The 53732-nt window shown below is 62.9% G+C and carries 65 protein-coding genes and 2 tRNA genes (2 of these 67 only partly in view); 32 read left to right on the top strand and 35 right to left on the bottom strand.

The genetic code is table 11. From position 1 onward, the window contains the following. Together SLT36_RS21195 and SLT36_RS21190 are read right to left on the bottom strand one after the other, a co-directional pair. Positions 1-672, bottom strand: the 5' portion of a protein-coding gene (locus tag SLT36_RS21195) for a LysE family translocator (RefSeq protein WP_432284288.1). Its footprint begins 36 nt before the window's first position; 672 of the gene's 708 nt are visible here — the first part of the coding sequence; its start codon is at positions 670-672; the stop codon falls past the left edge of the window. Positions 673-841: 169 nt separating this feature from the next. Beyond that, positions 842-1501 carry a response regulator gene (locus tag SLT36_RS21190; protein WP_432284287.1) on the bottom strand — a complete coding sequence of 220 codons (660 nt, stop codon included), beginning with the start codon at positions 1499-1501 and terminating at the stop codon, positions 842-844. A gap of 132 nt (positions 1502-1633) precedes the next feature. Between SLT36_RS21190 and SLT36_RS21185 the strand changes: the two genes are divergently transcribed. Further along, positions 1634-3400 carry an ATP-binding protein gene (locus tag SLT36_RS21185; RefSeq protein WP_432284286.1) on the top strand — a complete coding sequence of 589 codons (1767 nt, stop codon included), beginning with the start codon at positions 1634-1636 and terminating at the stop codon, positions 3398-3400. Between the two features lie 116 nt (positions 3401-3516). Here the strand turns inward: SLT36_RS21185 and SLT36_RS21180 are convergent, their stop codons facing one another. From SLT36_RS21180 to SLT36_RS21165, 4 genes are all read right to left on the bottom strand, one after another. Then, positions 3517-4443 carry an IS110 family transposase gene (locus tag SLT36_RS21180; protein ID WP_432284230.1) on the bottom strand — a complete coding sequence of 309 codons (927 nt, stop codon included), beginning with the start codon at positions 4441-4443 and terminating at the stop codon, positions 3517-3519. Between the two features lie 443 nt (positions 4444-4886). Next, on the bottom strand, positions 4887-6224 hold the full coding sequence (locus SLT36_RS21175; RefSeq protein WP_432284285.1) for a purine-cytosine permease family protein: 1338 nt from the start codon (positions 6222-6224) through the stop codon (positions 4887-4889). A 108-nt stretch (positions 6225-6332) separates the two neighbouring features. Next, complete coding sequence (locus SLT36_RS21170; RefSeq protein ID WP_432284284.1) at positions 6333-8342, bottom strand: hydantoinase B/oxoprolinase family protein; 2010 nt, start codon at positions 8340-8342, stop codon at positions 6333-6335. A gap of 47 nt (positions 8343-8389) precedes the next feature. Next, the gene (locus SLT36_RS21165; RefSeq protein ID WP_432284283.1) at positions 8390-10450 is read right to left on the bottom strand and encodes a hydantoinase/oxoprolinase family protein; all 2061 of its coding nucleotides are present in this window, start codon (positions 10448-10450) and stop codon (positions 8390-8392) included. A 594-nt stretch (positions 10451-11044) separates the two neighbouring features. Here SLT36_RS21165 and SLT36_RS21160 point away from each other — a divergent pair. The 3 genes from SLT36_RS21160 to SLT36_RS21150 all read left to right on the top strand — a co-directional run bounded on the left by SLT36_RS21160 (position 11045) and on the right by SLT36_RS21150 (position 14191). Next, positions 11045-12202, top strand: a complete 1158-nt coding sequence (locus tag SLT36_RS21160) for a transporter substrate-binding domain-containing protein (RefSeq protein WP_432284282.1) — start codon at positions 11045-11047, stop codon at positions 12200-12202. 166 nt (positions 12203-12368) lie between these two features. Continuing rightward, entirely contained in the window at positions 12369-13025 is a 657-nt protein-coding gene (locus SLT36_RS21155; protein ID WP_432284281.1) for an ANTAR domain-containing response regulator, read from the top strand. A 479-nt stretch (positions 13026-13504) separates the two neighbouring features. Next, complete coding sequence (locus SLT36_RS21150; protein WP_432284280.1) at positions 13505-14191, top strand: helix-turn-helix domain-containing protein; 687 nt, start codon at positions 13505-13507, stop codon at positions 14189-14191. 1093 nt (positions 14192-15284) lie between these two features. Here SLT36_RS21150 and SLT36_RS21145 read toward each other — a convergent pair. Next, a tRNA-Pro gene (locus tag SLT36_RS21145) sits at positions 15285-15361 on the bottom strand. Between the two features lie 159 nt (positions 15362-15520). On the opposite strand from SLT36_RS21145, the gene SLT36_RS21140 reads away from it, so the two are divergent. After that, positions 15521-15826, top strand: coding sequence for an ETC complex I subunit (locus SLT36_RS21140; RefSeq protein ID WP_109574555.1), 306 nt, complete (start codon positions 15521-15523; stop codon positions 15824-15826). Between the two features lie 32 nt (positions 15827-15858). Then, positions 15859-15935: transfer RNA gene (locus tag SLT36_RS21135), tRNA-Arg, on the top strand. Between the two features lie 278 nt (positions 15936-16213). On the opposite strand, the gene SLT36_RS21130 is transcribed toward SLT36_RS21135, so the two are convergent. Then, positions 16214-16357, bottom strand: coding sequence for a hypothetical protein (locus tag SLT36_RS21130; protein WP_432284279.1), 144 nt, complete (start codon positions 16355-16357; stop codon positions 16214-16216). 688 nt (positions 16358-17045) lie between these two features. On the opposite strand from SLT36_RS21130, the gene SLT36_RS21125 reads away from it, so the two are divergent. The 4 genes from SLT36_RS21125 to SLT36_RS21110 all read left to right on the top strand — a co-directional run bounded on the left by SLT36_RS21125 (position 17046) and on the right by SLT36_RS21110 (position 18684). Further along, a complete protein-coding gene (locus tag SLT36_RS21125) occupies positions 17046-17255 on the top strand; it encodes a cold-shock protein (protein ID WP_067966826.1) in 210 nt (69 codons plus the stop codon). A gap of 134 nt (positions 17256-17389) precedes the next feature. Then, positions 17390-17641, top strand: coding sequence for a hypothetical protein (locus SLT36_RS21120; protein ID WP_432284278.1), 252 nt, complete (start codon positions 17390-17392; stop codon positions 17639-17641). Between the two features lie 140 nt (positions 17642-17781). After that, complete coding sequence (locus tag SLT36_RS21115; protein ID WP_432284277.1) at positions 17782-18057, top strand: hypothetical protein; 276 nt, start codon at positions 17782-17784, stop codon at positions 18055-18057. Between the two features lie 294 nt (positions 18058-18351). Then, complete coding sequence (locus SLT36_RS21110) at positions 18352-18684, top strand: hypothetical protein (protein WP_432284276.1); 333 nt, start codon at positions 18352-18354, stop codon at positions 18682-18684. Between the two features lie 383 nt (positions 18685-19067). Here the strand turns inward: SLT36_RS21110 and SLT36_RS21105 are convergent, their stop codons facing one another. Both SLT36_RS21105 and SLT36_RS21100 read right to left on the bottom strand, forming a co-directional pair. Then, positions 19068-19685: a general stress protein gene (locus SLT36_RS21105; protein ID WP_432284275.1), complete on the bottom strand. Its 618-nt coding sequence runs from the start codon at positions 19683-19685 to the stop codon at positions 19068-19070. Positions 19686-19798: 113 nt separating this feature from the next. Next, on the bottom strand, positions 19799-20110 hold the full coding sequence (locus SLT36_RS21100; RefSeq protein ID WP_432284274.1) for a PepSY domain-containing protein: 312 nt from the start codon (positions 20108-20110) through the stop codon (positions 19799-19801). A 193-nt stretch (positions 20111-20303) separates the two neighbouring features. Here SLT36_RS21100 and SLT36_RS21095 point away from each other — a divergent pair, with 193 nt between their 5' ends. Then, positions 20304-22412 (top strand): catalase, encoded by a 2109-nt coding sequence (locus SLT36_RS21095; RefSeq protein ID WP_432284273.1) that lies wholly within the window; start codon positions 20304-20306, stop codon positions 22410-22412. 232 nt (positions 22413-22644) lie between these two features. Here the strand turns inward: SLT36_RS21095 and SLT36_RS21090 are convergent, their stop codons facing one another. The 17 genes from SLT36_RS21090 to SLT36_RS21010 form a co-directional block, all read right to left on the bottom strand. After that, entirely contained in the window at positions 22645-23544 is a 900-nt protein-coding gene (locus tag SLT36_RS21090) for a hypothetical protein (RefSeq protein WP_432284272.1), read from the bottom strand. 572 nt (positions 23545-24116) lie between these two features. Next, complete coding sequence (locus tag SLT36_RS21085; protein ID WP_432284271.1) at positions 24117-24413, bottom strand: PRC-barrel domain-containing protein; 297 nt, start codon at positions 24411-24413, stop codon at positions 24117-24119. A gap of 278 nt (positions 24414-24691) precedes the next feature. Further along, on the bottom strand, positions 24692-24907 hold the full coding sequence (locus tag SLT36_RS21080) for a hypothetical protein (RefSeq protein WP_432284270.1): 216 nt from the start codon (positions 24905-24907) through the stop codon (positions 24692-24694). A 71-nt stretch (positions 24908-24978) separates the two neighbouring features. Then, complete coding sequence (locus SLT36_RS21075) at positions 24979-25479, bottom strand: hypothetical protein (protein ID WP_432284269.1); 501 nt, start codon at positions 25477-25479, stop codon at positions 24979-24981. A gap of 100 nt (positions 25480-25579) precedes the next feature. Further along, positions 25580-25873 carry a hypothetical protein gene (locus tag SLT36_RS21070; RefSeq protein ID WP_432284268.1) on the bottom strand — a complete coding sequence of 98 codons (294 nt, stop codon included), beginning with the start codon at positions 25871-25873 and terminating at the stop codon, positions 25580-25582. A gap of 83 nt (positions 25874-25956) precedes the next feature. After that, positions 25957-26949, bottom strand: coding sequence for an SDR family oxidoreductase (locus SLT36_RS21065; protein WP_432284267.1), 993 nt, complete (start codon positions 26947-26949; stop codon positions 25957-25959). A 3-nt stretch (positions 26950-26952) separates the two neighbouring features. Beyond that, positions 26953-27126, bottom strand: coding sequence for a hypothetical protein (locus tag SLT36_RS21060; protein ID WP_192317537.1), 174 nt, complete (start codon positions 27124-27126; stop codon positions 26953-26955). Between the two features lie 80 nt (positions 27127-27206). Next, positions 27207-27707 carry a ferritin-like domain-containing protein gene (locus SLT36_RS21055; RefSeq protein ID WP_432284266.1) on the bottom strand — a complete coding sequence of 167 codons (501 nt, stop codon included), beginning with the start codon at positions 27705-27707 and terminating at the stop codon, positions 27207-27209. A 576-nt stretch (positions 27708-28283) separates the two neighbouring features. Further along, positions 28284-28505, bottom strand: coding sequence for a hypothetical protein (locus SLT36_RS21050; protein ID WP_432284265.1), 222 nt, complete (start codon positions 28503-28505; stop codon positions 28284-28286). Positions 28506-28729: 224 nt separating this feature from the next. Then, the gene (gene arsK, locus SLT36_RS21045) at positions 28730-29956 is read right to left on the bottom strand and encodes an arsenite efflux MFS transporter ArsK (protein WP_432284264.1); all 1227 of its coding nucleotides are present in this window, start codon (positions 29954-29956) and stop codon (positions 28730-28732) included. A 41-nt stretch (positions 29957-29997) separates the two neighbouring features. Then, positions 29998-30315, bottom strand: coding sequence for an ArsR/SmtB family transcription factor (locus tag SLT36_RS21040; protein ID WP_067963858.1), 318 nt, complete (start codon positions 30313-30315; stop codon positions 29998-30000). A gap of 112 nt (positions 30316-30427) precedes the next feature. Further along, on the bottom strand, positions 30428-31153 hold the full coding sequence (gene arsH, locus SLT36_RS21035) for an arsenical resistance protein ArsH (protein ID WP_432284263.1): 726 nt from the start codon (positions 31151-31153) through the stop codon (positions 30428-30430). Then, entirely contained in the window at positions 31128-31550 is a 423-nt protein-coding gene (gene arsC / locus SLT36_RS21030) for an arsenate reductase (glutaredoxin) (RefSeq protein ID WP_432284262.1), read from the bottom strand. The genes arsH and arsC overlap by 26 nt, the downstream gene beginning before the upstream one ends. Continuing rightward, complete coding sequence (arsB, locus tag SLT36_RS21025) at positions 31550-32611, bottom strand: ACR3 family arsenite efflux transporter (protein WP_432284261.1); 1062 nt, start codon at positions 32609-32611, stop codon at positions 31550-31552. The genes arsC and arsB overlap by 1 nt, the downstream gene beginning before the upstream one ends. 3 nt (positions 32612-32614) lie before the next feature. Next, complete coding sequence (locus tag SLT36_RS21020) at positions 32615-33145, bottom strand: arsenate reductase ArsC (protein WP_432288425.1); 531 nt, start codon at positions 33143-33145, stop codon at positions 32615-32617. After that, positions 33135-33608, bottom strand: a complete 474-nt coding sequence (arsN2, locus tag SLT36_RS21015; protein ID WP_432284260.1) for an arsenic resistance N-acetyltransferase ArsN2 — start codon at positions 33606-33608, stop codon at positions 33135-33137. The genes SLT36_RS21020 and arsN2 overlap by 11 nt, the downstream gene beginning before the upstream one ends. Before the next feature lie 17 nt (positions 33609-33625). Beyond that, complete coding sequence (locus tag SLT36_RS21010; protein WP_115732728.1) at positions 33626-33952, bottom strand: ArsR/SmtB family transcription factor; 327 nt, start codon at positions 33950-33952, stop codon at positions 33626-33628. A gap of 42 nt (positions 33953-33994) precedes the next feature. On the opposite strand from SLT36_RS21010, the gene SLT36_RS21005 reads away from it, so the two are divergent. Together SLT36_RS21005 and SLT36_RS21000 are read left to right on the top strand one after the other, a co-directional pair. Then, positions 33995-34534 carry a DUF6428 family protein gene (locus SLT36_RS21005; protein ID WP_432284259.1) on the top strand — a complete coding sequence of 180 codons (540 nt, stop codon included), beginning with the start codon at positions 33995-33997 and terminating at the stop codon, positions 34532-34534. Between the two features lie 199 nt (positions 34535-34733). Continuing rightward, complete coding sequence (locus SLT36_RS21000) at positions 34734-35651, top strand: DMT family transporter (protein WP_432284258.1); 918 nt, start codon at positions 34734-34736, stop codon at positions 35649-35651. A 160-nt stretch (positions 35652-35811) separates the two neighbouring features. On the opposite strand, the gene SLT36_RS20995 is transcribed toward SLT36_RS21000, so the two are convergent. Next, positions 35812-35976 carry a hypothetical protein gene (locus tag SLT36_RS20995; protein WP_165915778.1) on the bottom strand — a complete coding sequence of 55 codons (165 nt, stop codon included), beginning with the start codon at positions 35974-35976 and terminating at the stop codon, positions 35812-35814. A 40-nt stretch (positions 35977-36016) separates the two neighbouring features. After that, positions 36017-36277, bottom strand: coding sequence for a hypothetical protein (locus tag SLT36_RS20990; protein ID WP_432284257.1), 261 nt, complete (start codon positions 36275-36277; stop codon positions 36017-36019). A 233-nt stretch (positions 36278-36510) separates the two neighbouring features. On the opposite strand from SLT36_RS20990, the gene SLT36_RS20985 reads away from it, so the two are divergent. After that, positions 36511-36801, top strand: a complete 291-nt coding sequence (locus SLT36_RS20985; protein WP_432284256.1) for a hypothetical protein — start codon at positions 36511-36513, stop codon at positions 36799-36801. Between the two features lie 90 nt (positions 36802-36891). Then, the gene (locus SLT36_RS20980) at positions 36892-37398 is read left to right on the top strand and encodes an AAA family ATPase (protein ID WP_432284255.1); all 507 of its coding nucleotides are present in this window, start codon (positions 36892-36894) and stop codon (positions 37396-37398) included. Positions 37399-37557: 159 nt separating this feature from the next. Here the strand turns inward: SLT36_RS20980 and SLT36_RS20975 are convergent, their stop codons facing one another. Next, positions 37558-39636 (bottom strand): ATP-dependent helicase, encoded by a 2079-nt coding sequence (locus tag SLT36_RS20975; protein WP_432284254.1) that lies wholly within the window; start codon positions 39634-39636, stop codon positions 37558-37560. A 191-nt stretch (positions 39637-39827) separates the two neighbouring features. Here SLT36_RS20975 and SLT36_RS20970 point away from each other — a divergent pair, with 191 nt between their 5' ends. The 6 genes from SLT36_RS20970 to SLT36_RS20945 all read left to right on the top strand — a co-directional run bounded on the left by SLT36_RS20970 (position 39828) and on the right by SLT36_RS20945 (position 42109). Continuing rightward, complete coding sequence (locus SLT36_RS20970) at positions 39828-40028, top strand: hypothetical protein (RefSeq protein ID WP_432284253.1); 201 nt, start codon at positions 39828-39830, stop codon at positions 40026-40028. Positions 40029-40140: 112 nt separating this feature from the next. Beyond that, the gene (locus SLT36_RS20965; RefSeq protein WP_432284252.1) at positions 40141-40386 is read left to right on the top strand and encodes a hypothetical protein; all 246 of its coding nucleotides are present in this window, start codon (positions 40141-40143) and stop codon (positions 40384-40386) included. Positions 40387-40566: 180 nt separating this feature from the next. Next, positions 40567-40923 (top strand): hypothetical protein, encoded by a 357-nt coding sequence (locus SLT36_RS20960; RefSeq protein ID WP_432284251.1) that lies wholly within the window; start codon positions 40567-40569, stop codon positions 40921-40923. Between the two features lie 314 nt (positions 40924-41237). Continuing rightward, on the top strand, positions 41238-41540 hold the full coding sequence (locus tag SLT36_RS20955) for a DUF982 domain-containing protein (RefSeq protein ID WP_192568996.1): 303 nt from the start codon (positions 41238-41240) through the stop codon (positions 41538-41540). A 15-nt stretch (positions 41541-41555) separates the two neighbouring features. Continuing rightward, on the top strand, positions 41556-41840 hold the full coding sequence (locus SLT36_RS20950) for a DUF982 domain-containing protein (protein WP_432284250.1): 285 nt from the start codon (positions 41556-41558) through the stop codon (positions 41838-41840). 65 nt (positions 41841-41905) lie between these two features. After that, on the top strand, positions 41906-42109 hold the full coding sequence (locus SLT36_RS20945; RefSeq protein WP_115732712.1) for a hypothetical protein: 204 nt from the start codon (positions 41906-41908) through the stop codon (positions 42107-42109). A gap of 479 nt (positions 42110-42588) precedes the next feature. Here the strand turns inward: SLT36_RS20945 and SLT36_RS20940 are convergent, their stop codons facing one another. Next, a complete protein-coding gene (locus SLT36_RS20940) occupies positions 42589-43032 on the bottom strand; it encodes a hypothetical protein (RefSeq protein ID WP_432284249.1) in 444 nt (147 codons plus the stop codon). A gap of 410 nt (positions 43033-43442) precedes the next feature. Between SLT36_RS20940 and SLT36_RS20935 the strand changes: the two genes are divergently transcribed. Together SLT36_RS20935 and SLT36_RS20930 are read left to right on the top strand one after the other, a co-directional pair. After that, entirely contained in the window at positions 43443-43772 is a 330-nt protein-coding gene (locus SLT36_RS20935) for a hypothetical protein (RefSeq protein ID WP_432284248.1), read from the top strand. A gap of 1260 nt (positions 43773-45032) precedes the next feature. Next, complete coding sequence (locus SLT36_RS20930) at positions 45033-45305, top strand: hypothetical protein (RefSeq protein WP_432284247.1); 273 nt, start codon at positions 45033-45035, stop codon at positions 45303-45305. 85 nt (positions 45306-45390) lie between these two features. Here SLT36_RS20930 and SLT36_RS20925 read toward each other — a convergent pair whose 3' ends face one another. The 3 genes from SLT36_RS20925 to SLT36_RS20915 form a co-directional block, all read right to left on the bottom strand. Next, the gene (locus SLT36_RS20925) at positions 45391-45756 is read right to left on the bottom strand and encodes a hypothetical protein (RefSeq protein ID WP_432284246.1); all 366 of its coding nucleotides are present in this window, start codon (positions 45754-45756) and stop codon (positions 45391-45393) included. A gap of 151 nt (positions 45757-45907) precedes the next feature. Next, entirely contained in the window at positions 45908-46675 is a 768-nt protein-coding gene (locus SLT36_RS20920; protein WP_432284245.1) for a hypothetical protein, read from the bottom strand. Between the two features lie 282 nt (positions 46676-46957). Continuing rightward, on the bottom strand, positions 46958-47371 hold the full coding sequence (locus SLT36_RS20915; protein WP_432284244.1) for a hypothetical protein: 414 nt from the start codon (positions 47369-47371) through the stop codon (positions 46958-46960). A gap of 256 nt (positions 47372-47627) precedes the next feature. On the opposite strand from SLT36_RS20915, the gene SLT36_RS20910 reads away from it, so the two are divergent. Genes SLT36_RS20910 through SLT36_RS20870 form a run of 9 tightly spaced genes read left to right on the top strand, consistent with a single transcriptional unit; the run spans position 47628 to position 53567 of the window. Next, complete coding sequence (locus tag SLT36_RS20910) at positions 47628-47966, top strand: hypothetical protein (RefSeq protein WP_432284243.1); 339 nt, start codon at positions 47628-47630, stop codon at positions 47964-47966. Continuing rightward, on the top strand, positions 47963-48766 hold the full coding sequence (locus tag SLT36_RS20905; RefSeq protein WP_432284242.1) for a YdaU family protein: 804 nt from the start codon (positions 47963-47965) through the stop codon (positions 48764-48766). Before SLT36_RS20910 ends, SLT36_RS20905 begins: the two co-directional genes overlap by 4 nt. After that, positions 48708-49154 (top strand): hypothetical protein, encoded by a 447-nt coding sequence (locus SLT36_RS20900; RefSeq protein WP_432284241.1) that lies wholly within the window; start codon positions 48708-48710, stop codon positions 49152-49154. The genes SLT36_RS20905 and SLT36_RS20900 overlap by 59 nt, the downstream gene beginning before the upstream one ends. After that, on the top strand, positions 49151-49657 hold the full coding sequence (locus SLT36_RS20895; protein ID WP_432284240.1) for a hypothetical protein: 507 nt from the start codon (positions 49151-49153) through the stop codon (positions 49655-49657). Before SLT36_RS20900 ends, SLT36_RS20895 begins: the two co-directional genes overlap by 4 nt. Further along, positions 49654-49944 carry a hypothetical protein gene (locus tag SLT36_RS20890; protein WP_432284239.1) on the top strand — a complete coding sequence of 97 codons (291 nt, stop codon included), beginning with the start codon at positions 49654-49656 and terminating at the stop codon, positions 49942-49944. Before SLT36_RS20895 ends, SLT36_RS20890 begins: the two co-directional genes overlap by 4 nt. A gap of 20 nt (positions 49945-49964) precedes the next feature. Beyond that, positions 49965-50666 carry a hypothetical protein gene (locus SLT36_RS20885; RefSeq protein ID WP_432284238.1) on the top strand — a complete coding sequence of 234 codons (702 nt, stop codon included), beginning with the start codon at positions 49965-49967 and terminating at the stop codon, positions 50664-50666. A 51-nt stretch (positions 50667-50717) separates the two neighbouring features. Beyond that, positions 50718-51512 (top strand): helix-turn-helix domain-containing protein, encoded by a 795-nt coding sequence (locus SLT36_RS20880; RefSeq protein WP_432288424.1) that lies wholly within the window; start codon positions 50718-50720, stop codon positions 51510-51512. Beyond that, positions 51487-53025 carry a GNAT family N-acetyltransferase gene (locus SLT36_RS20875; protein WP_432284237.1) on the top strand — a complete coding sequence of 513 codons (1539 nt, stop codon included), beginning with the start codon at positions 51487-51489 and terminating at the stop codon, positions 53023-53025. Before SLT36_RS20880 ends, SLT36_RS20875 begins: the two co-directional genes overlap by 26 nt. Continuing rightward, positions 53022-53567 carry an ATP-binding protein gene (locus SLT36_RS20870; RefSeq protein ID WP_432284236.1) on the top strand — a complete coding sequence of 182 codons (546 nt, stop codon included), beginning with the start codon at positions 53022-53024 and terminating at the stop codon, positions 53565-53567. Before SLT36_RS20875 ends, SLT36_RS20870 begins: the two co-directional genes overlap by 4 nt. A 27-nt stretch (positions 53568-53594) precedes the next feature. Here SLT36_RS20870 and SLT36_RS20865 read toward each other — a convergent pair whose 3' ends face one another. Beyond that, positions 53595-53732, bottom strand: partial view of an HNH endonuclease gene (locus SLT36_RS20865; protein WP_432284235.1) — the 3' end only. It continues 663 nt past the right edge of the window; the window shows 138 of its 801 coding nt (coding positions 664-801); its start codon lies beyond the right edge, outside the window — the gene reads right to left on this strand; the stop codon is at positions 53595-53597.

Raw genomic sequence — 53732 nt, 5'->3', positions numbered from 1 at the left:
GACAAGGATCGAGCCGCAGGCCTTGGGCACGATCCAGCCGGTATTGCCCGATGCGACGCGGGCAAGGGTGACCGAGGCGATGCCGACGGCGGCGACGTCGGCGACTGAGAACACCAGGTTGACGAACATGCCGAGCAGCAGGAACTGCAGCCAGACAGGCAAGGCGGCTGCCGGATCGACGAATTGCGGCAGGAAGGTCAGGAAGAACAAGGCGGTCTTCGGGTTGAGGATCTCGACGATGATGCTGTCGCGCAGGCTTTGTGACGCGAGACTTTGTGACGCGAGGCTGGGCGAGGCCAGGCTTTGTGACGGGAGGCCGGGCGAGGCGAGGCCGGGCGACGCGAGGTTGGGCGAGGCGAGACTGGCAACGTCGCCATGCGATTTGCCCCAGCCCATGAACATCGACAGGCCGAGCCAGACGAGATAGGCGGCACCGGCAAGCTTGATCGCCTCGAAAAGCATCGGCGCCTGTTCGATCAGCGAGGCCAGGCCGATGGCCGCGGCAAGGATGTGGACGTAGCAGCCGATATGGACGCCGAACGCCGCCATCAGCCCGGCCCGGCGGCCGAGCGCCACCGTCTGCGCCGTCATGTAGAGGATTGCCGGCCCCGGCATGCAGGCGAAGGCCAGCGTTGCCAGGGCAAACGGCAACAACTGCTGCAGCGACGACATGTCGGCTCCTCCCAAATGATGCGATCGCTGGGAGGAATAGGCTGGGCCATCAGGCGAAAACATACGGCATGTGGCGTATATCGACCGCCCGTCGCCTCAGCTAAATAGTTGATGGTTAAAGAGATATTGACGTGATGTCGGGCGCCGTCAGGGCGCTGCGCGGCAGCCTTCAGGCTGTCGGCAAACCCAGGCGAACCGCATAGGCGGTCAGTTCGGCGGCGCTGTGGAGATTGAGCTTGCCCATCAGGTTTTCGCGGTGCTTGCGCGCCGTCGCCGGGCTGATGCCCAGCCGCTCGGCGATTTCGCGCGCCGTCAGCCCTTGCGCCACCAGAGCGAGGATTTCGCGCTCGCGCCGGGTCAGCGGCACCGGCGACAGGATGTCGGGCACCGCGTGCTGCCTGCCGCTGCCGGACGCCTCGCCGACGGCGAAACGCACGCTGCGGGCAAGGTAGGTGCCGCCTTTCCTGACCACCTCGATCGCCTCGCCGAGTTCCTCGGGGTCGCCGTCCTTGGTCAGATAGCCGCTGGCGCCGGCCTCGACTGCGGCGCGCACCGTCCGCGGCTCGATATTGGCGGTCAGCACGATGATCTTCAGCCTGGGCACGAGCTCCCTGATGTCGGAGATGAACTGGATGCCGGCAACGCCGGGCATGCCGAGGTCGAGCAGCAACAGGTCGGCGCGGGTCTTGGTGACCTGATCCAGCAAGGCCTCGCCATCCGCTGCTTCCGCCACCACCGACATGTTGTCCATCGTCGAGATCAGCATCTTCAGCCCTTCGCGCACCAGCGCGTGGTCGTCGGCGAGGATGAAGGTGAGAGGGCGGTTCATGTGGTCACCATTGATGATGAAGCGATACGAATCGGCAGAACGCCAACTTATGGGAAATAAATTGTCGGTAGATCAACAGTCCCCGATGAGGAAAGCTTATGCGATCTTCATCCGGTACTTCAGGGGAATCGGATGCAGGAAGACAAGATACGCCAGGCTCTGGTCGAGCTTCTCTATCGCAATTCATATGGCGTGGTCATTTCCAACATCGTCATTTCGCTCGCCGCCGTCTATGTCCTGTCCGGCGGTATCTCGACGCCGTGGCTGGCCGGATGGCTCGGCACGCTCTATGCGCTGACGGCGTTGCGCGTCCTTGCCTCGCGCCGCTTCTTCAGCCGGCCGCGCGATGCCGCAACCATCATGCGCTGGGCCTGGCTGGCGGCCGGCTTTTCCTGGGTCTCGGGCCTGTTGTGGGGCATGTTCGGCTGGGTCGGCTTCATGCCCGAAGCGCCGCTTCTTCTGTCCTTCACCGTGGTGGTGCTCACCGGCCTGGTCTGCGGCACGGTGCCGTCGCTTTCGGCCTTTCCGCCGGCGCTGATCGGCTCGATCCTGGCCACCGTGCTGCCGGTCGCCGCCCGCGTCATCACCAGCAGCAGCGCGATTTCGGCGGGCTTTCTGTTCCTGCTCGTCTCGCTGGTGGTGATCAATTTCTACTACTGCCGCATCACCTACCGCATGTTGCGGGAGACGATCAGCCTGCGCCTGGAAAATGAACGGCTCGTCGAGCATCTGCAGGAGGAGCGCGACCGGGCGCAGACCGCCGACCGCGCCAAGACCCGCTTCCTGGCCGCGGCGAGCCACGATCTGCGCCAGCCGATCCATGCGCTCAGCCTTTTGGTGTCGACGATTGCCGTGCTGGCCAAACGCGGCAACGTGCCGGCCGAGCAGGCGCGCGGCCTCGCCGGCCGGGCCAAATCGATCATCGGCAATCTCAGCGGCCTGCTGAATGCGCTTCTCGACATCTCCAAGCTTGATGCCGGCATCGTCACGGTTGCCCGCGAAACCGTGTGCCTGCGCGAACTGTTCCGCGATTTCCGCGAGGAGTTCGCCACCGAGGCCAAGGAGCGTGGCCTGAAATGGCGGGTGGTCGACAGCCATCTGCTGGTCGAAAGCGACCCGATGATGCTGAAGCGCGTGCTGACCAACCTGGTCACCAACGCCTTCCGCTACACCAGGCAGGGCGGCGTCGTGCTCGGCTGCCGCAAGCGCGGCGGTTGCGTCGAGATCCAGGTCTGGGACAGCGGCCCCGGCATTCCAGACGACCAGCAGGCAGCGATCTTCGAGGAATTCGTGCAATTGCAGAACCCGGCGCGCGATCGCACGCAAGGGCTCGGCCTCGGCCTCGCCATCGTCCGCCGCACCGCCGGCTTGCTGAAGCACCCGCTGAAGCTGGTATCCAGACCGGGGCGCGGTTCGATGTTTTCGATCACCGTGCCGGAAGTCCGCGCCGCGAAGGCGCCGGTCCCGCAGCGCGAGACGCGGACTGAAGCCCTGACCGGCGGCATCATCGTCGTCGAGGACGAGAACGACATCCTCGAGGCGATGGAGCAATTGCTGACCATCGAGGGCCACCGCGTCTATGCCGGGCGCTCGGCGGCCGAGGCCCAGGCGGTGCATGCCGCCGCCGCCCTGCGCGGCGCGGCATCGGTCGACCTGATCATCTCGGATTATCGGCTGGCCCATGGCGCCACCGGGCTCGAGGCCATCCGCATGCTGAGCGCCTATCTCGGCCGCGCCGTGCCGTCGATCATCATCACCGGCGACACCTCGCCGTCGCGGCTGAAGGAGGTCAGCGCCGGCGGCAGCCGCATCCTGCACAAGCCGATCTCGGAAACCGAGCTCCGCCAGGCGATCGAGGCGGCATGGGCTGGGGCGGGGCGGCAGACGGCGGGGGAATGAGCCGGGCTGGCGGCGAACCTATGCCGTGACCTTGCGGCCGGGCACAAGCGGTCGAGAACGCGTGCTCGTTCTGCACCCGTCCCACATTCCTGGCCCTCACGGCATGGCAACTGTGTTCAAGCGAAGTGTTTTTGATCGCGGATCATGGCGTTGAGGATTGTGATGAGCTTTCGCGCGACGGCGATGATTGCGCATTTCTTTGATCCGGAGCGTTGGGCGATAGCCTGGTAGAAGGCCTTGAAGCGCTGGTTTGCGCGGATGGCGCCGAGGGCTGCCATATAGAGCGCCCGGCGTAACCTTGGCCGGCCGCCCCGGATGCTGCGCCGGCCGGTCCTTGTGCCGCTGTCGTTGTTGCAAGGCGCAAGGCCGGCGAGGCTGGCGATGGCCTTGGGCGAGATGGTTCCAAGTTCAGGCATGTGGGCCAAGAGGGTGATGGCGGTCACCTTGCCGATGCCTGGAGCGGAGGTCAGGCGCTCGGCCTGTTCGGCAAGCTCGTCCAGGGTTTCGATATGGCTGGCGATCTCGACCTCGAGGGCCGAGATGCGCTGGGACAGGCCAACGATTGCAGCTTCGATGTCGGCAAGCACGGTGATGTCGGTGGTTTCGTCGTGATGGCGCAGCTCGATCGCGCGCGCTGCGACCAGTTGGTCGCGGCGGCGGGCAAGGGCAACAAGCCGCTCACGCCCGGGGCATGGCGGCGTGTCGGCATCGGGGCAGAACATCGCCCCCATCTCGCTCAGGATGCGGGCATCGATGCGGTCGGTCTTGGCCAGGTGGCCGCGCGCCTGGGCGAAACGGCGCACCGTCATCGGATTGATGCGGACGCAAGCGATGCCGGCCTTGGCGAGCGCCTGGCGTAAAGCCCGGTCATGGTGCCCCGTCGCCTCGAGGACGACAAAGCTGTTTGGTGCCAGGCCGGCAGCGAAGCGGGCCAGAGCCGCAGCCTCGTTGGCCACCCGGCTGAAACGGCGGCTGAGCGGATCGAAGACATCAATCATCGCCTTGGCGATGTCGCAACCGATGTAACTGTGATGTATCGTCATGGAACCTCTTCCTGTGGTGCGAGGTCCGCGCCAACGGCCTCGTGCAACTGTGCAGGTTGACGGCAGGTGGTGCGGGAAGGGAGCCGAGCCAAGCCGCGGTCTGTCGTGTTCAGCACGACGACCAGGATCCTGACGGCCTCCTTCCCGCATTCATTCTACACCAAGCGCAACACACAGGATCCTAGGGTCAAGCCCTAGGATGACGAATTGGGAGGGCTGTGCTCGGCTACCCATCATCTCTCAAGCCTGCGGTGGCTCACAGCACCATCGTCATCCCAGGGTCAAGCCCTAGGATGACGAATTGGAGAGGCCGCTCGGCAGTCGGCTCTCCAACCAAGCCAACGGCGACAACGCCGTCCTGCGGCGGGACAATGCACGGTAAAAAACAATCCGGGCGCCGTCGCGGTCTCGATGGTCGAGACCGCGACGGCGCCCGGTTGGCCTCAGGAGGCGATGGCGACCGTTCGGATGCGCGACGACAGCGCCCAGAACAGCAGGAAGCTGCTGGTGACCGTCGCCGGTGCCGACAGCAGTTCGAGGTTGGGGATGGCGAGCAGGATGATGCCGATGGCAACAGCACCAAACCAGGCGACCATGCCGGGCGCGTAATAGGCCGGGAAGTCGTCGTCGGAACGGGCGCTTTCCTCGCCGGTGCCGTCATGTTGTCCGCACAAGATGTAGGCCAGCGCGACGCCGACCCAGGCGACGACGAAGATGCCCTGATAGGCGAGGGCGACGAGCAGATACTGGAAGATGTTGGCCAGCATGACGAAATAGACGATGACGCCGACAATGATCGCCCAGACATATTTCGGCATCTCCAGCTTGAACACCAGCCGGAAGAACGCCTGCATGTTGACCGTCGACAGGTAGAAATTGGTGGTGTTGATGCGCGTCTGGCTGATCCAGACGAACAGCAGGCCGAGCGCGCCCATCATCACGATCAGCGCCTTGACGACCGACACTTCCGAGGTCGCGCCTTCGAGCGGGATCGTCTGCACCAGGAAGATGCCGACCAGGCCGTTGACGAAATAGGTCAGCGTGTAGAAGGGCAGGCCGAAATTGAACACGGCGTGGTAGGTCTCGTCCTCCTTCTTGCCGAAGCGGGCGAAGTCGAAGGTGCACATCATCATCCACCAGACGCCCATGAAGGCGATGAAGACGTTGATCCAGCCATAGGGCGGGGCGCCGCCATCCGGCGTCATGGTCAGCCAGGCGTTGGAATAGCCGTAATGCGAGATGGCGTAGATCACCGTGCCCATCAGGCCGACAAGATAGAGCGGCAAAAGATAGCCGTTGAACTTGTCGAGCCAGTGCTGGACGCTGCCGAGGATCAGCGGCACGCTGTAGATGCAGACGATCAGGGCTGCGACTGCGAAGGTCAGGCCTTCGAAATAGTAGGTCGCAGCGGTGGCGATAACAGAGCCTTCGAACACCGCGTAATAGATGCTCGAGACCGCATAGATGAAGGTGGCGATCGCCGATCCGTAGCGGCCGAACAGCAACCGCGAAAACAGCGACACCGACAGGCCGGTCCTGATCGCGTAGCGGGTGATGACGGCATTGATCGCCGAGTACGAAATAACCGTCAGTATCAGGCCGATGATCGTATTGGCGGTGCCATAGATTTCGGCGAGCGTCGCCGAGATGATGAGAAAGAACATGGCGCTGCAGATCGCCCAGAAGGCCATCGTCAGATTGAGCTTGGGCATGCGGCCACTGGGTGGGACCGGCCGTTGCGAATAGTCGAGTTCCCCTGCGACATCGAGACTTCCAGACATGGTGCATCTCCGAATTTTTGTTTTTTGGCAGATTCTTGATTGTTGATTATGCAAACCCCGTTGGCGAAGAAGGCAGCAAGCCCACTGGAGCTTGCTGCCTTCCCTTGATCAGGCGACCTTCAGGGTCGCGTTGGCGGCCTGGCCCGATGCCGTCCAGTAGGGAACCGTCCGCCGCTTCAGCATCTCGCGGAACTCGGCGGTGGTCTTGGCAAGAAGCTCGCCCGAGCCCCAGTCGACGATGACGCCGTATTGCCGGATCAGGTCGAGCATGTTGAGCTTCTTGTCGCGGTAAAGCGCGGCGATCTTTTCGGCGTCCTCGTTGAGCCAGTCCTTGCGGTGGCTGGCGATGCGCGCCCGTTCGGCCAGCGTGGCGTTCTCGTCGATCTTGTATTCGTCGAGATCGAGATCGACGACATGGACGACGACGCCATAGTCCTTCTTCGCCCGCTCAACCGAGACATAACCTTCGACCACGTCGCTGAGCACGCTCTGGATATCGCGCTTGAGCGGATCGCCAAGGCCGCCGCCGCCGGCCGAGGGCCGCTGCACGGTGTCGCCCTGCTGCAGCGGCACGCCTGAGAACAGCGAACCGAGATAACGCTCCTTGTCCTGGCCGGGATTGACCCAGACGCCGTGCGGGATCGACGGCAAGCCGCCCCACAGGCCCCAGGTGATCGAGCGCTCGCGGTCGCAGCAATAAGACACCACCGTGCGTTCGCAGGCGTAGAGCGTGCCGCCCTTCTGGACGCCGAGGCCGCCGCGGAATTCGCCCGGGCCGCCGGAGTCGACCATCAGCTCGTGGCAGGTGGTGAGAACAGGCGACAGCCGCTCCTGGCCTTCGAAAGGCTGGGTGCCGAGCTGGACGCCGAACACCGGGCCGGTCGCCGCCCAGCCGTCACGGCCGTTGCGCGCGCCCCAGCCGCCGACCATCCAGTCGTACCACATGAAATAGGGCTTGCCTTCGTGACGCGTGTCGCGGCCGCCGATCAGGAGGTAGTCGAGGTTGAAGGTGCAGGCCATGGCGCGTTCCGGCAGCACTTCCGCCCAGAGCTCGAACACCGCGTTCATGATCTTTTCGAACGGACCGGAGGCAAAGCCCGCCACCGGGGTCGGCCATTCGGCATTGACCACCGAGCCGAGCGGGCCGGCATCGACTGTCACCACCCGGTAGAAGCCGGAGTTCATCGGAATGTCGGGCGACTGCATCTTGGTGCCGGCAACGACCGCGGCGAAGGCGCCGCCATAACAGCAGTTGAGGAACGAGCCGACCGTCTTGGGGTGGGAGCCGGTCAGGTCGTAATGGACCCGGTCGCCGTCGATTGTCATCTTGACCTTGATCGGCACCAGCCCTTCGCCCTCGTCGGGATCGACGTCGATGTAGTCGATGGTCTCCCAGGTGCCGTCGGGCAGCTCGGAGATGCGCTGGCGCGTCATGTCCTCGACATAGTCCTGGACCTCGTTGAACGACTTCTTGATCGTGTCGACGCCATATTTGTCGCACAGGCGCTGGATTTCGCGCTCGGCCAGGCGGCAGGCTTCGGCCTGGGCCTGGAGATCGCCGATGATGTCGCTGGGCGCACGCGTGTTGTGGGCGATCAGCTCGGCGACGTCGGAGAGATAGACGCCCTTGCTGTAGACCCGGACCGGTGTGATGCGCAGGCCCTCGGCCATGTGGTCGAGCGCGTTGACGTTGAACGAGCCGGGCACCGCGCCGCCGACATCGGCCCAGTGGCCGTTGGCCTGGGCGAAGCCGAGCAGCTCGCCCTTGTAGAACATCGGCGCAAACAGGCGGGTGTCGTTGAAGTGGGTGCCGCCCTGGTAGACGTCGTTGATGACGAAGACGTCGCCCGGATGCACGTCATGGCCGAACTTCTTGATCACCGCCTTGGCGGTCAGGTGCAGCGTGCCGACGTGAGCGGCGATGTCGCCGCTGCCTTGCATGATGGTGTCGCCGGTCGGGTCGCACAGCGCCGAGGAGAAGTCGCGGGAGTAGATGACGAAGGAGTAGCAGGTGCGCAGGATCTGCTCCGCCATCTGGTCGACGATGTTGACATAGGCGTTCTTCAGGACCTCGAAGGTAACCGGATCGAGCGTACGGCGATCTTTTCTAGGTGCCATTTCCAATCTCCAATTCAGAATTTGCGTGAGGGCTAAAGCTCGGTCGTTCAGGACTGCTGCGGGACGTGCATCCTGATGATCAGGTACTCGTCGACCTCGGCCTTGATCCCGGGCGGCACGACGATGGTCGAGTCGAGCTGGTCGATGATGGCGGGGCCGGCGACGACGGCGCCCGCATGCAGGGTCGAGCGGTCATAGACCGGGGTCTTGATGCGCTCCGGCGCTTCGTCGAAGCGGACAAGGCGTTCACCGACCGGGGCCGGCAAAGGTGCTGTGCGCAGTTCGTGTTTCGCCAGCTCCGCCTTGCGGTTGAGGCCGGTGGCCTTGACCTGGATGCGGCACACTTCGACAGGGGCGTCGGGCCTCGAATAATTGTGCTCGCGGCCATGCTCCTCATGGAACTGGCGGACGGCCTCGTCGAGATTTTCGATGTCGGCGCTGACCGGGATCGACATCGAGCGCCACTGGCCGAGATAGCGCATGTCGATGTAGCGCTGGAACAGCATCTGCTCGGGCGAGATGTCTTCGCTCAGCAGGCGGTCGTGGCCGTCTTCTTCGAGCAGGCGGAAGGCGCTGTTGAGCTCGGCCATGTCGATGTCGCTGACCGTGTCGGTGTACATCTGGGTGATGTCGTGGGTGATGTCGACGAGCAGGCAGCCCATGGCCGAGGTGACGCCGGGATTTGGCGGGATCAAGACGACGGGGATGTAGAGGTCGCGGGCGAGTGCCACGCCATGCAGGGCACCGGCGCCGCCGAAGGCCACCAGCGCGAAGTCGCGTGGATCGTAGCCCTTGCGCAGCGACACCAGCCGCACCGCATCCGCCATGTTGGCGTTGGCGACCTTGAGGATCGACAGTGCCGCCTGTTCCGCATCCATGCCGAACGGTTCGGCGATGACGCGGTTGATGGCGCTTTCCGCCAGCTTGACGTCGAGTTCGACCCTGCCGCCGGCGAGCTTGGTGCCGAGGCGGCCGAGATAGACATTGGCGTCGCAGTTGGTCGGCTCGGTGCCGCCCTGGTTGTAGCACACCGGTCCCGGCGTCGAGCCGGCCGATTGCGGTCCGTTGCGCAGCGCACCCGCCGCATCGCGCCAGGCCAGCGAGCCGCCGCCGGCGCCGATGGTCAATACCTCGATGCTGGGGAAGCGGATCGGATAGCCATATTCGACATGCCAGTCATTGGTGACGTGGAGGTGGCCGTCGGAGCACAGGCTGATGTCGGTGCTGGTGCCGCCCATGTCGAGGCTGATCGAGTTCTTGTAGCCGGCAAGCTCGGAGATGAAGCGGCTGGCAATGGCGCCGGCAGCGATGCCCGATGCCGCCAGGCGCGCGGCAAACTTGGTGGCGCCCTTGGCTGTCATGACGCCGCCGCCGGAATGCAGCAAAAGCACGTCGCCGGCGTAACCGCCGTCCTGCATGCGGCTTTCGAGCTCGGCGCCATACTGGCCGGCGACCGGTCCGAGCACGGTGTTGGCGACCGTGGTGTTGAAGCGCTCATGCTCGAAGATCTCGGGCATGATGTCGCTCGACAGCGAGATCGACACGCCGGGCAGCTCCTCGAGCAGGATGTCGCGCATGCGCTGCTCGTTTGCGGGATTGACGAAGGAATTGACGAAGCAGATGGCGACGTTGTTGACGTTGCGCTTTTTGATGACGCGGGCAAGCTCGCGCGCCTCGGCTTCGTTGACGCCTTCGATGACCTTGCCCGAATAGTCGATGCGCTCCGACACCACCAGGCGGTCGCGGCGCGGCAGATAGGGCGGGGCCATTTCCTTGTAGGTGTCCCAGAGATCGTCACGCGTGCCGCGGCGGATTTCGATGACGTCGCGAAAACCCTTGGTCGTGACCATGATCGCCGGCGGGAAGCGGCGGGTGATCAGCGCATTGGTGGCAAGCGTCGTGCCATGCGAGAACAGGATGATGTCGCGCAGCGCGACGCCGCCCGCCTCGATGCCCTTGAGCACGCCGTCGATCGGGTCCGGCGTCGTCGGCGTCTTGGCGACATGGATCTTGCCGGAAGCCTCGTTCAGGATGCACACATCGGTGAATGTGCCGCCCACATCGCAGGCCACACGCACCGCAGTGCCAAATGTCTCTACCTTGTTCACGTCCAGTTCCTCCTCAGGCTGATTGGTGTTGTCGTGCTTCCGCCGGGCGGAGCCGTTTTGGCAAAGCTCCGCACGTCTGGAATCCTTGCGGAATCCCAGGGAATTCGGGGGGCGAGCGACCAATGTCGCTCGAGACGGCAATGGGTATTGTCAGCGTCGTTGCTGTCTGCGCAGCCGAAGAGATAAGGCGCGCAGCGCACTGGTGGTAAAACGCAAAAAGGCTCCGGCGGAGATAACCCGCGGGAGCCTTTTTGCTCTGGTCTCAGCCCGCAGCGTTGCAGGCCTGATGGGAATGATCATCCGCAACTTCAGAATTTCTGTCAACTGGCTTTTCGCGAGATCGGCGCAAGATCGGGCAAAGCCGGCTATTCAGCGCTTTGCCGGCGCCGACGTTATTGCTGGCTCCGGGCCATGACGCGGGATGACGCCGGGCAGGGCGGCAAGCGAGTTGACGGGACAGGTGGCTTCAGGCACAGTTTACGCAAGGACAGCGATGTCCCTCGGTCGAGCAAAGGCGCTTGCTGCGGTTTCCCGCGCTGGGCGCTTTTTTTGTGTCGAGTTCGCGGATGGACAATCTGACGGAGTTGGCAATTGATGGCGACAAGAACCGAGGAGCCGATGAAGGTCGGCGTGTTGTTCTCCCAGACCGGCGTCACTTCGGTGATGGAACGCTCGATGCTGAATGCGACGCTGTTTGCCATCGACGAGGTCAATGAAGCAGGCGGCATCAACGGCCGTGAGCTCGTTGCCGTCCATTACGATCCGGCCTGCGATGCGGTCGCCTATAACAGGCTCGCCAACAAACTGCTCGTCGAGGACGGCGTCCGGATCATCTTCGGCTGCTACATGTCGAGCACGCGCAAGGCGGTGCTGAAGGCGGTCGAGCACCGCAACGGGCTGCTCTGCTATCCCGCGCAATATGAGGGCTTCGAATATTCGCGCAACGCCATCTATTGCGGTGCTGCCCCCAACCAGAACAGCGTGCAGCTTGGCGAGCATCTGCTCAACCATGTAGGCACCCGCTTCTACATGGTCGGCTCCGACTACATCTGGCCGCGCGAGTCCGACCGCATCATGAACGAGATGCTTTTGAAGCATGGCGGCGAGGTGGCTGGCCGCGGCTATCTCAAGCTCGATGCCAGGCGCTCGGCCTACAAGCCGCTGGTGGCCGATATCAAGCGCAGGCAGCCTGATGTGATCTTCTGCAATTTCGTCGGCGAAAGCATCGTCCATTTCTACCAGGCCTTCGCCGAAGCCGGCCTCGACGCCGGGGCGATGCCGATCGCCAGCCTGACCACCAGCGAAACCGACATCCAGGCGATGGGCATCGACGTCGGCGCCGGCCACATCACCTCGGCCAGCTATTTCCAGTCGGTCGGCGGGCTGACGAACGAACGCTGCGTCGAGCGCTACAGGAAGAGGTTCGGCAGCGATGCGGTGACCAACATGTGCTGGGAGGCGGCCTATTTCCAGGTCCATGTCGTGGCCAATGCGCTGCGCAAGACAGGCACCGACGATGTCGAGACGCTCAGGCCGGCCATTCTCGGCTCGGAATTCGACGCCCCGCAAGGGCGCATCCGCATCGACCCCGACAATGCCCATACCCATGTCTGGCCGCGGGTGGCGCGGGCGCGCGAGGACGGCCAGTTCGAGATCCTGTCGAAATCGGCAACGGCCATCCGCCCCGATCCCTATCTCGCCAGCTACAATCCCGAGGAATGGGGGGAGCGCCTGGCCATGCATTCCTTATGACCCGTGCTGGGAGGCACGGGACAACATGACACTGTGCTGGGAGGCACGGGACTGCAGCGACATGACCCTGTGCCGAGGGGCATGGGAACAAGAAACCGCCCGACATCCGGGCAAACGACACCCTGGGCAAGCGTTGTTAGCGACGACATTGCCGTAATGAGGACCAATGGTATCACGTAGCCCCAACGTGGCGCCGCATGACGGATCAGCGCCGATCCAGATCAAGGACATACGCTCGCTGCGTGTGCTTTTGCTGCAGCCCAAGAGCAGCGAGGGCGAGGAGCTTTGGCAGCACCTCAACCGCATCGGCTGCCAGGTCCAGACCAACTGGCCGCCGCCGGCCGAGATTCCCGCCAATATCGACGTGGTGTTCGCCTTCATCCGCCCGCTCGTCGAAGGCGGCATCAGCTGGAACTGGAACGCCGACGATCCGCCGGCGGTGCTGATCGCCATCGTCGACTATGAGAACCCGATCATCGTCGAGAAGGTACTGCGGCTCAGGGCGCAGGCGGTGATCGGCCTGCCGCTCCGGACCTTCGGCATCCTTGCCAACATCCTTCTGAGCGTCAACAACCACAGGCGCGAGGCGCGGCTGCGCATCCGTGTCGATCGGCTCTCCGCCAAGCTCAAGGCGCATCGTGACATCGACAAGGCCAAGGAGATCCTGATGGCCGCCAACAAGGTGTCGGAACAGGTCGCCTATGAGACCTTGCGCGAGCAGGCGATGAACAAGCGCACCACCATCGAGGCGATCGCGCTTGCCATCATCAACGCCAGCGACGCGCTCAGGCTGCCGATGAAGGAGCCGGTCGACGCCGCCTGAGCCTGCGATGGACCGATGCGCGCCGTCGGTCCTTTTCGCGCAGCAGGGCAGGACGACCCCGTTGCCGCATCGATGCCGCTGCGCCGGCCCCGGCAATGCATGGTAGCAAGCCGTCGCGGCAACCTGTTGCCGGCCGCGTGGCCGCCAACTTCTCCCGCCGAAATGACATTGACATGACCGCGTAAATCCCTGACGCTTCCTGCCATCGCGCCCGCACCGATGCGGGCCGATGGCAGAGCAAAAAAGCTCCCGCGGGTCACCCCGCCGGGAGCTTTTTGCGTTTCGGCGGCCAGCGCCGGTCGCCTGGCCTTGTCGCCGCGCGCGGCGCAGGCGCGATAGCTGCCGCAATGCCTGAATTTTTGGGGATGGCGGCCGGCCGTGACGACGACCGCGGCCAGCAAGATCGGCAAGCGACGTCGGCGAAGGACAGCGGCCAGCGACAGTGACCGACGACGGCAACATGACGGGAGGTGGCGAGAATGACGACGACCGGCCTCGAGTTAGGCGGACGAGACTCCGAAACCGGCGCGCGCGACATGCCGGACGCGGCACCTGCCTTGAACCAGGACCCGCACGCTGTGCGCGGCGCGACCGGCAACCGGCTCGAAATGGCGATCGGCCGCGAGGTCCGGGCCTGCAGGCGCAAGCATGGCATGACCATCATCGAGCTGGCGCGGGCCGCCGGCCTGTCGCTCGGCATGATGTCGAAGATCGAAAACGGCATCATCTCGGCGTCGCTGACCACGCTGCATCAGCTGTCGCGCGCCCTGGCCGTGCCGCTGAGCGCACTGCTGAAGCCGTCCGAGGAGGTGCGCGACGCCAGGTTCGTCAAGGCCGGTGTGCCAACCGAGCGCTGCGGCACACGCGCCGGTCATCGCCCGCTCGGCCATGTCGTCCCTGATGCCGCAGGTGTGTCGGTCGAACCCTGTCTCGTTTTCCTGACCGATGACGCCGACCGCCCCGCCTTGCGCCAGCATGCCGGCACGACATTCATCTATCTGCTGGAAGGCGAGATGGTCTGGCGCCACGGCATGGAACTTTACCGCATGGCCCCTGATGACAGCCTGTTCTTCGACGCAGCCGCCCCGCACGGCCCCGATCAGCTGCTGACGCTGCCGGTGCGCTACCTCTCGGTTGCGTCATGGCGGCCGTCCAGAAAGGGCTGAGCGAGGCCGGGCCGCATTCCATCGCCCACGATTCGCCTGGGCATGGCTGTGGCGCGAGGATGAGGGACCTGTGGCGGGTGGAAGGTGCAGGCGTTCTGAACCGTCTGTGCGCTGCCGCCAGGTCACGGCATGGCAACTGTGTTCAAGCGGGCAAACAAGCGGCAACACTCCCACCACCCCTTCGTCATCCTAGGGCGAAGTAGGAGCGCAGCTCCGTCGCGTAGACCCTACGATCCATTCCGTGACGTTGTCGCTGGGCTCAAGCGGTCAAGAACGCCTGCTCTTTCCTGCACCCGTATCAGTCTCCTCACCACTTTGCTCCTGCTTCGCCCTAGGATGACGAAGGGGTGGGTGGTCGCGGTGGTCTTGGCTTGCCGGACAGTCCCCTCCATTTCGTCATCCATGCCGTGAGGGCGGGAATGTGGGACGGGTGGAGAAAGGGCAGCCTGAACCGTGTGTACGCTGCCGCGAGGTCACGGCATGGATCCCAGGGTCTCCGCGTCGCTGCGCTCCTGCTCCGCCCTAGGATGACGAAGGGGGCGTGAGGCCAATTGTCAGTGGGGCGATTGGCGGAGATCTCCTGGCGAGGCTCTGCGGTTGCCACGAGCTCCTGCCAAAAGCCAGCCCTGAAGCCTGCCTTCGCGCCAACCGTGGTGATTTGCCGAAACCAATGTGCCTTCGTCATCCTAGGGCGGAGCAGGAGCGTAGCTCCGTCGCGAAGACCCTGGGATCCATGCCGTGACATTGCCGCTGGGCTCAAGCGGTCATGAACGCGTCCGCACCCTGCGTAACCGTCGTCACCCCACGGCATGGCTTCCCGGGTCAAGCCCCCGGGATGACGAATTGCCTGTTCTTCGACGCCGCAGCACCGCACGGCCCCGACCAGTTGCTGACGCTGCCGGTGCGGTTCCTCGCCGTCGCGTCCTGCCGGAAAGCAGGGAAGGACTGAGTGCTGGCCGATGTCGCCGTTTCATCGCGCGCGATTCGCCTACGCATGATCGTGGCATGATGCCCAAGGGCCGTTGCCATCGCAGCCAGATGCCATGGGCAAACAGATCGATGTCTTGGGAAAAATGCTGTCGCGGGAGAAAAATGGTCGGAGTGGAGAGATTCGAACTCCCGACCCTCTGGTCCCAAACCAGATGCGCTACCAGACTGCGCTACACTCCGAAATCACATTTCGACGCCGTGCCTAGTGGCTTCCGCTCGACATGGCAAGGGCAAAAAAGCGGAAACCGGCTTTCGCCTTGCAGCAACGGCGATTGCGAAGTAAATGACGGGCGCATCTGGATGTCCGCGCTCGCTGCGGACTCACGAATGAGGGAATTAATGTCCGCGCGAATTTTCAGCCCTGCCAAGACCGCCATGCAGTCGGGCAAAGCCAAGACCGGGCACTGGGTGCTCGAATTCGACGCCGAGAAGCCGAAGAAGATCGACCCGCTGATGGGCTACACCAGCTCCGGCGACATGAAGAGCCAGATCAGGCTGACCTTCGAAACCCGCGAAGAAGCTGTCGCCTACGCCGAAAAGGAAGGCATCGCCTTCCGCGTGCAGGAGCCGAAGGAAGCCAAGCGCCGGCAGATTTCCTACTCCGACAATTTCCGTTATGACCGCAGGACGCCCTGGACGCACTGACGTCCACGATCACGCCGGCCCTGCCGGCCAGCGGTCCCGTAGCTCAGCTGGATAGAGCACCGGCCTTCTAAGCCGATGGTCACAGGTTCGAATCCTGTCGGGATCGCCATAAAATCAAGCACTTATGCCACGTCCGCGCGTTGAGTTCCAACTCTGTCGGATGGGCAGTTCCAACCTCACATCACTTTTTGTTCCCGTCTCGGAAGCGTTGCCGGCCGATTCGAGGGGCCGCATCTGCCTGCCGGACGGTATTCGGGTCGACCGGCTGGTAGGCTTGTGGATCGCGTCGGAATCAGACGTACGTCCAAGAACTGCGCTGGCAGGGCACGACGCAGCGATCCGCTTGCCCTCAAAGCCGATACAGTGCGATCGCAAGGTTCCGCCATACTATTTTGATGGCTTCGCTCGCTTTCCGTCATCGCCCTTTTTGCCCCCAGTTTCCTTTTTCGGTGTCGCTGTCTGAAGATGCTTGGACGCTTCGGTTCCTTTTTTCGAGAGCGAGTCCTTGCCGCCTGCCTTGGTCGTGGCCATTGCCGTGCTCCGGTTTAGCGAGAGGTTGCGGCTTTGCAACGTTGACGCCCACGGCAAGTTCCAACGGACGGGTTTTTGTCGTGGAGCATCGGCGATTTTTCGCTATCGCAGGATTTGATTGGTGGCGCGGCGCAATTGTCGACGGCGTGTTTCGTTGGAACCGATACGTTGTCCATGGGTTTGGTGACGGAGCGAAGACCCCGAACCCTTCGCTTCCCGAACCCTTCGCTTCCCGAACCCTTCGCTTCATCGCTTGGGACCTGCCGAGTACCCTCGCGGCAGGTCCTTCTCTCAATCTCAGGCAAGCCGATCGCCGCGCTCCACGCAGCGGGCATGTCGTTTCCAGGCGCCAGCAGGTCTCGTCCGTCACGATGTGGATATGCTGGTTCTCTTCACCCAAGGGTTTGGTGGTCGCGGTGGGCTTGGCGATGTCATGACATCTGCGTGGCCGACCCGCCTGTGGCCTGCGCGCGCTACAACCTTATGTCGAATCCGCCGCATGCCAAAAGCTAGAGTTGACAATGCGACAGCGCTGCCCTACATCTGCATCATCGATATTTGCTTGCTGAGCTTTGGTTACCGCGCGTCTGGCACCGCGCCCTGAACGAACCTTTTCTTTCAAAAATCGCTATCACCATCCGCAGCGCTTCGGCGTTGTGGTCCCGCTTTTGCTATGAAAGGGTTCATCATGACCACTGGCACCGTTAAATGGTTTAACTCCACCAAAGGCTTCGGCTTCATCCAGCCTGACAATGGCGGCGCGGATGCGTTCGTTCACATCTCTGCTGTCGAGCGCGCCGGAATGCGCGAACTCGTCGAGGGCCAGAAGATCGGCTTCGAGATGGAGCGCGACAACAAGTCCGGCAAGATGTCTGCCTGCAATCTGCAGGCCGCCTGAGCCATCCAGTATCTGTCTCTCCGTTGACCACGGATGTACTGGCACTGTGAGAGCATGATACCGATCAAGGTCAGGCAGCCCGCCTGACCTTTTTTATTGCCGCGCCCTATGCGGCCTCCCAATCGGAAAAACCATTGTTTCAGACACACAGCAAATCCCGCCAACAGGCGGAGATTGCCTTCAGCCGTGCGCAATCGCAATTTTTCGCGCGCAACAACTCCGTCGATGCGGTGGACGTCCTCGTTCGCTCGCGCGAGGAAAAGACGCTCCGGCTTCGCCAGGCGCGCCTTGCAAAGGAACTGCACGATCGTGCAGGGGCGACCGCGATCGCTCCTGGCCAGGCAAGCCGAGACCAACGGACGGCAGCTGTCGCGAGACAGGTCTGACGCGGCGCCCTGTCATCCGCGCCCTGTCATCCGCGCCCTGTCATCCGCGCCTTGTCATCCGCGCATTGTCAGGCGGCTGCTCAAGCCCCGCGTGACCCCCGTGTGAACACTGTCCAGGGCCAAGCCCCAAAGGAACCTCCATGGCAGACGATACGAATGAAATTCACGCGATCAACACCGCCTGGCAGATAGCGATCCAGGAGGTCCTGCGCATGGTCATCCGCGACATGTATCGCTCGGACGGGGAGGTCGCCTTCATGGCGCATATCAAGCGCATCGAAGAGGCGGCGGTCGACAGCATCTACACCGACCTGAGGCTGCGCGGCACGGACGACTGGACGACTACGCTGGTCAAGGAAAAGGCGAGCAATTTCGTGACCACCTTGCTCACTTCGTTCACATTCGACCGGGCTTGATCTGGCTGCGACGGCCCGGACCGTCGGGCGTTCGATCGATGGGGTTTGTCGCAAGGCGGAACGACATCGGCGGCTGAGCGTTCTTTCCCGCCGTGCCAGGCAAGCCTCAGCCAGGTAAGCCTCAGCCAGGCAAGCCTCTGGCGGGCCTTCGCCCAGGGAACTTTTCAAGACGACAGGGAACTTTTCGAGGCGACGAGAGTTGTTGGGGCGAGCATGGCCTCCCCCCTCCGGTCATGCTCACACCAGGCCTGCCGGATGTGCCCCATCCGGCAGGCCTTTTCCATGGGACTTGTCATGATCTCGGCGATTGAGTTCAGGCGCGGGCGCTTGTCCGTTGTGCAGGTCGCCACTGACGCGGCGCCTGCCTTCTTCGCCAGCCAACTGCGTCGCGCATCGCCTACAGGCAGAACTCCCCGACAGGCAAAACTCCCCGGCAGCCAAGGCTCAATGACAATCCTCCAGCAATCACCTGACGCTGAAGCCATCCGTCACGACCTCAGGCTGCTCAGGAAACGGATCGCCGGCCTCAATGATCGCGCGGGTTTTGGTGACGTCGATGCCCTGTTGTCGGTGGCGGAAGCGCATGTCGACCAGCACCTGGCTGCTCTGCGTCATACCGGCGGATAGGTTGGCCGACAGTTTGAGGTTGGGCAACGGCTTGAACCAACGCCGCGACGAGCGCGTCGGGATACGCCTTTTCGGGACATAATTCGGCGATCAAGCCTCGTGTCGGCCTCCTGTATTCGATGGGTGATGAAACGCGCATGCGGTCTCATCCCTCTGCCGGCAACTATGTGCCGTCATGGCGAAGCGGGCCCGACCGGAAGATCGGGCCGTCAGCATCTCGCCCTCGGCATCTCGCCCTCAGCATCTCCCCCTCGGCATCTCCCCCTGAGCATCTCCCCCGGAGCATCTCAAGGTTTTGCCGCCGCGTCCTGGACAAGACAGCGGCGGCTCACCGGTTCAGACTATTGGGGGCAGACTATGGTGGGGCCCAGACTATGGCGCGATCAGACCACCGGCGGGATGCGCGTGGCGTAGCGCCGGCGTTCTTCTTCGATTTCCCTCGGCGAGTACGGGTCGGCAGTTTCGTCGAAGGCCGTCCAGCCACCCTCGGCATAGGCTGTCCGACGCTGGCGGATATCGACCCGGTTGGCGTTCTGCAGAATGGCCCTTGCGGTGTCTTCCTCGGCGCCTTCGGTGACGCGTGCGGTCACGAGCGTGCCACCCCGTCGGACACCTTCCGCATAGACATGGGCGTCTTCGGCGGGGACGCCGGAATCGGTCAATGCCCCGATGATGCCGCCGGTCGCGCCACCTGCCAGCGCACCGGCCGCCGCACCTGCGGCAGTTGCCGCCAGCCAGCCGGCAGCGACCACCGGGCCGACCCCGGGGATCGCCATGACGCCGAGACCGGTGAGCAGGCCGCCTGTGCCGCCAACCAGGGCGCCGATGCCCGCGCCGGTGCCGGCAGCTTCGGCCGTGTCCGACGACCGGTCGTCATAGGCGCCATCCGCATTGCTGGCGACGACGCTGATGTCGTCATGCGAAATGCCGGCTCGGTGCAGTTCTTCAACCGCTGCCTGTGCGTCGGAATAATTGTCAAAGAGTCCTGTCACACTTACCATTGTGATCTTCCTTCCTGGATTTAGATTGCTGGCCAAGATCTTGAGTGCTGACGAAAATCTTAGGCGCTGGCCAAGATCTGGAGTGCTGGCCACGCTTTCGATCGCTGCCGGCACTACTGGGCGACGACGTTGCCCTGGTAGTCGAGCGACACGGCCAATTCCTTGCCGTCCTTGGTGGCCTTGCCCTGCCAGATTCCGCTCTCGGCCTTGACCAGTGCAGTCACGTTCTGGAAGCCGGCCTCTTCGATCTTGGCCTTGGCCTGTGCTTCGGTGAAGCTGTTTGCGCCTGCCACCGGAGCCGTCGGATTGACGGTATCAGGCGTGGCAATGGCCGGCGTCTGGGGATCGGTTGACGGCTGGGTCTGCGCCTGGGCATGGAAACCCGTTGCGGCCAGAATGGCCGCGCTAAGTATCAGATTTTTCATTATTTTTCTCCGTGAAGTGCCGACAGGAAAACCACCGGGAGAATGAAAGGTTCCAAAAAAATTCCCGATTTCGTCGCTGGCCCGGCGCTGCGGATGCGCGCATGGGCGCCATTCGAACAACAATGGAACCGCTCCGGCGCGGCGGCATTGAAGAGCATGTGCGATGCCGCACCCCCTCTTCAAGGAACCAGCCATGGCCAAGTCAACCAACCGCCCGGGGAACCGCTCGGGCAAGCCCGCCACCATCCATGACCAGAAGCTCCAGCGCGGCGAAGGCGGCGAATTGCACCAGCTGGCCGAAGGCGCAACCCCTGTGCTGACCACGGCTCAAGGTGGACCAGTCGCCGACGACCAGAACTCGCTGAAGATCGGTGCACGCGGGCCGACGGCGCTCGAAGACTTCCACCTGCGCGAGAAGATCTTCCATTTCGACCATGAGCGCATTCCCGAGCGCGTCGTGCATGCCCGCGGTTATGGCGCGCATGGCTATTTCGAGACCTACAAGTCGCTGGCGAAATACACCCGCGCCGACATCTTCCAGCGCGCCGGCGAAAAGACCCCGGCCTTTGTCCGGTTTTCCACCGTTGCCGGCAGCAAGGGCTCGGTCGACCTGGCCCGCGACGTCCGCGGCTTCGCGGTCAAGCTCTATACCCAGGAGGGCAACTGGGACATCGTCGGCAACAACATCCCGGTGTTCTTCATCCAGGACGCGATCAAGTTTCCCGACATCATCCATGCCGTGAAGCCCGAGCCGGACAGCGGCTTCCCGCAGGCGCAATCGGCCCACGACAATTTCTGGGACTTCATTTCGCTGACGCCGGAGAGCATGCACATGATCATGTGGGTGATGTCCGACCGGGCGATCCCGCGCTCGTTCAGGTTCATGGAGGGTTTTGGCGTCCATACCTTCCGCATGCTCAACGCCAGGGATGAATCGACCTTCGTCAAATTTCACTGGAAGCCGAAGCTCGGCCTCCAGTCGGTGGTCTGGAACGAGGCGGTCAAGATCAACGGCGCCGATCCCGATTTCCATCGCCGCGACCTCTGGGACGCGATCAAGGCCGGCAATTTCCCGGAATGGGAGTTGCAGGTCCAGCTGTTCGACCAGGAGTTCGCCGACAGTTTCGACTTCGACGTGCTCGACGCCACCAAGCTCATCCCGGAAGAGCTTTTGCCGCCCATCCCGGTCGGCCGCCTGGTGCTCGATCGCATGCCGGACAATTTTTTTGCCGAGACCGAGCAGGTTGCGTTCATGACGCAGAATGTGCCGCCCGGCATCGACTTCTCCAACGATCCGTTGCTGCAGGGCCGCAACTTTTCCTATCTCGACACCCAGATCAAAAGGCTGGGCAGCACCAACTTCACCCATATTCCGATCAACGCGCCCAAATGCCCGTTCCATCACTTCCAGCAGGACGGCCACATGGCCATGCGCAACCCGGTCGGCCGCGCCAACTACCAGCCGAATTCCTGGGGCGAGGGGCCGCGTGAATCCCCGCAAGGCGGGTTCCGCTCCTTTGCCGACGTCGAGGGCGGCCCCAAGCAGCGGCTGCGCGCCGAAAGCTTTGCCGATCACTACAGCCAGGCACGGCAGTTTTACCTGAGCCAGACGCCGCCGGAGCAGGCCCATATCGCGGCGGCCCTGACCTTCGAGCTCTCCAAGGTCAAGACCCCGGTCATCCGTGGGCGCATGGTGTCGCATCTTGTGAATATCGATAGGGATCTTGCAAACATTGTCGGCGGCGATCTTGGGCTCAAGCCCATGCCGAAGGCTGCTGACGCGGCGGTGGCAACGCGCCAGGATCTCGATCCGGCGGCCTCGCTCAGCATTCTTGCCAAGGGACCAGGGCGCTTCGAAGGACGAAAACTCGGTATTCTTGTCACCGACGGCAGCGATGCGGCACTGCTTTCGGCGCTGAAGGACGCGCTCGCCAAGGCCGGGGCCAGCTTCGAAATCATCGCGCCAAAAGTCGGTGGGGCCAAGCTGAGCGACGGCAGCACTGCCGCAGCGGACCAGATGATCGGCGGGGCTCCATCCGTGCTCTATGACGCAGTGGCGCTTTTGCCGGCCGAGAAGGCAATGGCGGCGATCTCGGCCAATCCGGATGTGCGTGATTTTGTTTCCGACGCCTTCGTGCACTGCAAGTTCATCGGCCATGTCGCGGCCGCCAAGGCGCTGCTCGAGGCGGTCTGCGACGGCGCACCGGACGAAGGCGTCATCCAGTTGTCCACCCCTCGGGATGCGCCAGCCTTCGTCAAGGCACTGGGCAAATTGCGGATGTGGGAGAGAGAAGCGCGTTGAGGCAAGCTATGAACTGACCTGAGGAAAGCGGGCTGCCAGGCCCGCTTTCTCACCCAGGCCCGCTTTCTCACCTAGGCTCGCTTTCTCACCCAGGCCTGCTTTCTCAGATTGTGTCGCCGGTTCTCCTGGCACCGTGCAAAACCCCGCGGCGGCACGACAAAGGCCTGCTGAGGGAACCACCCCCAACAGGCCTTGAAGTCGCTTGGCCGATCAGCCCGACCAGCAGATGTTTCTATCGGCGTGTGAGATAGACGACCTCGTCGTCGTCACGCTGCTTGCCGCCCAATGTTGCCGCAGCACTGGCGATGAACGCGCCGATGGCGAGCGAAAGTGCGGCTACGAGCGCAAATGTCGCGCTGGCCTTGCGCGCGGTATCGGCAGCGTCCTGTGCCTTGACCTTTGCGTCGTTGACGCTCGCAAGCACGGCATCGACCCGCGCCTGTGCGTCAGATTCAGACAGTCCCGTGCGGGCAGCAATCAACTGTGACAGGTAGGTGCGATCGGCCGCGGAGACCTCGCCGGAAGCCGCACTTGCAACCAGGATACGAGATGCCTGCGCGGTCGCCTGTTCCGTATCAGCGGCATCAGCGGTGGCAAGCCGCGCAGGGTCCGACGGACGGAACAGAGTGTCGACGAAATAGGACGTCGCAGTGTCTGTCCCTGAGCCGGCATTTGCAGCCGCGCCCATCGCGGCGCCCGACGCGACGTTCGATGCGGCCTGAACCCCGCCACCAACAGCTGCCGACAGCGCCGAACCGAGCACGCCAGCGACCAGAAGTGTCGCCAGCGCCCAGGCGAGGAAGCCGTGAGCGGTGTCGCGGAAATAGACCTCGTCAGTGTGAATCCCGACCCATTTTGTGCGCAGCCGGCCGGTCAGGTAGCCGCCCAGGCCTGCCGACAGCCACTGAACCACGACCAGCCAGATGGCCGTCGAGACGGCGAAGGTCGTGGCCGAAACGCCCTCGCTGGACCATGGCGAGACCATCGTCAGACCTAGCCCGGAGCCGAGCAACATCAGGATGAGGGTGATTGCCGCAGCAGTGAAGGCGCCCGCAATAACCGGGCCCCAACTGACGGCGGGAACGGAGGATTCGACAGTGGGAACGTCCACCTGAGATATGTTCGTTTGCATGGAGGTCTCCTAGCGGACGAAAAGAAGAATGAGGATGATGATGGGGATCGGTATCCCCAGTAGCCAAAGCAAGATGCCGCGTCCCATGGTCGTCTCCTGTTGGATGCCTGTTGGATGATCTGTTGTGAAAGTGTTGGATGAACTGTTGGGAAAGCGCTGGCAGATCAAAAGGTTCCCAAGCTGTCCAAGGTGGATGGACAGGCCGACCCGGCGTTCGGATCTTGCACGAGCGGCATGCGCCAATTGCGCAAAGGGGCCGCGCAAAGGGGCCGCACAAAGGGGCGCAGGCGATCTGGCTTTGCCCGGCTTTCCGCCAGCAGTTCGTGGAATTCAGCAGTTCGTGGAATTGCGGCAGGTCGGACCCAGTTGTCAGCTGAGGTGGCAGGGAGCCCGCGGACGCGACACGGCCTGGTGCTTCAGGACTTGCCTGGGGATGGCGCCGTTTGCTGCTGAACGCAGGCGGATGTCGGCTTTGCCGATGTCAAAACCGTCTATCGCCCTGCTGCCGGTTGCTGCTCGGGCGCCAACGGCGTGGCGCGGCCCTGGCCGCCGCGCCACTGAAGCGTGCAAATCTAGTCGAGATGCTCCGGCATCTCTTTCAACTGGTCCTTCGTCCACGATGTCACCGCGTGGACCTCGCCATCCTCGTCGCGCATGAAATCGAGCTGGCTGACGGGCACCGCGACCGGTTTTGCGCCGATGCCGAGGAAGCCGCCGACATCGATGATCACCTGGGCCGTGCTGCCCGATCCGTGGACATGCGACACCGATCCGATGTCCTCGTCGTCGGGGCCATAGATGGTGGCGTCGGCAAGCAGATCGGGCGTGAGTTCGGCCTCGGTGAGGCGGACGTGATTGCTGTGGTCCATGACTGATCTCCTTCAGGGGGTGGAAGGGCGAAACCATCCAGTCGGCGATCCGTTCCGACAAACCCGCCGCCAGGCTGCAATTGTGATCGTGCTGCGTCAGCCGGCAGGTCGATCCGGGCATGGCCCGGCAGGGCGCCTTACGGGCGCCTTGCTCAGCGATGGAACTTTGGCGCTGTTGTCGGGTTTAGACATGCACATGTAGCCGTTTTCGTCCCTTTCCCGGCTACGTATTCCAGAACCTGATGGCCTGCCGGTTGGCAGGCCTTTCTTTTTTGTCGTCAGCGCTTGAGATTGCGCCGAAGCTTTTCCACGTCCTGGCGCGTCGCCGTGTCGGGCTGGTTTCCGCCGGCGTCGGGGTTGGGAGCCGGGTCGTCCCTGGTGTCTCGTGCCGGCCTGTCCTTGGGCGCCGGTTTTTCCCTGGGCGTCGGTTTGTCCCGTTCCGGCTTGTCCCCGGCCGGCTTTGCTCCGGCTTGCCGCGTCGCTGTCCTGGCCATTGTGGGTCTCCGTTTTTCAATCAACCCTTCGCGCGCATCGATGGTTCCCGATGGCGCGCTGCCGGCAAAGGTCAGTTGCGGCTGAAGGCGATATCGGCGGTGACGATGCTGCTGCCGGTCTGCGGATGCCGTTCGACCGTGACGATGCGCATCTTGCCCGCAGTCCTGCTCGCCACCTGCATTGTGGCGACCCGCGCGCCGCTGCCCCGGTCGGGCCAGTTGATGCGGAGATTGAGCGTGTCGCCGCTGCGGCTGCCGGCGAGGCTGGCAGTACCGCGACGCGACCCGACATAGGTGCCGGAATAGTGCTTGCCGTCGGCGCGCAGATCGACGCCGATGCGTCTGGAGAAGACGATCTTTGCCCGGCACGTGCCATCCAGATTGAGCGACGTGCCCTTGCTCAGTGATTGCAGCGTGCAGACGACCGGGACCGGCGCCGTATCAGGCCTCAGCCGGACCTGGCCGGAGCCCCGCCAGCTGCCGGAAAGCGATTGAAGAAAGTCCGTTTCCGCAACAACGGCCGCCGAAAGCGACATCAGCGCCAGTGGTATTGCCAACAATGCCTTGGTCATCTCTGCCTCCCTCTGGAGGTTGCCGGGCCGGCCCTTTTGCGCGCGGCGGGCCGGCGGTGGTGCATGGAACATGCCGCGCGCCGGACGATCGGCCATGCTGTCAGCCGGTGCCGTCAGGCCCTTGCAGTGGCCCTGGAGCCCCTTGGTCGGTATCCTGTCTATCGTCCCCCCTGTCACGGTTACGATCAAGTGTGGTTCCCGGTGGCGATGGCAGCTTCTGTTCGAGGCTGCGAATTTCGGTTTCGATCTCGACAAGCTCGTCCAGCCACGGCGTTTCACCGGGTCCGTAGAGCGCGCGGCGCAGGCTGCGCAGGCTGGCATCGAGGTTGCGCAGACGGCCGATCTTGTCGTCGATGGACAGGTCGGGGTTCGCGACGATTTCGGGCGGCAACATGGCGCTCCCCTTTGCAGAGGCTCGTTTGCAGATACTGGCCGTGCCGGCCTCGGCCGGCCGGCATTTTCCCGGCAAGCCTTTTCTCAGTAGCCGCCGATGATCGGCAGGATCTCGCCGGTGATGTAGCTTGAGCAGTGCGACGAGGCGAGGAACACATAGGCGGGGGCGATTTCCTCGGGCTGGGCCGGGCGCTTCATCGCGGTCTTTGCGCCGAACTGCGCGACGTCCTCAGCCTGCTTGTCCGACGGGTTCAACGGCGTCCACACCGGCCCGGGTGCGATGGCGTTGACGCGGATGCCGCGATCGACAAGGTTGGCCGCAAGCGCCCTGGTGAAGGCATGGATGCCGCCCTTGGTCATCGAATAGTCGACCAGCTCCTTGCTGCCGCGGATGCCGGTCACCGACCCGGTGTTCAGGATGACGGCGCCTGGCCCCATATGCTCGAGCGCTGCCTTCGACATGTGGAAATAGCCGTAGAGGTTGACCTTGAGGGTGGTGTCGAAATGCGCCTCGGTGAGGTCGGCGACATCGGCCGAATGCACCTGGAAGGCGGCATTGTTGACGAGGATGTCGAGCTTGCCGAATTGCTTGACTGTGCTTGCCACCGCCTTGCGGCATGCGGCAGCCGAACTGACGTCGCCGCGAAGCAGGATGCAGCTGCGGCCTTCCGCTTCGACGGCGAGCTTTGTCTGCCTGGCATCGACGTCTTCGCTGAGATAGCCGATGGCGATGTCGGCGCCCTCCCGGGCAAACAGCACCGCGACCGCCCGACCTATGCCTGAATCGCCGCCGGTAATCAGCGCGACCTTGCCGGCGAGCTTTTGCGAGCCGAGATAATAGGGCGCGTCATACAGCGGCGCCGGCTCGACCGAGGTTTCGTGGCCAGGCTTCGGCAGATGCTGCTTCGGGAATGGCGGGGTCGGATAGCGTCTGGCACCGGCCTGCATCGCCTTGGGCCGCACCTTGCGCTTCGTCTCGTCCTTGCGCCTGTCGTCGCCGTCGTTCCTGTCGTCCTTGTCGACTTTCGCCTGGATCGCGCGTTGCCCGGCTGCGGCGCGTGGCTGAGCGGCAGCCATGGCTCAACTCTCCGCCTTGAATGTCCTGGCCAGCTCATCGAGCTTACGCCGGTCGCGGCCATGGCGCCTGACAAGTTCCGCTGCCTGGAGCGGCGACAGGTCGCTGGTTTCCACCAGGTGCATGACGAGCTCGTCATCTGTCGGCAGGCTGGGCTGGGGTGGGGTGGTCGGTTTCATGGGCGCCTCCGGATGGCTGTTGCGGGCGCGCGCGCCGCAACGTTGCCGGTGCTCGGCAAGGCTGCGGCGCGCGCTGTCGGTCAGGCGGCCAGGGCCTCGCGGTTGGCCTTGCTGTCCGCCAGCATGGTCAGGCCCTTGTCGGTGCTCTCTTCTTCGGCAAGGGTTGCCGCAAACAGCTTGGCGGCGTCGGGCATCTTCATGATTTCGGCCCAGCGGCGCAGCGTGCCGTAGCGGGTGATCTCATAATGCTCCACGGCCTGGGCAGCCGAGATCAGGCCGGCGTCGCCGGCCGCCGTGCCCTTGAACTCCTCGAGGATTTCCTCGCCTTCCTCGATGATGCCGTCGATCGCCGGGCAGGTCTTGCCCTGGGCGCGCTTGCCGATCAGCTCGAACACCTGCTGAAGCCGCTCGACATGTCCTTCGGTCTGGTCGCGATGCTTTTCGAAAGCCGACCTGAGTTCTGCCGAACTGGCGCCGCGGGCCATTTTGGGCAGGGCCTTCAGAATCTTGCGCTCGGCGTAATAGATGTCGCGAAGCGTGTCGTAGAACAGGTCGTCGAGACCTTTTTCCTTGCTGGGCATGTCGGACTCCCGTCGTTTGCCGTGGGTTGAATGTCCCCGGGGCAGAACGGCTGTTGCGTGGCGAGGTTCCGGCGCGGCTGCCGATTTGTCCCGCTTTTCGTTCCAGGTTTCGTTCCGGGCGCGCGCCGGCCAAAGGAACGGAACCGGGGCCGGGGCGTTGACGTCACGGAGCGATCCTGCCCCCTCTATCGCTCCGTGACGTCAAGGCCTGCCGTGGTCGCCCTGCGGCACGTCCTGGCTTTGTGAGGCAGCGGCAACCAGCGCATCGAGCATTGCCTCCGGGCACGCCGTGTCGGGACACGGCGCCTTGCCGGCGCAACGCCTGATCGTCGATCTAAGGCGTTGGCCTCGGCCTATGGCCACCCGGTGGCCAATACTTGCGCCTGGCTGTGGCAGGCGGACGATCGGCTCGGCGAAGGAGAGGGGATGCAACGGGGGCAGGGCGGATTGCCGGGAACCCGGCGCGCGGTCGGAGATTATGTTGGCGGAGTGCGTGCTCCCTCCGCAGCGCTCCACGCAGCGGGCCTGCCGTTTCCAGCCGGTAGCGGCAGGCCTCTCGCGACGGGGTCGTTGCAGTCACACGTCCAGGCGCTTGATGCGGCCTTTGTCGATCCGGAATATTCCGTTCGCGCCGCCCTGGCGTTCGAAGTCGGTTTGCAGGTCATCCCAAGTGCCAAGAAACTGGCCGCAATCTGCACAGGTGATGGCGGAGTTGGGGGCGGCATGGGTTGGTATTCTCAGCCTGATGGTCCCACAGAAGGGGCATTCCAGCTTATGATTGAGATAGTCGTCTGACACGCCAAACTCTCCCCGTGATGGTTGCGACGAGGCGTCGAAGTGGTGTTGCTCCAGGGAAAGCGCCGCCCACCCCGACAGCGACCGAATTATAGACCGATGCGTGTGTCATTGCCACATCGGCATGGGCGGACGTCGGGCACTTCGCCGGCTCGACAGGGGGCTTCTCCACCCCGGCCCACGGCGCCTCTCCAACCCCAGGCCCCTGGCGTTCGCCGCCATGCGGATCACGTCTCCGGCACCATTTCCGTTTCGCGGCGGCGCCAGCCGATACTTGCAAAGGCGATGGCAGCGGCGATGCCCAGCACGATGGCGACGGCGAGCGCGGGCCAGGTTCCAAAACGCGCCATCAGCACTGAAAACAGAAACGGAGCCAGTGCCGATACGATCAACCGGATCGACGATATCTTGCCCAGCAACGCGCCATACCCAGCGGAGCCGAACAGGGCCAGGGGCAGGGACCCCTGGACGATGCTCGTCAGCCCCGAACCGAGGCCGAAGAGGATGGCGAAAGCCGCCGCACCCCAGATCCAGGGAGCCGACACCAGCAAGGTCGACAATCCTGCGACCAGGAACGTGGCGGAGATCACCGCCAGCACCAGCTGGGACAGGCCCCGGCCGGCCAGCATGTTGATGAAGCGGCTGAACACCTGGGAGGGGCCGAACAGGGTGCCCACCAGCACGGCACTGGCTCCAAGCCCGACGGCGCTGAGCAGTGGAACCATGTGGACGAGCAGCGCCGACAGGACGAAGCCTTCGAGCGCGAATCCCAGGCCCATCAGGGTGAACGCCCGGCGCCGATCCCAGGAGGCGACGCTTCCTGCGATCGCTGCCACGGCTCTGGCCCTGTCCTTGCCGCCGCGGCGATCGGCGTTCATCGCGCGTGCCAGCCAGCAGTGAAACGGCAGGCACGCCACCAGATGCAGGACGGCGAAGGCGAGATAGACCTGCCGCCAGGTCAGATGCGCGTGCAGTTCGGTGGTGATCGGCCAGAACAGGGTCGAGGCAAAACCGGCAATCAACGTCAGATGGGTGATGCTCTTCTGGCCGGTTTGCGGCGTGATCTGCACCAGGGCCGCAAAGGCCGCATTGTAGAGGACGAAGGCCGAGGCGATCTCCATGGCGATCATGCCGGCGACGAAGGTCAGGCGATCGGGCGCGAGCGCGCACAGGACCAGCGACAAGGCCGCGACCAGCGACCCCAGGGCCATCATCGCACCCGCACCATGACGATCGATGCGGCGGCCGATGGACGGCGCAGCGAATCCGCCGATCAGCAAGGCGGCGGAAAAGACTGCGAATACCCATTCCTGGGTCCAGCCGAAATCCTTGGCCATCCCGGGCGCGAGGATGCTGAAGCTGTAATAGAGCGTGCCGTAGCCGATGATCTGGGTCAGGCCCAGGCCCCAGATGACAGTCCTGCTGCGCTGTTCAGTCGAAACGGGCGGTGCCATTTTCCATCTTTCCGGGATTATCGAAATAGCTGTCAAAAAAACTATGCTGCGTTGTCTTTCGTCTGGGGGGAGCGAACGTCGGCGCAGCATTCGTCGGAGAGGAAACCGAGAAGGCCATTCATCGCGGCGTAATTGGCACGGCAGATCAGTGTCGTTGCCTGGCGCTCCTGCCCAACGAGACCAGTGGCGATCAGTCGATGCAGATGATGGGAGAGGGTCGATGCGGCGATGCCGATCCTCTCCTGCAGATGGCCGACGGCGAGCCCCTGCTCGCCGGCGCGAACGAGGGCTCGGTAAATCCGTAGTCGCGTCGGGTTGCCGAGCGCTTCGAGCTGGGTTGCTGCTGTTTCGAGCTTCATGGAAATAGCTAGCGCCCATGGAGTGGCAACGGCAACGGGTATTTCGAGAATGATAGAAATATGCCGTTTGGACGACGACCTGCCGACGACCCCCACGGCGGGACCAGATGCTCTAGATCGCCTTGAGCTTGACGCGCGCCTCGAGCTTTTCGGCGTCTTCCTTGCGCTCGCTGTAGCGGTCGGTCAAATAGCCCGAGACATCGCGGGTGAGCAGCGTGAACTTGACCAGCTCTTCCATCACGTCGACGACGCGGTCGTAGTAGGATGACGGCTTCATGCGGCCAGCCTCATCGAACTCCTGGTAGGCTTTCGCCACGGAAGACTGGTTCGGGATGGTGATCATCCGCATCCAGCGGCCGAGGATGCGCATCTGGCTGACCGCGTTGAACGACTGCGAGCCGCCCGAGACCTGCATCACCGCCAATGTGCGCCCTTGCGTCGGCCGGATCGAACCTGTGGCGAGCGGGATCCAGTCGATCTGCGATTTCATCACCCCGCTCATCGCCCCGTGTCGTTCCGGGCTGGTCCAGACCTGGCCTTCCGACCAGAGCGACAGCTCGCGCAGTTCCTTGACCTTCGGGTGATCGGTTGGCGCGCCGTCCGGCAGGGGAAGGCCGGAGGGATCGAAGATGCGGGTCTCGGCTCCGAAGTGCTCCAGCAGGCGCGCAGCTTCCTGGGTCAGGAAGCGACTGTATGAGCGTCCACGAAGCGATCCGTATAGAAGCAGGATCCGCGGCTTGTGGGTCGACAATTCGACGGACAGCTTGGTGCGGTCAGGCAGTTCCAGCGCGTTGCTGGCGATGTTGGGCAGGTCAGGCAACGCGGTTTCCCCCGGCATCGATCAGCACTTCGCCGTCCTCCTTGAGAAACGGCCCTTTTTGCGGAAGCGGCAGGATGTCGAGCACGATCTCGGAAGGTCGGCTGAGCCGCACGCCCCAGGGCGTGACGACGAACGGCCGGTTGATGAGGATCGGATGCGCCAGCATGGCGTCCAGCAACTGGTCGTCGGTCAGCTTCGGATCGTTCAGGCCCAGTTCGCCATAAGGCGTGCCCTTCTGCCTGATGGCCTCGCGCACGGTGAGGCCGGCCTTGGAGATCATGTCCTGCAGCACGGCAAGCGCGGGCGGCGTTTTCAGATAGTCGATCACAGTGGGCTCGACCCCGGCGTTGCGAATGAGCGCAAGCGTGTTGCGCGACGTGCCGCAGGCGGGGTTGTGGTAGATGGTGACGTCCATCAGACGGTCCTTTCGCTTTGTTTGGCGGCAGAAACGGCCGCGCCGCGCTCGTACCAGCCCTTGCTGCGGTTCACGATCCAGACGACCGACAGCATCACCGGAACCTCGACAAGCACGCCGACGACGGTTGCAAGTGCTGCACCCGAGCTGAAGCCGAACAGGCTGATGGCGGCGGCGACCGCCAGCTCGAAGAAATTGGAAGCGCCGATCAGCGCCGACGGACCGGCAACGCAATGCTGCTCGCCCGAGATGCGGTTGAGCAGATAGGCCAGGCCCGAATTCAGATAGACCTGGATCAGGATCGGCACCGCCAGAAGCGCGATGATCGCCGGCTGGGCGATGATCTGCTCGCCCTGGAAGCCGAACAGAAGCACCAGCGTCGCCAAAAGCGCCACCAGCGACAGCGGCTGCAGCGTCTGCAGCAGTCTGTCGAGCGCCGTCTGGCCGCCTGAGGCGAGCAGCCGGCGTCTGATCAGCTGGGCGATGACGACAGGAATGACGATGTAGAGAACCACCGACAGGACCAGCGTGCCCCAGGGAACGGTGATCGCGGACAGGCCGAGCAGCAGGCCGACGATCGGCGCAAAGGCAACCACCATGATGGCATCGTTGAGCGCCACCTGCGACAGGGTGAAATGGGGTTCGCCCCTGGTCAGGTTGGACCAGACGAAGACCATGGCCGTGCACGGGGCCGCTGCCAGGATGATCAGGCCGGCAATGTAGGAATCGATCTGGTCCGCGGGCAGATACGGACGGAACAGCCAGCCGATGAACAGCCAGCCAAGCAGCGCCATCGAGAACGGCTTCACCGCCCAGTTGATGAACAGCGTGACGCCGATGCCGCGCCAATGCCTACCGACCTCGCCCATGGCGGCGAAATCGATCTTCAGCAGCATCGGGATGATCATGAGCCAGATCAGCACGGCGACCGCAATGTTCACCTTGGCGATCTCGGCGCCGCCGATGGCCTGGAAGACGGCTGGCATCAGATGGCCAAGCGCGATGCCGACGACGATGCACAGCGCGACCCAGAGGGTCAGGTAACGTTCGAATGTCGACATGATTCAGGCTGCGTCCGTGTTCTTTGAGGTCGAGCCTTCCATGCGGCCGATCACCCGGAGATGATGATCGACTGCCATCCGGTCGATGGAGGCGAGCGGGAGGCTGAGGAACGCCATGATCCGGTTCTTCATGAACCGCGCCGCCGTGCTGAACGCGCGCTCTTTCTCGATGTCGGTTCCTTCGACGTGCGAGGGGTCTTCGATGCCCCAGTGAGCCGACATCGGATGACCGATCCAGACCGGACAGGCTTCTCCGGCCGCGTCGTCGCAGACGGTGAAGATGAAATCCATTTCCGGCGCGCCGGCTACGGAGAACTCATCCCACGACTTCGAACGAAAACCCTCGGCCGGATATTCGAGAGCCTCCAGCACCTTCAGCGCCATCGGATTGACCGCGCCCTTGGGCTGGCTGCCCGCCGAATATGAATTGAAACGCCCAGCGCCTTCCTTGCGCAGAATGCTCTCCGCGAGGATCGAGCGGGCCGAATTGCCCGTGCACAGAAACAGCACGTTGTAGACGCGGTCAGTCATCAGTTGTCTCCGATATGGAACATGGTCGAAGGAGAGGCAGGCGGCGCATCAGCAAGGCAGCGCTGGATGGGCACAGCGACGACGCCTGTCTCGTGGCCAGGATTTTCGACGGAGCCGTGTCTCGCCCGACGCGCTCGAAGCCGGCGGCTTCGAAGAAGGGCGCGGCCGAGGTGGTCAACAGATAGACTTCGGAAATTCCCAGGTCCTCGGCTTTCCGAAGCAACTGCTCCGTGATGTGTTTTCCTGCGCCTTGGCCACGTGCCGGGGGCAGCACGACGATGGAGCGCAGAAGGGCATGGTCTCCAACGACCTCCAGGCCACCGAAGCCGACGGTCATGCCGTTGTCCTGAAGCCGGAAAAAGAGCCTGCCGTCTTCGGCGAGGTCGTCAGCAGGCAGGTGCTCCGCGGCAAGTGCGGCGACGAATTCGGCATCGCCGGGTTCGATCTGCTGGATTGTCGAATTCATTGCAGCGTGTCCGAATGTCAGCAGCAGGCAGGCGCGAGTGCCGGCTGGCAGATGGCCGGGTTGCCGGCGCAGCAGTCCTCCATCAGAAACCGGATCAGGCCGCTCAGCGCCTGGTAATCGGCCGAGTAGACGATGGAACGCGCGTCGCGGCGGGCGGTGACCAGCCCGCCACGCTCCAGCTCCTTGAGGTGGAACGACACATTCGATGCCGTAACCCCTGCGGCCTCGGCAATGATGCCTGCGGCCATGCCGTCCGGCCCGGCCTTGACCAAGAGCCGGACGATCTTCAGCCGCGTTTCCTGGGACATCGCCCCGAAGGCGATCAGCGCTTGACGTTCATCCATATTTCAACAATCCTAGAAATGTCAAAATGAGGAATAACCGAGATGCCCACCCCTGACAACCACGATCTTGCCGGCTCGACCGATTTCGCAGATGACGGCATTTCGATCGGTGCGCTGTTGTCCGTCCTCGCCGGGCACAAGGACAAGCCATTGCTGTTCAGCTATGGCGGCCGCACGGTGAAGCCGGGCTATCATGTCACCGAAGTCAAGGCGGGAGCCTTTGCAGCACTTGATTGCGGCGCAAACCCCGAGGCCTGGACCGAGCTCTTCATCCAGCTCTGGGATGTCGACGAGGATGAGCGTACCCACATGCCGGCCGGCAAGTTCTCTGCCATCATCCGCAAGGTCAGCGAACATGTGGCTCTCGACCCCGTGGCCAGGCTGACCTTCGAGGTCAGCGACGGCATCGCTGCGATGCAGCTCCACAAGGCATCCGCGCCGGTGATCCGGGGCGGCGAGGTCCATGTCGCGCTGTCTCCCCGGGCGGCGAGTTGCAAGCCGCGCGACCGCTGGCTTGTCGAGCAGGCCAAGGCCAGCTGCTGCGGCCCCGCCAAAGGCGATGCCCAGCCCTGCTGCAGCTAGGGCGTAAAACCCCCACAGCTTGATGGCTGCTCCGGCAGGTGGTAGCAATTCCGGGTCCCTGCATGATGGGTTGGAGACGGATGGTCAGGCCTTCCAGAAGACCCGGTTACGACAATTGCGACGCAGAGAGCTGCGCCGGGCGCTAGCCCGGTCGCCATTTCTGCCGCTTTTTCCGTAACCGCTTCTGGAGTCCAAAGAGATGCGCCATTCGTTGCGCTTTCCTCCTGCTGTCCTGTTGGTAACTGCATGCGCCCTGTGGGGAGCTGCGACCGTCCTGAACAAGGCGCTGCTTGCGTCGATCAACCCGGTGACGCTGCTGGTCGTCCAGCTGGCGCCGAGCGCCCTGTTCCTGTGGGCTGCGGTTCTGATCACAGCCTGTCCGGCCCCGGCGAAGTCATACTGGCTTCCGCTGGTCGCGCTCGGCGTGCTCAACCCGGGCATTTCCTACACGCTCAACCTGATGGGGCTTGCAAGTGTATCGGCAAGCGTCTCGACGCTGCTGTGGGCGGCCGAACCGCTGATGATACTGGGCCTGGCGGCACTGGTCCTCGGCGAAAAAATCACCTGGCGGCTGTTGCTGGTGATGCTGCTCGGTGGTCTCGGGGTGGCTTTGGTGGCCCATGTCCATGGCGGGCTCGGTGACGCCATTGCGCCCCAGGGCATGGTCCTGCTGCTGGGCGCGGTGCTTTGCTGTGCGTTCTACACCGTGTTCTCGCGACAGCTGGTCGAAAGCGTCGACCCTGTCTTCACCGTCGCGCTGCAGCAGACGGCGGGACTTGCCTGGGCGGTGGCCTTGCTGCTCGTCGGCACGCCATTCGGCTCGGTCGACGATATCAGGGCCATTCCCCCTGCTACTCTCGTTGCGGCGGCAATTTCCGGCCTGCTTTATTACGCCGCCGCCTATTGGCTTTACATCGCCGCGCTGCGCTGGGTTCCGGCGGCCGTTGCCGGCAGTTACTTCAACGTCATCCCGATATTCGGCGTTGGGCTTGCCTACCTCTTCCTCGGCGAGACGCTGACGCCTGTTCAGTGGCTGGGGGCGGGGGCAATCCTGGCATCGACCTACGCGCTGGTTCGGCTCACCAATGGTATGGGGTCCGGGCGATCGGCGGAATGAGGTCTGTTTGACTGCCGGTACGACGGCCCCGGCAGTTCACGCCGATGCCTCTGCCGCATCGCCGGAGGCGTCGTCGCCGCTGCCAGGGCGGCGGCGCTGTTCGGCCTGCCCGCTGGCGCCTCGCCGGGGCGCGGCGACGGTTGCCCTGTGCGGCCTAAGCTCAGACCTTGCCGTCTTTTTGCGCCTTTTCGAGCTTTTCGTGGGTCTTCTCGAACAGCGTCTTTTCGACAGGCTCCGGCCGGAACTGCTTGTCCATCTCCTTGACCTGTTCCATCGCCTTCTGGTGCGCTTCGGCTGCACCGACGATCTTTCCTTCGTTGGGCATGGTTATTCCTCCTCTTCTCCGGTTGATGACATCGACGCGTCTAGCGAACGCCCCAATTCGTGATGGCAAAATCCACGATCATCCATCCCATGGTCAAAACCAGCGCAGCGCCCAAAGCCGCATCGACATAGTCGCCATATTTGCCGGGCAGGATTTCATCGAGAAAAACGGCAACGAAAAAGCCGAGCACAGCCCCGACCGCGCCCAGGGCAGCAGCTCCGCCTTGCCCCCAAAGAACATGTCCGGTCACGACCAGCAGTACGAAAATCAGTATTCCAACGGCGCCGGCAGCGTGGTTCATTTTTTTGACCCGCGATCTCTATCCAATACGACACGAAATCTCGATTGCTGCAAGTTGTCGACAGTGTTGAGTGCGGCTAAGCTTTGCCACATGCTTTCTCATTTCAGATTCGCCTCGAGCCTCGTCTTTGCGCTAGCCGTTCTCGCCTCCAGCGCAGCACACGCCACGGGCGCTTGCCCTCCCGTCAGCCAGGCGTCCGAACGCGGCAAGCTGCAACAGCTGCTTGCATCCAGGTGGAGAGCGAGCGGACCTTCCTGCTGGCTGGTGCCGAACAGCGGCTCGAGCAGGTCCCATCGAGCGCCCTCAACGCCGATGGCGCGTTGTGCGGCATCCCGGTCGTTCGTGCCTATGTGCTCGGCTGCATGAACGCCACTCTTGGCGAGCCTTTGCCCGCGATGCCGGCGGGCAAGGCCTCAGGCAAGGCGCTGTGGGGCCGGGCCGGGCTGTCGGCCCGCGGTGCCGTGTTCATCGGCATGTTCGAAGCCTGCCGCGGCGGCGCCGCGGAGGCGTTTCTGTCGCGGTGACCTGATCCGTCGGGGTGCCCGGATCTGCCCAGGTGCCAAGATCTGCCCGGCAGCCATGCGCACAGGGCGAGCAACAAGCAGGATTTCCGCATGAGCCTCTTTGTCATCACCGGTGCGATGGCCGCCGGCAAGACCACCGTCGCCAAGGCGCTGGCGCAACGTTTTCCGCGCTCGGCCGTCGTCGGCGGCGATGTCTTCCGTCGCATGATCGTCAACGGTGCGGCAGTCATGGGGCCAAGTCTCGATGCCGAAGCGCGCGCGCAACTGACGCTGCGCCAGGTGATCGCCACCGATGCCGTGCGTCGTTACCGCGACGCCGGCTTCACCGTTGTCTATCAGGACATTCTGATCGGGCAGGATCTTGTCGCCGCCGTCGAGCGCCTGGCCGACCTTGATCCGCGCGTCGTGGTGTTGGCGCCTTCGGCCGAAGTGCTGGCGCAACGCGACAGGGACCGGGCGAAAACCGGCTATTCCGACCATTTTCCGCCCGCAATCCTCGCCGAGGCCCTGGCCCGCGAGACGCAGCACCTCGGCCGGTGGATCGATTCATCCGCCATGGATGTCGAACAGGTGGTCGACGCCATTCTCGACGACTGACGCTTCAGGTGGCCGCACCAGCGAGGGCGCAAGCACTTGTCCTGTCGCCTGTGCGGAGGTCGATCTTGCGGGGCTGATGAGGCCATTGCCGCTCCGACCTGAAAACGACGTCGCCGTTCGATGGCAACGTTGCCGAATACCGCCCGCCGGTCTCGCCCGCTACGTCCACATCGAGCGCATCTTGCCCTTGATGTCGACCGAAACCTGCGGCCGCGCCGCCTTGTCTTTCCGGAACGACTGGCTGGTCCAGGCGGTCGCCTCGAAATGGCCGAGCAGATGCTGCGCAATGAAGCGGCTGCGCGAGGCATAGACATGCCTGTCGCCGCGCGCCGCCTGGCCGGAGGTGAAGAAACGCTGCGGCGTGATCAGGTGCAGCGAATCCTTGGCCCTGGTCATGGCGACATAAAGCAGGCGGCGTTCTTCCTCGAGCTCCTTGCGTTCGCCGGCGCTGAGGTCGATCGGCATGCAGCCGTCGACCGCGTTCAAGACGAACACCTTGGTCCACTCCTGGCCCTTGGCCGAATGGATCGTCGACAGGATGAGAAAATCCTCGTCGAGATGCGGCGGTCCGGCCTCGTCGCTGGTTGCCGAGGGCGGGTCGAGCGTCAGCTCGGTAAGGAAACGCTCGCGGCTGGGATAACCGGAGGCGATCTGTTCGAGTTGCAGCAGGTCGGCCCGCCGTGTCGTCGCATCCTCGTGCTTGCGCTCGAGATGCGGCTCGTACCAGAGCCGCGCCCGCTCCATCTCGGCCGGCCAGCCGGGGCCGCGCCGGAGGTCTGAAAACAGCGCGACAAAACCGGGCCAGTCGCTTGCCGCCCGGGCCGGCGGGGAAAAGCGCGCCAGCCCCATTTCGAGGTCGAGCGACTGCTCCATGCTGTCGATGGCATTCGACGCCGCGGACGGGCCGATGCCCGGCATCAGCTGCATCACCCGGAAACCGGCGATGCGGTCGCGCGGGTTCTGGGCAAACCGCAGGACAGCCAGCACGTCCTTGACATGGGCGGCATCGAGAAACTTCAGCCCGCCGAACTTGACGAAGGGGATGTTGCGCCTGGTGAGCTCGACCTCGAGCGGCCCCGAATGATGCGCTGCCCGAAACAGCACCGCCTGTTCCTTCAGAAGCGTGCCGGTCTCGCGCTCCTTCAAGACCTCGTCGCAGACATAGCCGGCCTGTTCGGCTTCGTCTGCAACCGTCACGATGCGGGGCTTTTCCAGCGACCTGCGTTCGGTCCACAGGTTCTTGGTGAAACGCTCCTCGGCCTCGCCGATGACGGCATTGGCGGCGTTCAATATGGCGTCGGTCGAGCGATAATTCTGGTCGAGCGTCACCACCTGGGCGGGTTCGGCAAACAGGCCGGGGAAATCGAGGATGTTGCGCACTTCGGCGGCGCGGAACGAATAGATCGACTGGGCGTCGTCGCCGACCACCGTCAGGCCGCGGCCGTCGGGCTTGATCGCCGTCAGGATCGCCGCCTGCAGCCGGTTGGTGTCCTGGTATTCGTCGACCAGGATATGGTCGAAACGCTGGGAAAGATGGGCGGCGATGCCAGGCTCGGCCGCCATCTGCGACCAGTAGAGCAGGAGGTCGTCGTAATCGAGGATGTTCTGCGCCTGCTTGGCCTCGACATAGGCCTTAAACAGCGCCTTCAGCTCGTCGCTCCAGCCGACACACCAGGGAAAGGCGTGGCCGAGCACCGCCTCGAGCCTGTCCTGGGAATTGACGACGCGGGAATAGATCGCAAGGCAGGTCGCCTTGGTGGGAAAGCGCTTCTCCGTCTCGGAAAAGCCGAGCTGGTGGCGAACCAGGTTCATCAGGTCGGCCGAGTCTTCCCGGTCGTGGATGGTGAAGGCGGGTTCGAGCCCGATGTCGAGCGCATAGTCGCGCAGCAACCTCGCGCCGACGGAATGGAAGGTGCCGGCCCAGCTCAGCCCTTCCATCAGGCTCGCCGCGCGCTCCTGCAAAACGTCGGCGGCGATGCGCTCGACGCGCCTGCTCATCTCGGCCGCCGCACGGCGCGAAAATGTCATCAACAGGATGCGCCGGGGGTCGGCGCCGCGAACGATGAGATGGGCAACCCGGTGGGCGAGCGTGTTGGTCTTGCCCGAGCCGGCGCCGGCAATGATCAGCAAGGGGCCCGACACCGCGCCGTCGCCATGCAAGACGGCAGCGCGCTGGCCCGGGTTCAGGCGGGCGAGATAACCAGGCTCTGCTGCCGAATCACGGATGGCGATGTTCATTCAGGCATGAAGCATCGTTTCCGTTTCGTTCGCAACGGTCGATCCGGCGGGGGCGGGCCTCGCTGGCCATTGCCCTAACGTTAGCATTTTGTGAATTGACGCCTGGAGGTATTTGTTCCTATTTTGTTCTCATGCCGATGTTATCCGAATTTCCCTCCGACAAGATCATCGTCTGCTGCGACAAATGCGGGATGCGCAAGCAGTTCGACCGCGACGCCATGCTGCGGGCCGGCGGCGACCGCACGCTGGCGCTTCTGCTGGACGCGATCGTCGCGCGCATCGGCTGCACGCGGACCAACACGTTCAACATCTATGACCGCTGCGGCGCCAAATATGAGGAACTTGTGCGGCTGCTGGGGATGTCGACGTCGCATCGCGCGCCGGACCGATGAGCGTCGTGGATGAGCTGCGTATCGGCGATCAGGGGCGCGCGCCAGGCGATGGTGAGGGCGCCGGCCTGGTCGCATCGCGGTCGCGTGGCAGTCCGGTCAGGCAGGAGCAAACATGTCGCGCAGGCATGACAGAAACGACAGACTGACCGAGAGCGAGATCGAGGCGATTGTCCTGGCGGCGATCCCTTTGCGTATGGCGATCCAGAAGTGCTTCATCAGCCTGAAGCCATTCAACGAGACCTATTCGCTGCTGCATCACCACGTCGCCGGTCTGGACGCCGTTCTGGAGAGAATTACCGGCCGAAGCATCGATTACCGCAGTCGAGATCTCGGCCTGTTGCCGCGCCGCGATGGCTAGCACATAGCTCGCCGCCATCGCTCTCACCGGCATCGCCCTCCACCGGCATCGCCCTCACCGGCATTGCTTGAGCAACGCGCCGGCATTCGGCCGGCCCGCGCTTTTCGCGTCATCGATGGCTGGCAACCGGGGCAACCGCTGCGGTTGTTTCCCTTTCAATGACAAGATGGCCAAGCAAAAGTGCTTGAATTTCTCGTGTCCCGGCGTGATCCTGAAGATTGTTGGGAGAGGGGAGAAGTCATGGATACGTCTGACGAAAGTCCTGAGGTCCTGGAAGCCTCGGGCGTTGTGCTTCCAGTTGCCGCCACTGCATTTGCAGACACCGTGCGATATTTGGTCGACAACAATCTGCTGGCGGATTTTGAAGCCCATCTCGGGAAAATCGGCCTGACGGACATATGGATCGACATCGCCACCGCCAATGCGCTCAAGCATTTCCTCTATGACAGCAAGAAGAAGGATGCTGCCGCCCGCAACATCATGCGATGCCAATGCAAAAGCTGGAAAGGCCCGAAATTCCCCGAGAAGGAGAAGTAGGAGGGCCGTGACAGGTCGTCTATGCCGGGCGACCTTCCGGTGGTGAAACCATAGATGTGGAAGGGGCTGGCGGGCGTATTGTCGCCAATGTTGCCACGCCGCGGAGCCGGGCGCGTCATGCCGCCTGCCGCATCTCGCCGCTCGACGCCCGATGAGTTGGCTGCGGTCAGCATGGCGTCGGCTTCACCCGATTTCTCCAGTCAAAACCGATCTTGAAACCGGAAATCTGCCGACACATATCGAGCGCGGGTCGTTGCCGCTGTCGGTATCGGCCTGTCCAAAAATGCAAACTTTCGTTCGACTTGGAGGATCTGATGAGCGATCGGATGTTCGACAGCCCTGTTTTCGTAAAGTCCGGAAACAGCCTTATCGAGGAAATAGCCTGTCTCGAGGACGCCCTCGAATTTCTCTATGAATGGCCAAAGAACCGACGCGGCACGATTTACGAGACGGCGCTGCGCGCCTGTCAACGCGCATTTGACAGCAACTATCCGCTCCGCGCCGCGCGACAGGCATTCTGCGGTTTCGCCAGATCGGCCAATATTCTCGAAGAGGTCAGCATCCCGCTGCCATGGATGACAGGGGGAAAGGCTGGCGCAAGCGGTCTCGGTGCCTAGGCGGAGGATCGCGCCATGCTTGCACAATCTTTCGAAAGGCCCATCCGTGTCTGGGTCGGACTTGGCTTCCCGCGCCAACTCAACACCGTCGTCGATGCCTTTCAGTTTGCGATGGAGTGGTGCGGAAACAGCCCCGAGCAGCGAGCGGCAATCAGGGCGTGCAAAGCTGCATTGTCTGGAGACGTCGACGCTGAGACAGCCAGGGGTGTCTTCGCCGCCTTTGCGCGCAAGAAAGACATCCTGGTCGAGGACGGCGATATGCCGCCGGAAATTGCCGGGCCTCGATCGGCCCACGCCTGATTGATCGGAGATCGGAGAGGGCGGCAGCCGGCTGGCGCCCTCTCCAGTCTATGCGGACGTGACGAATGACAAAGCCACCTATGATGAAATCGCCCGAAAATCACCCGACTGCCCTGGCTTACGATGCCGAATGCCAGGGCGCCCTGGCAGAACATGTCGACAAGCTTCTGGACCATGCCGAGGCCGCCGGCTGGGACCGCACCAAAGCGGCGGCGGCCATGATGTATCTCAGTGCCAAACGTCTGAAGGCGAGGGCCGATGGGGCTTGATCTCGTCCATCGGCCATCGTGACAAATGAGAGGCCGGCGATGGCCTGGCGGCGGGATGGGCGAGAGCTCAGGAGACACCTGCAGCCAGCAGCAATGAAACAACTGCGGTAGCTTCCGGACCACCGGAGCGGCAGACGCGATTTGACCTGCCACGCCTCGGTGCAACCGGCTTCGGCGCCTTCACGGCAAGCGCCAGACTTGCTCTGGGCGATGACGGAATTCCGATGATCGGCGCGACTGACCAGAATTGACCGCACCGGCCTCCCACAGATTGCTGCCAAAGCCAGTCACCCCGCCGCTTGACGGGTGCCCTTTGCTAGGGAAGGCAAGGCCTGGCGTCGACGCCGGCGACTGGCGCGCTTCGCCAAGCCCTCCGGCCTGCGCGACGCGCCGCGCGCAGCGACAAGGCCATCATGCGCCACCCGCCGGTGCAACTACGCTGCCTTAGGTGCCAGGGCGGCCAAGAGGTCGAAGGGAAACTACTCCCCGCGTTGAGCCAGCTGTTGCGAGTCCGAAAAGACGGGCGGCCTTCGGACGGTCTGGGTGAAACCCGTCGCAGTGAATTGGATGGCTCCGACATCGAGCTCGATCTGGTAGTCCCAGAGGATGAACTTTCCATTCGGCGACAATCGGCTGTTCTGGCGGTTGATGTCCTGGATCGAGGTGTCGCCCAGCGTTTGCCAATCCAGCGACAGCTTCAGGTTCGTCACATCGTGGAATTCCAGCGTGCAAGGGGCGACATCCCATCCCCGCACCGCATCGTCCTGCCAATGCCATTCGAAAATGTAGTCGATGTCGAAGCCTATGGTGCAGTTCGCCTGGGGAAAGCTCATCGAATAGAGAACGGCGTCGTGCCACCCCATCTCGGCAAAATCCGCGTCCGTCCATATCTCGCAGCCGTTGATTGTCTGACGGTCGTTCATTGCGCGCGCGCCCCAGGAGTTCAAAGAGATACTTCGTGGCTTTCATAGCAGCTTCGCCACAGGGTGCCGCAAGCGCCGGCCACCGGATCGATTTGTCCGCCATGTGGAGCAGGTGATGGATGCCCTCCTCGAGGCATGACGCCCCAGGCGGAAGCCCAGGCGCCAAGCGAACTGTTCCACCCTGACCTGAAACGGGGTGCCCATCCGGTTGGCATGGCGCGACGCCATGATCTCCCGCGTCGGCAGGACATTCGCTGCTGTCGGTCCAGCTAGCGGCCGCTATACGCTCGCGTGAAGGCACGCGCCGACCTATTGCCGCCGCCAGGCATGGTTGCTTTCCTGCTTCGGCTTTGATTGTTTTTCAAAGGCTCGTCGCGAAACGGGATCAGATGAAAGGTCCTGGGAATCTCATGCCTGAAATACAACTTCGTGAACTGACCGAAAGCGAGTTTCTCGACTGCAGCCGTGGCTCGATGAGCGACGTGACGTCCGCGCAGCAGCCAGTTGCCGACGTCTGGCCCTATGTCGACCTGCTCGACCCCAGAAGTCTCGGGGTGCTTGCCATCAGGGATGTGGATTATGTGTATCGGGATGCCTCTCAGCGTTACGATCACGTGGTGATCGCAACCGACACAGCCGACGTATTCCTGGTGGTCATCGTTGACCGCCGGGCAAGACGGGTTTTCGGCCACCGACTGCTCGACCTGATATTTGAATACGGCCTTGCGTCCAGGCACTGATGGCGGCGCGCATCGCCCCAAGCCTGAGCTCCAGAGGCGTCGATCCCTGGGCTCGGGTCCTCTTGGCACGTAGAGCCACGCTTGATTAGCATTGATCGTTTTCAGATAGAGCAACCCAATGCCCCGAGGCCTGTATATTCAAGATGCCGATCGGCAGAGGGGTTAGCGAGAGTGATCCGACAGACTAGGCTGTCCGCCGACCTGCTCTTTTTGAATCAGCTTGTCACAGCAATACTCACTTGCCGAAAGTCATTTTTGGTGCTGCATTCGACTGAGCGCAATTTTTCGACCTTGGGGGCCCATCGATGAAGCGCATTGTCCTTGCTGCACTGTTCGCGTGCATTTCGTTTGTCGCGTCTGCTGACGAAATCTGCCTGCTCTACTGTCCGACAGAAGTGGCCGAGGCTCAGTGTCGGCTCTCCTGGGGCAACGATGGAACGTGCTCATGCACGTGCAAAACGAACGTTGATACATCGAAGATACCTGCCACGTCCTCCACGGACGGGCGGTTGTCGCTCAGGCTGCGTGAGGCGGACGGCAATCGTCTGGTGTTGGCACCGGCGGCTCCGGCTCCATCGAATGATCTGTTGTCGACAGACCAAATTCAGGGAGCTGTATGGGATGTGGTTGGGCAGTGCATGGCTGGCCGCGGCTGCTAGAACTAGGTCTGGGCCGATGTCATCGTCGCGGCGGAAAAGGGCAAGCCTGGACGGCGCGCCGGAGCAACCGCTGGTGACTTAGCCGAGCTAATATTCCTTGGGTTGCTGTCGAATATTGGGAGGGGAATGTGGCGCTTAATCAAGACCGCGGAACAGTTACAGGCCTTCGCAGCAGCGGGGCTGACAGTATTCAACTACGGATCACCTACCCGGACGGTTCCCAAAAATGGAGCCGCGATTTTGCATTGTCCGAGGTGTCGATGATTGACTGGTCAGACGAGGAAAATACTCCTGCGGGCGAAGATTGGACACGAAACCCTGCGTTTCTCGTGACAGATGTCGACGGTGGGCAGAGCAGGCATTGTCCCAAACACAAGCCTGAGCCCTGCTAAAGGCGCGAGCAGGGGAAGCGTCTGTCATAAATTCGACGGCTGCCGCCCTAATCGCAGCCTTGGTATTCGCCTTCACGATCAGTAGCGAGCGGCCTCTGATCCGGATGGCAGGGCCTGGCATCGGCGCGCCCGACATCGGCGAAGATACCGTTTCCGCGTTGCCATGATTTGCCGGCCCGGATTACCTTGCCGTTTCCAGGAGGGGGCTCATGGTTGCTGATATTTCAAGTGTGACGGCCGAGCAGACAAGGCTCGACCGGATGCTGACGCGCGGCATCGTCTTTTCGGTTATCCGGCTCGCCGGTTTCGGGTCCTGTTTCGCGCCGTACCAGGGCATGCGCGCCCTCCGCATGATCAAGGCGAATCCGAGGCTCCAGGAACATGGCCGCGCCATGTGGTGCATCATTGTTGGCGGGCTTGGCGCTCTCGCCTTGCTGACTGTCGTCGGCATAGGCCTTTTCAATGCGGCGATGCGGCCCTGAGCAGTGAGCCGAGCGCGGTCTTTCTGCTGCCTTGCCGCGCGCCGGAACAGGGTCCATCAAGCGCCATCCGCATAGCCGAAATCCATCAGGCGGCCTGGCGCGCCAGGATCCGGTCGGCGAAGCGGCGGAAGAAGCGGAGGTGAAGGCGCATCGCCTTGGCCTTGCGGAGCGCTGCTGCGTGGTTGTGCCGGCGCCATGTCGGCATGGCGCGGCAGCGGAGGATGAAGGCCTTGATGTCTTCGAGCGCCTCCTCGACCGTCTCGGCCGGATGGATCAGCGCCTGACACAGCCCGGGATCCCGGACGAGGGCGTCGGTGAACCCCTTGCGGGCAAAATGCGCCGCCCGCGCCTCGGCGATGCCGGAGCGGCGGATGGTTTCGAAGGCGGCGAGCATGGCAGGGCTCTGGCCGGCATAACCGCATTGTTCGGCAAAGGCTTTGCTGGCGTTCATCGCTTGCTCCATCCCAAAGACGATGGAGGAAGTTTCCGTTATGGAAATAGTCTTGTCAATCGTTGATTTCCAAAATGGAAATCAACGTGGAGATCAGCAGCGGCGGATGCCGCGAATCGGCTTATGGAAAGGCCAGGGCAGGGGCGCCTGGCTAGTTGACGGCAATGCCATAGGCAATCTCGGCGCGCAGCCGCCGCCCGCCCGGCGCTTCAACCGCCAGTATACCGCGTAGGAACAGTTTCATCACCTTGCACAAATTTTCGTCCCTGGGGTCGAGGGCGGTGAGCGATCTGATATCATCCGTCGTTGCGCCCTGGGCGGTCATGGTCTTGTAAAGCTCTTCCCAATCGGCGTCCGTGGACGCTTCGGTCGGCTGCGGGTTTTCCCGCGCCGCACCGATCGCCTGGAACACATCGGCGGCAATGGCATCGAAAGCCAGGAGATAGTGCTGGTTCGGTCTGCCCAGGGCTGCGCCGCCACTGACGACAAAGCTGGCGCAGGTCGCCGCGTTCTCCCTGGCATCGACAAGTTCGAGCAGGTCGAGCTGCGACTTGATGGCAGGATAGAGGCTGTCATCAGGCGCCCGATAGATCGATTGCGCGTGCCTGCGGCGAACGGCCACGACCGCCTGCAGGGTCTCGTCTCTGGCCTCGGCGGCTGTCGCGCTCCTCGCCGCGATCGCCTCCATCTCGCTTTTCAGCGCGACATACGCATCCGGCAGCTCCTGCTTGATCGTGTCGTACATGCGGTAGCCCTGGCTTCGAAGGTCGGAGAACACATCTTCCGCGGAGGGGCGGCCAGCCGGTTGTTTCAGGAAATAGTCGCCTGATACAGCGTCGAAACCGCCCGACAGGACCTCGACCAGAAGCAAGGATCCCAAAGCAGCAACAGCAACGGTGACGGTCTTCCACCAGGACATTGACAGCTCAGCCCCCCAAATCGACCAGCCTGATCCAATCACCTTTCGCCTGAAGTCACAATCGGGGAAAAGGGGAATATTTTCCTCTGATGTTCTTGACTCTACATCAAGGAAAATGTTCCTATCCGCAGAAAAAGGGAGCCGGGATGGCGATCAGACATCAGATCAAGGCGCGCTACCGATCCCGCAATGACGAGATCGTCGCCGGGCTGCGCGATGCCGCGCACGCCACAGCCCCGCTTGATCCGATGATGGTGGTCAAACGCAAGGCAGCCGAGATCTCTACCGCGATGGCTCTTTTGCACGGCGGCGACTGGCGGGTGCAGATCGATCACCGGGAAGGGCTTGTGCTGATCGTTCGCCGTCGTCATCGAGGAAACCCTTGACCACGGCAATCGCCTTGCCGAGGTCGTCCTTGTCGACACCGAAGGCCAGCAGGGCAGCGCGCAGCTTGCTCTCCGGCGAGGTCACGGCAGCAGCCGAGGGATCGCGGTAAAGCTCGATCGGGCTCGCAAGTTCGAGCGCTGCCGCAAACTGCGCCAGCCAGACGCCGTCGATGTTTTCAGGCCTGGCGAGCTTCTTGCTGATGGTGCCGCCGGCGACCTTCATGCGCTCGGCCAGCCGCTTCCTGTCCAGGCCAGGAACGGTCGCCATCCATTCTTCGATATAGAGCCGCGGCGCCTCGAAATCTGTCATGGCCAAAATGTAGCTTTCCAGAACGGAAAGCGCAAAATTTCCAAATTGGAAATAATTGCTTGACGAATGATTTCCGTTATGGAAATCATTCGCCCATGTTCACATCCTGCAAAGACCGGCGCCGCGCGGCGCTGAAATCGGCCGGCCGCGCAGCGCCGTCGCGCCGCCTGTGCCGCCCTCGGCACGTTGTCCGCCCCGCGGGCGGCTTCGAGCTCGACACGCCGGCCGGCACCGCACGACAGGCGGGGACCATCCGATGATCCGGCTCGAGCTGGACATCACCAGGGGCAGGGGCCGTGTGCCGTCAGCGCGCGACCGGCGCGCCGACCTCGAGGCCGCCCTGTCAGGCCAGCGGCCGCGCCGGCTCAAGGGGCCGGTCGCCGTCTATGTCCGCCTCGCCGCATCTGGCGCCCGCGCTGAGGCCGGCTGCGGCGACGCCGCCGATTACGGCCGGTGCATTCTCGATACGCTGACCGCGCATGGCCTGATCGACGGCCTGGTTCGCCGGCTGACGGTTGAATGGGTTGCAGGCGACAAACGGGCTGAAGACGGCCCGCGCTGCGTCGTGCTGATCCAGCCGGAGGTGGCCGCATGAGCGACATGCCCTGGGTTCGTTTTTTTGCCTCGGACTGGCTCGCCGGCACACGCGGCATGGGTGCCGCTGAAACCGGCATCTACATCACGCTGGTGGCCTCGATGTATGAGCGCGGCGCGCCCGTGCCGGAAGACCATCTCCGCCTCGCCAGATTGTGCGGCGCCTCGAGCGCTGCCTTCAAGGCAGCACTCGAAAGCCTGGTCAGTGACGGCAAGATCCGCCGCATCGACGGCGGGCTGTGGAACGGGCGTGTCGCCAGGGAATGCGCCATCCGTTCGGAAAAGTCGCTGGCCGGCAAACAGGCGGCCCAGGCGCGCTGGCGGAAAGCCGAGCACAATCAAGGGGCCTCGGATGCCGATGCAGTGCTGCCGCACAGCGTTGGCACTGCCAGCCAGAAGCCAGAGACCAGACCCAGAGAAACCGAAGTTTCTTGCAGAAAGCGCGGCAGCCGGCTGCCCCAGAGCTTCATCCCTGATTTCGACGACGCGGCCAAAGCTGGGCTTTCGCCTGGGGAGGCGGCACGCGAGGCGGAGAAATTCCGCGACTACTGGATTTCGCAGGCCGGGCAGAGGGGCGTCAAGCTCGACTGGCCGGCGACCTGGCGCAACTGGTGCCGCAATGCCGCCGAGCGCCGCCCGCGCCCCACAGCACCACCCCAGCGCAAACGCAACTTCGTCGACGTGGCAATGGAACGACTAGGAGCTTCCCATGGACCAGAGAGCCTATTTGGCGCTCACCGCAATGTTGAATTCTTTCCCCCAGACGGCGGGCAATGCCGACCTGACGATGCAGACCTATGAGGCGGTGCTTGCCGATGTCGCGCCGCAGGCGGTGATCGAGGCGGCACAACGTTTCACCACGGGCGCCGTCGACGGCCAGAACCGGACGTTTGCGCCATCGGTGGCCGAATTCGTCCAGGAGGCGCGCCGCATCGCCGGCATCCTGCCGCATCGCGGCCGCAAGGCCCTGCCTGTGCCGTCAAGGGCGCTGCGGCGTGAACCCCGGCCGGACGAACGCGCCCGCATGTGCCTCAAGCTGCCCTTGCTGCAGGCCGCCATCCGCAACGGCCGCGCCGACCTTTTGGCCGAGGCCGAGCGCAACGGGCTCGAGCAGCTGGTGGCTTTGGCCGAGCGCTGGCAGGTGCCGGTGTCGGAAACGATCTTGTCGCAGCTGAAGAGGGCACAATGAAACACCAGCAAGCCGAGCCCATGACATCCCGACCCATGGCATCCCGACCCATGGCCTGGGACCTCGATCTCGCCGGCCGGATGCGTGGATCCGGCATGAAGTTCAACCAGATCGCCACAATCTTCGGCCTTTCGCCCGACACTGTGCATTGCCGGCTCGACCCGGACTATCGGCGCAAGCGCGCCGACGCCAAGCTTATGCGCTGTCAACCGGTGGCCCCCGGCTTTCGCCGCCAGGACGACAGGGTAACCCGGGCCGAATTTGCCGCGCGCCTGGCCGAGCTGCCGGACGACGACCGCGGCCTCACCGCGCGTGTGCTCGGCGATCCGGTCTTTGCCCGCTCCGCCGCCGCCAAGGCAGCACTACGGCCGGCCGCAAGCACCAACATCACCCTGCCGCGCCTCTCGTTCCTCGGAGACAAGGTCTGCGGAGAGAAGACCCCAGGAGACAAGATGCCCCGAGACGACATCCCCCGAGACAATATGGCAGGAGGCCGGCGATGAACCATTTCCATGCCAAGGCCGAATGGATCGACGGCGCCTGGCGCGCGCTCGTCCGCTACAGCCACAAGGCCGACTACTGGCCGGTCATGTCGGGCGCGCGGCCGGCGGGCTACCCCTCGCGCGAAAAAGCGCTGATCGCCGCCTACCAGGCCCAGGAAAAACACCTCAACGGCACCATCCGCGGCTTTCGCGACAAGGTTTCCGCTGCCCGGGCCGAGGCCGAGCGGCTGTTTCGGCCCGGCCGCAAGCCTGTCGTCGTCGAACGCGCCCGGGCGAGACCACTATGAGCCGGGCCAGGCCGAACAACATGAGCAAGGCGGGCGCCAGCCAGGCGGGCGAGACCACTATGCGCAAGGCCAATATGAGCAAGGCAGGCGAGGCAGGCATGGGCAAGGCGGGCAAAAGCATTTCGGGCACGGGCAGGGCGAAAAAACAGCCGAAACCGCCAAGCCCTGTGGTGACTGTCGAGGTCGAAAACCCCGACTGGCGGCCGGCGCGTGACGGCGAAAAGGCGTTTCCGCGCATCATCGCGGCGCAGAAGAACATCAGGGAAAGTGCCGTCGAAACCTTGTTTGCCCGCGGCTTCCTGGCGCGCGCGCAAAAGCAGGCGGCCGACCGCTTCCGTGCTTGTTGGGAAAAGGCCGGCGGCACGGTGCGCAGCCTCGACCATGCGCTGGACCGCGTCGACGGCGGCCGCGGCGACCCGCTCGCCGCCCGCATCGTCGCCGCCCACGAACTCGACCGCTGCCGCCGCCTCGTCGGCCAACGCGGCTACCAGGTGCTGCAGCTCGTCTGCGCCGAGGGCCGGGCGCTGGCCGAAATCACCCCGCACAAACGCGAGCGCCTGACCATGGCGGACAATTTGCGCGCCGACCTGGATGATCTGCAGCGATGTGGGGATCCAGACGGCGCGGAGGCGGGTGGGTGGGTGAAGGGGGGGCAGCGGTCGGTCAGGTTCGTAGTCGATCTAACCGCCTGCTCAGCAGTTTGCGCTGTTACAAGAAGATAATTCCTTTAAAGGAATATTGAGCTAAGCTGATTCGAAAACGATGGTGGAATGATGCCGCATGAAACTGAAGTCATCGATGCCGTCAGGGTAGGAAATGGTGACGCGGGACGCGTTGTAGGCCAATCTCTCAGGGCGTTGAGGCAGGCTGCGGGCTTTACCCAACTCGAGATGGCGAAACGTTTGGGAGTCGGCCAAGCGGCGATCTCTAAGATCGAACAACGAGGAGACGTTCAAATCTCTTCGTTGCAGCGCTATGTCGAGGCCCTCGGTGCCAGTTTGCGAATTGATGCAGCGTTTCCAGCCCATTCGGAATTCGGCGTGCGGATCCAAGCCGAGATTGGCGGAGCAGTCGCTGACGACGAACAGTATGTTCTTCCCATTTTCGGCGACCGCGACGACGCGCGCCTTCCAAAACGGGATATCGTAATCAGCATAAAACCGAACTATTCGGGCAAGATATTTGATGGCGTAAAGACCATCGAACTGCGGAGGCGTTTCCCCTTGTCAGTAGCTCCCGGTGCTACTGCATATATTTATTCTACTTCGCCAGAAATGGCTTTGGTGGGCGCTATAAAAATTGAGCGCGTTGAACGCCTTGCACTCTCTGCCCTCTGGAAAATGCATGGTCGATCTGCATCGATCAAGAAAGCAGATTTTGACGAATACTTTAGTGGCCTGGAAGAAGGCTTTGCACTAAGACTGTCGACACCGCGCCGATTCACGAGGCCATTGACCTTGCTAGAACTGAGGGAGCGATTCGGATTTAAGGCTCCGCAGTCTTTCCTCTACGCGAAGCCTGACCTTCAAAAGGCGCTCCGGAATGAGCACACAGACATATCTAATTGATACGAATGTAATTATTCATCTGGAAGACAATAAAACCGTAGAGCCGGCTTTTTCCGCACTTACAAGCATCGCTGCCAAGCACAAGGTTGACATTTTCGTGCATGAGGCGGCTCGCGACGATGTTGGCCGCGACAAAAATTCAGCCCGCCGAGCGATATCCCTCAGCAAGCTCGGTAAATTTCAAACCTTATCAAAAGTCCGCGGCTTGACCGCGGCAGAGCTTTCGAACGCATTCGGCCCTCTGCCGAAGCATAACGATATAGTCGACGCGACGCTGCTGCATGCCCTTTACATCGGTGCGGTAGACTTTCTTGTCAGCCAGGACCGAGGCCTCCACGAGCGGGCCAGGCGCTATTCTCCAGAACTCGGTCGACGGGTGCTCTATGTAGCAGACGCCGTTCAACTCCTTCGAACGACCTATGAGCCAATTGAAACGCCGGTGCGTTTCATCGATGAGGTCGTCGCTCACGCGATACCCTTGACGGACACTATCTTTGACAGCCTCCGCGAGGACTATACGGGTTTTGACAAATGGTGGACGGAAAAATGCGTGAAGCAGCGGCGCCTTTGTTGGATCATCGAAGACGACGGAATAGCCGGCCTTCTCGTCAGAAAGGATGAGACCGGCTCGGACACAGACGCCACTGAAAAGGCTAACAAGATACTGAAAATCTGTACGTTCAAGGTTCGGCCGGAGAGACGCGGCCTTAAGCTCGGTGAGCTGCTTTTGAAGAAGGTTTTCTGGTTTGCTCAAAAGAACAAATATGACTTGGTCTATATAACCACATATCAGGGTCAGACGTCCCTCATCGACCTTCTTGAATATTTCGGTTTCACCCACACTGCGACAAAGGAGGATGATGAGAGGATTTATGAAAAACGTATGGGCACGCGCGCGCTCATGCCGATGGATGGCGACAATCACTTTGATGTCCATCGGTTGAATTATCCGCGTTTCGCCGTCGGCCCTGAGACTGCGGCGTTCGGCATCCCGATTAAAGAGGGCTACCATGATATCCTCTATCCGGACCTCAAGCAGCAGCAGACTCAGTTGGATCTCTTCGGACGGCTCGGGTTGGGAGGCGGCCCGCGGCGACCGGGCAACACAATCCGAAAAGTCTATCTGTGCCGCGCGCCATCTAATTTAGGCCCGCCGGGTTCAATCCTGTTCTTCTACAAAGGCAAATCTTCGTTGTCACCGTCGCAGGCAATGTCGGCAATCGGAATACTCGAGGACGTTCGTCTTGCGCGATCCACCCGGGAGTTGCTCCAGATGACAGGCGGACGCTCGGTATATAGCGAAAAGGACCTTGAAGGCTGGCGAGCATCTGCCGGTTCACCCGTCAAAGTCATCAACTACCTGCTCGCCGCCTATATTGATCCGACTATCGGGCTGAAGCAGCTTCAAGAGAGCAAGGTGATAGCGGAACATCCACCTCAATCGATCTTTCGCATACCGCGCCATCGACTGGATGACCTGCTTTCGCAGATCGACGTTGGATTTCAAGTATGAGCAGGCGGAAGGTTGTTGCCTTGGTGGGTTTGTCAGGCGTCGGGAAGTCGACACGTCTCAAAGATGTGCGACGAGGACTTGTTTTCGAGCATTTGCAGGCCGGCGATCTCATCAAGGCGGAGAGGGAGGAGCGCCAAGGTAAGCTTATCGCCCACGACGTTCTGCGTGAGGCAAACATCGACGACAACCAAGCCCTTCTGATATCCGGCTTCTTGAGATACGCGCCGGAAGAAGGATTGATCGTTCTCGACGGTCACACCGTTATAGACACCCCTGATGGTTTGGTGGAAATTTCGCCCTCGGTCTTTTCGGCTATCGATGTTTCCCGCTTCGTTGTCCTGGTCGACGACGCTGAAAAGATCGCGTCGCGACGTTTGTCGGATCGACGGAGAACAAGACCCTTCCGATCGCCTAAGGAACTCGCTGAACATCAGGAGCGGTCCGTGCTTGCGGCCTATCGTGCGGCCATGACTCTCCGTGTGCCACTGTTCATTGTTCCTTTGAACGAAGATCCCGATATCGCAGTGTTTCTCGATCAGTAGTTGGGCCCACCAATGGTGGCGGTGCTGCTACTTTGGCATCGCTGCGAGGCCACCATACCTATCTGTGTAAAGTGGACTAATACCGCCGGTCTGCTCGAGCCAATGCCGATAGCCGGAAATTTCGGGTCCTCCCAGGTTGATCGTAAACTCTACCCCAAATATTGC

It is taken from the genome of Aminobacter sp. BA135 (assembly GCF_050859125.1).
Taxonomy (GTDB): Bacteria; Pseudomonadota; Alphaproteobacteria; order Rhizobiales; family Rhizobiaceae; genus Aminobacter; species Aminobacter ciceronei.
This window is presented reverse-complemented; position numbering and strand designations above follow the sequence as displayed.

Bases quoted from the DNA above. Each gene is read 5' to 3' on its own strand.
- SLT36_RS21075 (WP_432284269.1), bottom strand. From the start codon at position 25,479: ATGACCAAGGCATTGTTGGCAATACCACTGGCGCTGATGTCGCTTTCG.
- SLT36_RS21060 (WP_192317537.1), bottom strand. From the start codon at position 27,126: ATGAAACCGACCACCCCACCCCAGCCCAGCCTGCCGACAGATGACGAG.
- SLT36_RS20975 (WP_432284254.1), bottom strand. From the start codon at position 39,636: ATGAACATCGCCATCCGTGATTCGGCAGCAGAGCCTGGTTATCTCGCC.
- SLT36_RS20870 (WP_432284236.1), top strand. From the start codon at position 53,022: ATGAGCAGGCGGAAGGTTGTTGCCTTGGTGGGTTTGTCAGGCGTCGGG.
- arsK (WP_432284264.1), bottom strand. From the start codon at position 29,956: ATGGCACCGCCCGTTTCGACTGAACAGCGCAGCAGGACTGTCATCTGG.
- SLT36_RS20875 (WP_432284237.1), top strand. From the start codon at position 51,487: ATGAGCACACAGACATATCTAATTGATACGAATGTAATTATTCATCTG.
- SLT36_RS20905 (WP_432284242.1), top strand. From the start codon at position 47,963: ATGAGCGACATGCCCTGGGTTCGTTTTTTTGCCTCGGACTGGCTCGCC.
- SLT36_RS20995 (WP_165915778.1), bottom strand. From the start codon at position 35,976: ATGCCCAACGAAGGAAAGATCGTCGGTGCAGCCGAAGCGCACCAGAAG.
- SLT36_RS21040 (WP_067963858.1), bottom strand. From the start codon at position 30,315: ATGAAGCTCGAAACAGCAGCAACCCAGCTCGAAGCGCTCGGCAACCCG.
- SLT36_RS21115 (WP_432284277.1), top strand. From the start codon at position 17,782: ATGGCAGACGATACGAATGAAATTCACGCGATCAACACCGCCTGGCAG.
- SLT36_RS21055 (WP_432284266.1), bottom strand. From the start codon at position 27,707: ATGCCCAGCAAGGAAAAAGGTCTCGACGACCTGTTCTACGACACGCTT.
- SLT36_RS21150 (WP_432284280.1), top strand. From the start codon at position 13,505: ATGACGACGACCGGCCTCGAGTTAGGCGGACGAGACTCCGAAACCGGC.
- SLT36_RS20885 (WP_432284238.1), top strand. From the start codon at position 49,965: ATGAGCAAGGCGGGCGCCAGCCAGGCGGGCGAGACCACTATGCGCAAG.
- SLT36_RS20935 (WP_432284248.1), top strand. From the start codon at position 43,443: ATGCCTGAAATACAACTTCGTGAACTGACCGAAAGCGAGTTTCTCGAC.
- arsH (WP_432284263.1), bottom strand. From the start codon at position 31,153: ATGCCGGGGGAAACCGCGTTGCCTGACCTGCCCAACATCGCCAGCAAC.
- SLT36_RS20940 (WP_432284249.1), bottom strand. From the start codon at position 43,032: ATGAACGACCGTCAGACAATCAACGGCTGCGAGATATGGACGGACGCG.
- SLT36_RS20930 (WP_432284247.1), top strand. From the start codon at position 45,033: ATGGTTGCTGATATTTCAAGTGTGACGGCCGAGCAGACAAGGCTCGAC.
- arsN2 (WP_432284260.1), bottom strand. From the start codon at position 33,608: ATGAATTCGACAATCCAGCAGATCGAACCCGGCGATGCCGAATTCGTC.
- SLT36_RS21140 (WP_109574555.1), top strand. From the start codon at position 15,521: ATGTCCGCGCGAATTTTCAGCCCTGCCAAGACCGCCATGCAGTCGGGC.
- SLT36_RS20915 (WP_432284244.1), bottom strand. From the start codon at position 47,371: ATGACAGATTTCGAGGCGCCGCGGCTCTATATCGAAGAATGGATGGCG.
- SLT36_RS21180 (WP_432284230.1), bottom strand. From the start codon at position 4,443: ATGACGATACATCACAGTTACATCGGTTGCGACATCGCCAAGGCGATG.
- arsB (WP_432284261.1), bottom strand. From the start codon at position 32,611: ATGTCGACATTCGAACGTTACCTGACCCTCTGGGTCGCGCTGTGCATC.
- SLT36_RS20990 (WP_432284257.1), bottom strand. From the start codon at position 36,277: ATGAACCACGCTGCCGGCGCCGTTGGAATACTGATTTTCGTACTGCTG.
- SLT36_RS20920 (WP_432284245.1), bottom strand. From the start codon at position 46,675: ATGTCCTGGTGGAAGACCGTCACCGTTGCTGTTGCTGCTTTGGGATCC.
- SLT36_RS21170 (WP_432284284.1), bottom strand. From the start codon at position 8,342: ATGGCACCTAGAAAAGATCGCCGTACGCTCGATCCGGTTACCTTCGAG.
- SLT36_RS21010 (WP_115732728.1), bottom strand. From the start codon at position 33,952: ATGGATGAACGTCAAGCGCTGATCGCCTTCGGGGCGATGTCCCAGGAA.
- SLT36_RS20965 (WP_432284252.1), top strand. From the start codon at position 40,141: ATGTCGCGCAGGCATGACAGAAACGACAGACTGACCGAGAGCGAGATC.
- SLT36_RS21160 (WP_432284282.1), top strand. From the start codon at position 11,045: ATGGCGACAAGAACCGAGGAGCCGATGAAGGTCGGCGTGTTGTTCTCC.
- SLT36_RS21065 (WP_432284267.1), bottom strand. From the start codon at position 26,949: ATGGCTGCCGCTCAGCCACGCGCCGCAGCCGGGCAACGCGCGATCCAG.
- SLT36_RS21175 (WP_432284285.1), bottom strand. From the start codon at position 6,224: ATGTCTGGAAGTCTCGATGTCGCAGGGGAACTCGACTATTCGCAACGG.
- SLT36_RS21185 (WP_432284286.1), top strand. From the start codon at position 1,634: ATGCAGGAAGACAAGATACGCCAGGCTCTGGTCGAGCTTCTCTATCGC.
- SLT36_RS20980 (WP_432284255.1), top strand. From the start codon at position 36,892: ATGAGCCTCTTTGTCATCACCGGTGCGATGGCCGCCGGCAAGACCACC.
- SLT36_RS21080 (WP_432284270.1), bottom strand. From the start codon at position 24,907: ATGGCCAGGACAGCGACGCGGCAAGCCGGAGCAAAGCCGGCCGGGGAC.
- SLT36_RS21100 (WP_432284274.1), bottom strand. From the start codon at position 20,110: ATGAAAAATCTGATACTTAGCGCGGCCATTCTGGCCGCAACGGGTTTC.
- arsC (WP_432284262.1), bottom strand. From the start codon at position 31,550: ATGGACGTCACCATCTACCACAACCCCGCCTGCGGCACGTCGCGCAAC.
- SLT36_RS21130 (WP_432284279.1), bottom strand. From the start codon at position 16,357: ATGGCCACGACCAAGGCAGGCGGCAAGGACTCGCTCTCGAAAAAAGGA.
- SLT36_RS21105 (WP_432284275.1), bottom strand. From the start codon at position 19,685: ATGGTAAGTGTGACAGGACTCTTTGACAATTATTCCGACGCACAGGCA.
- SLT36_RS20880 (WP_432288424.1), top strand. From the start codon at position 50,718: ATGCCGCATGAAACTGAAGTCATCGATGCCGTCAGGGTAGGAAATGGT.
- SLT36_RS20955 (WP_192568996.1), top strand. From the start codon at position 41,238: ATGAGCGATCGGATGTTCGACAGCCCTGTTTTCGTAAAGTCCGGAAAC.
- SLT36_RS20925 (WP_432284246.1), bottom strand. From the start codon at position 45,756: ATGAACGCCAGCAAAGCCTTTGCCGAACAATGCGGTTATGCCGGCCAG.
- SLT36_RS21190 (WP_432284287.1), bottom strand. From the start codon at position 1,501: ATGAACCGCCCTCTCACCTTCATCCTCGCCGACGACCACGCGCTGGTG.
- SLT36_RS20895 (WP_432284240.1), top strand. From the start codon at position 49,151: ATGAAACACCAGCAAGCCGAGCCCATGACATCCCGACCCATGGCATCC.
- SLT36_RS21110 (WP_432284276.1), top strand. From the start codon at position 18,352: ATGATCTCGGCGATTGAGTTCAGGCGCGGGCGCTTGTCCGTTGTGCAG.
- SLT36_RS21070 (WP_432284268.1), bottom strand. From the start codon at position 25,873: ATGTTGCCGCCCGAAATCGTCGCGAACCCCGACCTGTCCATCGACGAC.
- SLT36_RS21005 (WP_432284259.1), top strand. From the start codon at position 33,995: ATGCCCACCCCTGACAACCACGATCTTGCCGGCTCGACCGATTTCGCA.
- SLT36_RS20890 (WP_432284239.1), top strand. From the start codon at position 49,654: ATGAACCATTTCCATGCCAAGGCCGAATGGATCGACGGCGCCTGGCGC.
- SLT36_RS21085 (WP_432284271.1), bottom strand. From the start codon at position 24,413: ATGGACCACAGCAATCACGTCCGCCTCACCGAGGCCGAACTCACGCCC.
- SLT36_RS21095 (WP_432284273.1), top strand. From the start codon at position 20,304: ATGGCCAAGTCAACCAACCGCCCGGGGAACCGCTCGGGCAAGCCCGCC.
- SLT36_RS20910 (WP_432284243.1), top strand. From the start codon at position 47,628: ATGATCCGGCTCGAGCTGGACATCACCAGGGGCAGGGGCCGTGTGCCG.
- SLT36_RS20950 (WP_432284250.1), top strand. From the start codon at position 41,556: ATGCTTGCACAATCTTTCGAAAGGCCCATCCGTGTCTGGGTCGGACTT.
- SLT36_RS20970 (WP_432284253.1), top strand. From the start codon at position 39,828: ATGCGCAAGCAGTTCGACCGCGACGCCATGCTGCGGGCCGGCGGCGAC.
- SLT36_RS20900 (WP_432284241.1), top strand. From the start codon at position 48,708: ATGTTGAATTCTTTCCCCCAGACGGCGGGCAATGCCGACCTGACGATG.
- SLT36_RS21000 (WP_432284258.1), top strand. From the start codon at position 34,734: ATGCGCCATTCGTTGCGCTTTCCTCCTGCTGTCCTGTTGGTAACTGCA.
- SLT36_RS21090 (WP_432284272.1), bottom strand. From the start codon at position 23,544: ATGCAAACGAACATATCTCAGGTGGACGTTCCCACTGTCGAATCCTCC.
- SLT36_RS20945 (WP_115732712.1), top strand. From the start codon at position 41,906: ATGACAAAGCCACCTATGATGAAATCGCCCGAAAATCACCCGACTGCC.
- SLT36_RS21125 (WP_067966826.1), top strand. From the start codon at position 17,046: ATGACCACTGGCACCGTTAAATGGTTTAACTCCACCAAAGGCTTCGGC.
- SLT36_RS21155 (WP_432284281.1), top strand. From the start codon at position 12,369: ATGGTATCACGTAGCCCCAACGTGGCGCCGCATGACGGATCAGCGCCG.